Below are 56,383 nucleotides of genomic sequence, written 5' to 3'. Positions count from 1 at the left end.
AGTGGTTGTTCGCAAGCGGCGTGGTCAGCGGTGGCTATATCGCCGCCCAGGGCCGCTGCCGTGGGCGCAACGGGCGCGTGCATATCACCCGCGACGAGAGCGGCCGGATTTGGGTGGGCGGCAATACGCGCACTCAGGTCGAAGGGCGGCTGCAAGGGATTGGCACGGCGTAGAAAGCGTCGCCGCACTGCGTGCGGCTGAACGGAATATCGATTTTCATCCGATGATAAGGAGTGAACAGTATGTCTGCGATGCCACCAAACGATACCCCCGTCGAAGCTGATATTACGCAGCCGACGACGGTCACCGAAACGTTGAAAATGCTGGTACGTTACAAAGCGTGGGCGAATGCGCTGACCTTTGACACCGTGATGTCCTTGCCGGCCGGTGAAGCCTTACGGCAGCGGCCGACCCGTTTTGGCAATATGGTGCATACCTTAAATCATGTGTACGTGGTGGACGATATCTTCAGGCACCATCTGCAAGGTCGAAAACATGGCTACCTCGCGCGCAACACCGAGCAAACGCCTGCGCTTGACGACTTGCGGTGTGCGGTGGAGGAAATGGACCGCTGGTATATCGAACAGGTGGACAACTGGTCACCCGAGGCGCTGGCGCAGGTGGTACATTTCGAGTTCGTCGGCGGGGGGGAAGGCCGGATGACGCGCCAGGAAATCGTGCTGCATGTCGTCAACCACGCTACCTATCATCGCGGTTTTGTCGGCGATATGCTCTATCAAGTACCCTTCGCCTCGCCGGCGAACGATTTGCCGGTGTTTCTTCGCGATCATTACCGCCAGGCGCCGTGAGGCGAGCGAGATAAATAAAAAAAGCCAGACGCTTTCGCGCCTGGCCTGTTACGCGCCGAAACCCGGCGAGGTTGCGCCTCAGCGCATGGTGACGAACTCTTCCGCCGCGGTCGGGTGGATCGCCACGGTGTTGTCGAAGTCCTTCTTGGTGGCGCCCATCTTCACTGCCACCGCGAAGCCCTGCAGGATTTCATCCATGCCGAAGCCGATGCCGTGCAGGCCGACGATCTTCTCTTCTTTACCCGCGCACACCAGCTTCATGCGGCACGGCTGGCGGTGCTGCGTCACGGCGCTGTACATGGCGGTGAAGGAGGATTTGTACACCTTCACGTTGTCCGCGCCGAATTTCTCGATGGCTTCCGGCTCGGTCAGGCCGACGGTGCCGATCGGCGGGTGGCTGAATACCACGGTGGCGATGTTGCTGTAATCCAGGTGCTCGTCCGGCTTGTTGTTGAACAGGCGCTCGGACAGGCGGCGGCCGGCGGCCACGGCGACCGGGGTCAGCTCTACCGCGCCGGTGTTGTCGCCCACCGCGTAGATGCCTTTGACGTTGGTGTTCTGGAACTTATCGACGTCAATGTAGCCTTGCTCGTTGGTTTTCACCCCGGTGACGCCGAGGTTCAGGTTGTCGGTCGCCGGTTCGCGGCCGATGGCCCAAATCAGGCAGTCGACGGTGAATGCTTGGCCGTTTTCCAACTGCAGCGTCAGGCTGCCGTCGGCGTTCTTGACGATCGCTTTCGGCACCGATTCGGTGTGCAGGCTCGGCCCTTCGGTGTTCATCACTTCCACCAGGGTTTCGACGATCATCGGATCGAAGCTGCGCAGCGGCGCGTGCTTGCGCACGAACAGGTGCGTTTCCGCGCCCAGCGCGTTCAGCACGCCGGCGATCTCCACGGCGATATAGCCGGCGCCGACTACGGCGACGCGCTTCGGCATGGCGTCCAGCTCAAAGAAGCCGTCGGAGTCGATGCCGTATTCCGCACCCGGAATAGCCGGATGGCTCGGGCGGCCGCCGGTGGCGATCAGGATGTGGTCGGCGGTGATGGTCTCGCCGTTCACTTCCACGGTGTGCGCATCCACGAAGCGCGCGAAGCCTTTGATCACGTCGACCTTGTTCTTGCCCAGCACGTTATCGTAGGAGTTGTGGATGCGATCGATATAGGCGGTGCGGTTGGCGACCAGCTTCTTCCAGTCGAAGGCGTTGACGGTGGTGTCGAAGCCGTAGTCCGGGCCGTACTGATGGATGGCCTCGGCGATCTGCGCCGCGTGCCACATGACTTTTTTCGGTACACAACCCACGTTTACACAGGTGCCGCCCAGCTCTTTGGCTTCAATCAGCGCACACTTTTGGCCATACATGGCTGCCCGGTTGATCGATGCGATACCGCCGCTGCCGCCGCCAATTGCTAGATAATCGTAATGTTTCGTCATCTGGGATTTCCATGAATTGTGAATTTGAAGAGGGTAAGAGTTTAACGCCTGACCGGGGTTTGTCGCAAAGATTGCGTCGATGGCTGCGATAGGTGGACGCAGGGCGCGGCAAACCGCGCCCTGATGGGGATTATTCTGGTACCACCCAGTTCACCAGATGGTGACCGATGCCCGACGGCACCAGCACCTTGTGCAGCCACGGCAGCACGTTTTTCATCTGCTGTTCCAGCTTCCACGGCGGGTTGATGACGATCATGCCGGAGGCGGTCATGCCGCGCTGATCGCTGTCGGGTTTCACCGCCAACTCGATCTGCAGAATGCGGCGAATGCCGGTGGCTTCCAGATCGCGCAACATGCGTTTGATCTGCTGGCGCATCACCACTGGGTACCACAGCGCGTAGGTGCCGGTGGCGAAACGCTTGTAGCCTTCCTGAATGCCTTTGACCACGTCCTGGTAATCGGTCTTCATTTCATACGGCGGATCCATCAGGATCAGGCCGCGGCGCGACAGGGGCGGCAGCTGGGATTTCAGCTGCTGATAGCCGTCGGCGCGCTGCACTTTGGCGCGCTCGTCTTTCTGGAACTCGCTGCGCAGCAGCGGGTAGTCGCTCGGGTGCAGCTCGGTCAGGTGAATTTTGTCCTGTGGGCGCAGCAGCTGGCGGGCGATCAGCGGCGAGCCGGGATAGTAGCGTAGCGTGCCGGAACGGTTGAAGTTGTGCACCACGCTCATGTAGGCCGCCAGCTCTTCCGGCAGATCGTCGCGCTGCCACAGCAAGCCGATGCCTTCCAGGTATTCGCCGGTGCGCTCGGCGTGTTCGCCGCTGAGCTGATAACGGCCCGCGCCCGAGTGGGTATCCAGATACAGGAACGGCTTCTCTTTTTCCTTCAGCGACTCGATGATCAGGCTCTGAACGGTGTGTTTGAGCACGTCGGCGTGGTTGCCGGCGTGGAAACTGTGGCGATAACTTAACATGACGGGTGGCGGTTCCTTGTGCTCCGCAGACGGAGCATTCAATGCAATAAGGCTTATAATCTGCACAGTATAAACTGTCTGGCCGGGAAAAACCGGACTCCGTTGCCGCAGATGTTAACAGAAAGGGACAGGACGATGAGCAAACAGGCGATTTTGGCGAATTACCCCGACGCGGCGCGCTGGGCGTTCGGCGACGGCCCCGCGTTAGCCGACGAACTGCTGGAATTGGTGCTGAGCGGGGATAAAACCGCCACCTGCAGTTCCTATGCGAGCTATCGTCGGGAACAAACCCCGAGCATCGGCGATTACAGCATCGTTCTCGATGGCCGCGGCGAACCGGCCTGCGTGATCAGAACGCTGGCGCTGCGCCTGGTGCGCTACGACCAGGTGACCGCCGAGATGGCGGCCAAAGAGGGCGAAGGCGACAAAAGCCTGGCGTTTTGGCGCGAGGGGCATCAGGCATTCTTTACCCGCGAGGGGAGCTTTGCGCCGGACATGTGGCTGGTGTTCGAAGAATTCGAACGGGTTGAAACGCTGTGAATCACAAGGAGAAAGGATGAGTTGCATTTTTTGCGACATCGTGGCGGGCAAGGCGCCGTGCCATAAAATCTGGGAAGACGACGACCATCTGGCGTTCCTGTCCATCTTTCCCAACACCGACGGCTTCAGCGTGGTGATCCCCAAGGCGCACCACCCGAGCTACGCCTTTGACCTGCCGGACGAGGTGCTGAGCGCGTTGATGCTGGCGACCCAGCGGGTGGCAAAGCAGCTGGATCGCGCGTTCGACGACGTCGGCCGCTGCGGCATGGTGTTTGAGGGCTACGGCGTTGACCATGTGCACGCCAAACTGATCCCGCTGCATGGCACCGCGTCGCTGGAACAGTGGCGGCCGATCGAATCGACCTCGCCGAAGTTTTTCACGCGTTACGAAGGTTATATCTCCTCCCACGATGCGGCGCGCGCCGACGACGAACAGCTGGCGGCGCTGGCCGCCCGCATTCGCCAATGCGCCGTTTAAGGCACGAACGATCAACGCCGGGCATTGATTTTCCTGTTGCCTGGCTCCATGTTAGAGATTCATACGCATTTTAAGGCTCGCCCCCGTGGCGGGCCCCAACGCTAATCAGGACTGCCCTATGACAAATCCGTTGCTGACCCCGTTTTCCCTGCCGCCGTTTTCGGCGATCCGCCCTGAAGATATCGTGCCTGCGGTGCAATCCGCGCTGGCGGACTGCCGCGCCGCGGTAGAACGCGTGGTCGCGCAGCCGGGGCCGTTCACCTGGGACAATTTGTGTCAGCCGTTGGCGGAGTCGGACGATCGCCTGTCGCGCATCTGGTCGCCGATCGGGCACCTGAACTCGGTGAAAAACAGCCCGGAGCTGCGCGCCGCCTATGAGCAGGCGCTGCCGCTGCTGTCCGAGTACGGCACCTGGGTCGGCCAGCACGAAGGGCTGTACCAGGCCTACCGCAGCCTGAAAGAGGGCGCGGCGTTCGAGACGCTGAGCGTGCCGCAGCGCAAGGCGGTGGACAACGCGCTGCGCGACTTCGAGCTGTCGGGCATCGGCCTGTCGGCGGACAAACAGCAGCGCTACGGCGAGATCGTCGCGCGCCTGTCCGAGCTGGGTTCCACCTACAGCAACAACGTGCTCGACGCCACCATGGGCTGGAGCAAACTGATTACCGACGAAGCCGAGCTGAGCGGCCTGCCGGAAAGCGCGCTGGCGCAGGCCCAGGCGATGGCGCAGGCCAAAGAGCAAGACGGCTGGCTGCTGACGCTGGACATGCCGAGCTACCTACCGGTGCTGACCTACGCCGACAACCGCGCGCTGCGCGAAGAGATGTACCGCGCCTTCGCCACCCGCGCCTCCGATCAGGGGCCGAATGCCGGCAAATGGGATAACAGCGAAGTGATGGCGGAAACGCTGGCGTTGCGCCATGAGCTGGCTCAGCTGCTGGGCTTTGACACCTATGCTGACAAGTCGCTGGCGACCAAGATGGCGGAAAGCCCGGATCAGGTGATCGGCTTCCTGAGCGATCTGGCCAAACGCGCCCGCCCGCAGGCCGAGCAGGAGCTGGCACAGCTGCGCGCCTTCGCCAAACAGCACTATGGCGTGGACGAGCTCGACGCCTGGGACATCACCTATTACGGCGAAAAACAGAAGCAGCACCTGTTCTCCATCAGCGACGAGCAGCTGCGCCCGTACTTCCCGGAACAGCGTGTGGTGGAAGGGCTGTTCGAAGTGGTGAAACGCATCTACGGCATCACCGCCAAAGAGCGTAAAGACGTGGAGACCTGGCATCCGGACGTGCGCTTCTTCGATCTGTTCGACGCCGACGGCGAGCTGCGCGGCAGTTTCTACCTCGATCTGTACGCCCGCGAAAACAAACGCGGCGGCGCCTGGATGGACGACTGCGTCGGCAGTCTGCGCAAGGCCGACGGCACGCTGCAAAAACCGGTCGCTTACCTGACCTGCAACTTCAACCGTCCGCTGGGCGACCAGCCGGCGCTGTTCACCCATAACGAAGTGACCACGCTGTTCCACGAGTTCGGCCACGGTCTGCACCATATGCTGACGCAGATCGATACCGCCGGCGTCTCAGGCATCAACGGGGTGCCGTGGGATGCGGTCGAACTGCCGAGCCAGTTTATGGAAAACTGGTGCTGGGAGCCGGAAGCGCTGGCGTTTATCTCGGGCCATTACCAGAGCGGCGAGCCGCTGCCGAAGGCCATGCTCGACAAGCTGCTGGCGGCCAAGAATTACCAGGCGGCGCTGTTCATCCTGCGCCAGCTCGAGTTCGGCCTGTTCGATTTCCGCATGCACTTCGAATACAGCCCGGAAAAAGGCGCGCAGATCCTGCCGACGCTGGCGGAAGTGAAGAAAATGGTGGCGGTGGTGCCTTCGCCGAGCTGGGGCCGCTTCCCGCACGCCTTCAGCCACATCTTCGCCGGCGGCTACGCGGCGGGTTACTACAGCTATCTGTGGGCGGAAGTGCTGTCGGCCGACGCCTACTCGCGCTTCGAAGAAGAGGGGATTTTCAACGCCGAAACCGGCAAATCCTTCCTCGACAACATCCTGTCGCGCGGCGGGTCGGAAGAGCCGATGACGCTGTTCAAACGCTTCCGTGGCCGCGAGCCGCAGCTGGATGCTATGCTGCGCCATTACGGCATTAAAGGATAACCCGACACGTGAGCGTGTGTTTATTGTGTGAAGCAGGCGCCGATCCCGGCGCCTTGTCTGTTTTGGCGCAGCGCTGGCAGCTGACGTCCGACGACGACGCGCCGATGGCGCTGGTACTGACCCCGCAGCGGCTGGAGCTGCGTAAGCGCGACGAGCCGAAGCTCGGCGGGATCTATGTCGACTTCGTCACCGGCACCATGGCGCACCGGCGCCGTTTCGGCGGCGGCCGCGGCGAGGCGGTGGCCAAGGCGGTCGGCATCAAGGGCAGCTACCTGCCGGACGTGGTGGACGCTACTGCCGGGCTGGGGCGCGACGCCTTCGTGCTGGCGGCGCTGGGCTGCCGGGTGCGGATGCTGGAGCGCAATCCGGTGGTGGCGGCGTTGCTGGACGACGGACTGCAGCGCGGCTATCAGGATGCGGAAATCGGCCCGTGGCTGCGCGAGCGCCTGACGCTGTTGCACGCCTCCAGCCTGACGGCGCTGGCGGATCTCAGCCCGCGCCCCGAGGTGGTGTATCTCGATCCGATGTTCCCGCACAAGCAAAAAAGCGCGCTGGTGAAGAAAGAGATGCGGGTGTTTCAATCGCTGGTGGGCAGCGACGATGACGCCGACGGCCTGCTGGAGCCGGCGCGCCGCCTGGCGACCAAGCGCGTGGTGGTGAAACGCCCGGACTACGCGCCGCCGCTGGCCGACGTGCCGGCGCACGCCGCCACGCTGACCAAAAGCCACCGTTTCGATATCTACATGCCGCTGTAATGTCAGCCGGGCCCGCCGTGTCGGGCCCTCAGTTTTCCTCCCGCAAACTTTTCCCCACGCCGCCGCCCGGATGCACCGCCAGCAAGGTCTCCTTGTCGTAACCGCTGCGCGCCATCAGGCAGGCGCAAGCGGCGTCGAAGATCGCCAGCACCAGCACAATTGAGGTGGTGGCCAGCATGTTCAGCGGATCTATCTCCTTTTGCACCCCGGTGGCGATCGTTAGCTGCGCCGCCTGCGCGATGGCGGAGTGCAGGTTTTCCGTCACCGCGATCAGCGTCACCCCCTTGGCCTGCAGCGTCGGCAGTAGGCGGGTTAGCTCGTCGGAATTGCCGCCGCGCGAGATCAGGATCAGCAGATCGTCGGCGCGCAGAAAGCCCAGATCGCCGTGCGCCGCGCCGGTGGCGTCGAGGTAGATCGCCGGCCGTTCCACGCAGGCTAGCATGTGGGCTATCTTGCGCGCCGCAATCCCCGAGGTGCCGACGCCGGTGACGGCGATTTTACCGCGGCAGTCGGCCAGTAGCCCCAGCAGCCGTTGCCAGGTGCGCGCGTCGAGGCGCTCGCCCAGCTGCGCCAGCTCCTGGCTGTAGGTTTGCCAACCCTGCACGGCCTGCCGCCACTCCTGCTGCATCACGCCTCCTCCTGCATCAGCCGGCGGTATTTCATGTGGTCGTTGTACAGCTCATGGAACACCCGGTATTTGCGGTCGTAGTAGCTTTTTATCTGATTGGTCTGCGGCGTCACCGTCTTGCCGATGCGGCTCATGGCGCTCATCGCCTCCGGCAAGGTGTCGAACACGCCCGCCGCCACGGTGCCCATCATCGCACCGCCGAGCAGCATCGCTTCGCTTTCCTCCGGCAGCAGCATGGCGCAGCCGGTGGCGTTGGCGTGCTCCTGCACGAAGATCGGGTTCTTGGTGCCGCCGCCGCTGGCCATGATGGTGTCGATGCTGTAGCCGCTGTGGTTCATGGTTTCGATGATGTGGCGGGTGCCGAGCGCGATGGCCTGAATGGTGGCCAGGTAGTGCAGCGCCATATCCTCCGGCGTGCGCGACAGCTTCAGCCCGGTCAGGATGCCGGTCAGCGTCGGGTTGGCGCGCGGCGAGCGGTTGCCGTGGAAGTACGGCAGCATGTGAATGTCCTGCGTCAGGAAGGCGATATTCTCCGGCTCGCCGGCCATGCGGCGCAGAATGGCGTTCAGCACCTCATAGATGGTCTGCCCCTGGGTTTTCGCCTGCGCCAGCAGCTCCGGGTAGCACGGGTGCGACTGGATGACGTGGTCGATCAGCGCGCCGGTGGCAGACTGGCCGCCCTCGTTCAGCCAGTATTCCGGCAGGATCGCCGAGTAATACGGCCCCCAGACGCCGCCGATAAAGCGCGCGGTGCGCGACATCGCCATATGACCGGTGGAGGTGCCGCCGATCAGCGCGACGCGGCGGTTGAAGTCGGCCACCTCGCCGGAGACGCCGGTGGCGCCCAGCGTGCCGAGGGTGCCGGCGTGGGCGTCGATGATCGATACGCTCACCGCCGTGCCGGCGATCAGCCCCATCTCGCTGGCGGCGCGCTGAGTCAGGCCGTGGCCCAGCGGCTCGCCCATCATTTTAACGTCGCTGCCGATCTTGGCCGCGTCGTGTTCCAGCACGTCTTCCAGCCCGATCTGCTGGAAGTAGCTCTTGTCCCAACGCTGCTCGTGGCCGAGATAGGTCCACTTGCACACCGTCGAGCACAGCGAACGGGTGGCGTCCTGGGTGGCGCGCCAGGTGAGGAAGTCCGGCAGATCGAACAGGTAGCCGGCGTTGGCCCAGGTGGTGGGCATGTGCTGTTTCAGCCACAGCAGTTTCGGCGTCTGCATCTCCGGCGAGATAATGCCGCCGACGAAGTCCAGCACCCGGTGTTTGGTGGCGTTGATGCGCTCGGCCTGGGCGATCGCCCGGTGATCCATCCACACGATGATGTTCTGTTCGGTGCGGCCGGAGGGGCTGACGGTCAGCGGCTTGCCCTCTTTATCCAGCACCACCAGCGAACAGGTGGCGTCGAAGCCCAACCCCTTGACCTGGATCGGGTTGATGTCGGCCTGGTTGACCGCGTCGCGCACCGCATTGCACACCGCCTGCCAGATGTTATCCGACGACTGCTCGACGAAATCCGCCTTCGGCCGGTACAGATCGATGGCCCGGCTGGCCTGGCCGACCATGCGGCCATTAAGATCGAATACGCCTGCGCGCGCGCTTCCGGTGCCCACATCTACGCCAATAAAATAGCTCGCCATTATTTTCTCCTCAGGCTTTTCGATTCTGTAACGCGATAAACAGGATCAGCACGCCGCCCCACAGGGCCATGGTCAGGTAGCTGCTGACCCCCAGCAGATTGAGGCCGCTTTCCAACATTTGCAGCACGATCAGCGCCAGCACCAGCCCCAGAATACGGCCGAAACCGCCGTCCGGGTTAATGCCGCCCAGCACCGAGGCCAGAATGGTCACCAGCAGATAAGATTCGCCGTAGCCGGCCTTGGCCGAGTTGAACTTGGCCATCATCAGCAGGGCGGCGCCCCAGCCGAGCAGCGCCGACAGGATATACACCGCGATCTGCACCCGCGCGGTGTTCACGCCGCTGAAGCGGGTGGCCTGCTCGTTGGAGCCGATCAAGTACAGGCTGCGGCCCAGCGTGGTGTGCTCCAGCAGCAGCCACAGCCCGACCGCTACCAGCAGGAACAGGATCAGCGCCACCGGCACGCCGAGCACGGCACCATTGCCAAGAAATTGAATCGCCGCCGGGAAGCCGGAGATCACCGCGCCGTTGGACAGCAGGATATTCAGGCCGGTGATCAGGGTCATGGTGCCGAGCGAGGCGAGGATCGGCGAGACGCCGATCCAGGCCACCAGCACCCCGTTCAGTGCGCCGATTGCCACCGCCACCAGCAGGCCGGCCAACAGCGCCAGTGCCAGGAACAGCGGCTGGTCGGGATGGCTGACGATGATCGCCGCCATCACCAGCGAACAGGCGTTGGCGCCGGCGATGATCGACAGATTGATGCCGCCGGTCAGCATGGTGATGCCCATGCCGAGCGCCAGCAGGCCGAGGATCGGCAGCTGCGAGGCGATCGACTGGAAGTTGCCAAGGCTGAAGAAGCGCGATCCGAGCAGACCGGCGAACAGCAGCGCCACCGCGATGATGATCGCGCCCTGCAGACGAATGATCCGATCGCTTGGGATCAACCGAGTTAACTGCGTCATGTCAGATCTCCTTGAGCAGCTTGCGTTTTTCGTTCCAGGCGGTGGTGCTGATGCTGATCAAAATGATCGCGCCGCTGAACACCTGGTGCCAATAGGCCGAGACGCTGAGCAGCGTCAGCCCGTTTTGCAGGAAGGCCAGCAGCACCACGCCGAGCAGGGTGCCGGTCAACGATCCGCGGCCGCCGCTCATGCTGGTGCCGCCCAGCACCACCGCCGCCAATACCGTCAGCTCGAAGCCGAGCAGCGAGTTGGGCGCCACCGACTGGGTGATCTGCGCCTGCACTACCGCCGCGACGCCGGCCAGAATGCCCATATAGCCGTAGACGCAGAAGTGCAGCCGCAGCAGGTTCAACCCCAGGCGCGACGCCGCGTCGCGGTTGCCGCCCATGGCGTAGATCTGGCGCCCCAGCCGGGTGCGGTTCATCAGCACGCCGGTGACGACGATGGTCGCCAGCAGGCACAGCAGCGGCAGCGTCAGGCCGTAGTCGTAACCGTCGGCGCCCTGGAACGAGAACCAGTTGATGCCGTTCATGAACCAGTCCGGGAAGCCGTACAGCCAGGTGCCGTTGGTGGCGTATACCAGCAGGCCGTAGAACAGGTTAAGGGTAGCGATGGTGATGATGATCGCCGGCACCTTCAGCCAGTACACCAGGAAACCGTTCACCAGCCCGAGCAGCAGGCCGACGCCGATCGCCAGGGCGAACGCCAGCGGGAAGCTGCCGCCGTGCTGGATCACCCAGCTGGCCATCACATACTGGGCGATGGCGGTGACCGCCGGGAACGAAATGTCGATGCCGCCGGCGATCAGCACCACGAACAGCCCGCAGGCCAGAATGCCGAGAATGGCGTAGCTGGTGGCGACGTCGGTCAGGTTGCCGAGCGTCAGAAACTCATCGGTGCCGGCGCTTAGGCCGATCGCCAGCAGCAGCACCAACAGGCCGAGATAAAACTCGTGCCGCCCGGCCAGGCGGGCCAATAATGACTTATCCATTCACCACCTCGGCGATCTGTTGTTCGGTACTCTGGTGCGGCGCGAATTCGGCGATCAGTTCGCCCTTGCGCATCACCATCACCCGATGGCTGTTGTAATAGGCTTCCGGGATCTCGTCGCAGATCATCAGCACCGCCATGCCCAGCTGCGCCAGATCGCGGGCGATCTGGTAGATCCCCTCTTTGTTGGCGATGTCCACGCCGACGGTAGGCGAGTCGAGGATCAGGATCTTCGGCTGGGTCGCCACCCATTTGGCGATGGCGATACGTTGGGCGTTGCCGCCGGACAGGGTTTTCACCGGCAATGCGCTGTCGGACACCTTGATGTTCAAATCGCGGATCAGCCGGTTGACCAGCTCGGTCGCCTTGGCGTGATCCAACAGCCCGAGCGAGGTATGCAGCCGATCGAAGACGGTGACGATGGTGTTGTCGTAGATCGATTGCTCCATGATCAACCCCTGCGTCAGGCGATCTTCCGACACATAGCCGATGCCGTGGCGCACCGCTTCGCGGTTGTTGTGCAGCTGCACCGTGCGGCCCTCGATGCGGATCTCGCCGCTGTCCGGCCGCGTCATGCCGAACAGGCTGAGGCACAGTTCGGTGCGGCCGGCGCCGAGCAGGCCGACGATCGAGACGATCTCGCCGCCGCGCAGCGCCAGATTGACGTTGCGGTATTTTTCGCCGCGGCTGAGGTTGCGCACCTCGAGCAGCGGCGCTTGTTCAGCCGGCGGCAGCGGGGGCAGCGGGCTGTAATGGAAGCGTTGGCCGGTCATCAGGAACGCCAGTTCATGGCTGTCCAGTTCGCTGGCCGGCCAGGTGCCCACCAGCTTGCCGTCGCGCATTACGCTGATGCGATCGGCGACTTCCATCACTTCATCCAATCTGTGGCTGACGAACACCACGCAGATGCCGGCCGCCTTCAGTTCGTTAACCACCCGCAGCAGGCCGTCGACTTCCTGGCGGGTCAGCGAGGCGGTCGGTTCGTCCATGATAACCAACCGCGCTTCGGCGGCGATGGCGCGGCAAATCGCCACCAGCTGCCGATCGGCGATCGACAATTTTTCCACCTTTTTATCGGGATCGATGTGTACGCCGACCCGTGCCATGGCGTCCAGCGCCGTCTGGCGCATCACCCGCTTGCGCACCCAGAAGTGGCCGCCGGGCAGGTAACGGTGGATAGCGATGTTTTCCGCCACCGTCAGGTTAGGGAACAGCGACAGGTCCTGGTAGATCACCTGTATGCCGTAATAACCGGACAGCTGCGGCGTCAGGGCGTGGAAGAGTTTGCCTTCCAGCGAAATGTTGGCGCCTTTTTCCGGCTGATAGACGCCGGAGATGATTTTAATAATGGTGCTTTTGCCGCAGCCGTTTTGCCCGGCCAGGCAGTGCACTTCGCCTTTATTCAGCGTCAGGTTGATCTGGTCTAATGCCAGCACGCCTGGGAATCGCTTGCTGATATTCTCCAGGGTGATAAATGCGGGGGAGGCTGTCATAACGTTAACCTGTGCTTGCGTAGCGGCCGAAGCCCTGGGCGCAGCAACGCTGCGCCCCTACGAGGGTTTAACTTCTTTCCCGGTGTGGCGAAATTACGCGAAAAATCAGAATCCGAGCGATTTGGCGTTGTCTTTGGTCACTTCCAAAATCTTATTAAACCGAATCACTTTGTGTTCCATATCGACGTCGGCCTTACCGAGGCCCTCAATCGACAGGTCCTTATTCACTTCCTTGCCCTGCAACAGCTGGTCGGCCACCGTCACCAGCGCATAACCGGCGTCTTTCGGATCCCACAGCAGCGCTTTCTTGATGTCGCCGCGCATCAGGTAAGGGGCGGCCTGCGCCGGCATGGCGATGCCCACCACTGCGATTTTGTCCTTGGCGCGTTTCTTGGCCACCGCCTGGCCGGCGCCGATCGGGCCGAGCGAACCGAAGCCGATGATGCCCTTCATCTGCGGATAGGTTTTCATCAGATCCAGCGTGGTGGCGTAGGATTTGTCGATGCTTTCCGCCACCGGCAAGCGCGAGGTGACTTCAAACATGTCCGGGTATTTTTCTTTCTGGTATTTGATGGCGAAGTCGGCCCAGGCGTTGTGCAGCGGCACGGTCAGCGAACCGACGTAGATCGCATAGCCGCCTTTGCCGCCCATGTCTTTCGCCAGCTCATCGACGTTGGCCTGCGCGTATTTCTCGCTGTCGATGGTCTCGATGTCCCACTGGCCGATCTGCTGGTCCGGGGATTCATGGGTCAGCACCACGATGCCTTTGTCGCGCGCTTTTTTCAGCACCGGTTCCAGCACCTTGGCGTCGTTCGGCACCACGATGATGGCGTTGACGTTCTTGGCGATCAGATCCTCAATCACCTTGACCTGCGCGGCCGGATCCGGCGTAGACGGGCCGGTCTGGTAGGCGTTGACGTCGAGTTTTTTCGCCGCTTCGTTGACGCCCACTTCCATGCGGTTGAACCACGGGATGCCGGTCACTTTGGCGACTACGGCAATCTCATACTTATCAGCGGCGAACACAGGTGTTGTCGATAACATGCACGCAGAAACCACACATGCATTTAATAATGCGAGGTTAAATTTCATTAGCTGTACCTTTTTTTATCTGTAGGGGTGGCGGTTTTTCCACCGCTGCAGATTACAAAGGAATGGAAGAGGGGGCGTAGCTGAAGTTAATGAAATGTGATCTGCGCACATTTAAGTAAAATATTGGCGTATTTAGTGTTAAATAAATGTTTAATTATTTGATGGTGGTAAATTTACTACCAATTAAATGGTAGTAAATAACTATTTATTAACTTTTATTTAACTAGTTTGCATCATTCTGATGGCGTGAAGGCATAAAATAATGCCGGCGCAGAGGCCGGCATTGAAGCATTTAATCGATGTGTGAACAAGATCACCTTTACGACGGATTACAGCACGCCTTGGGCCAGCATCGCCTCCGCGACCTTGACGAAACCGGCGATATTCGCGCCGTGTACATAGTGGGTTTGCTTGCCCTCGCCACCGTATTCCACGCAGGCATGGTGAATATCCGCCATGATATGTTGTAAACGTACATCCACTTTTTCCGCCCGCCAGCCGATGCGCGCGGCGTTTTGCGCCATCTCCAGCCCCGAGGTGGCCACGCCGCCGGCGTTGGCCGCCTTGCCGGGCGCGAACAGCACCCCGGCGTCGAGGAAGGCGTCGGTGGCCTGGATGGTGGTCGGCATGTTGGCGCCTTCCGCTACCGCCTTCACTCCGTTGCGGATCAGCGTCTGCGCCGCCTCGAGATCCAGTTCGTTCTGGGTGGCGCACGGCAGGGCGATATCCACCGGCACGTTCCACGGCTGCTGGCCCGCCAGATAGGTCAGGCCGCGTTCGCGGGCGTAGTCCGCCACCCGGCCGTAACGCTGGTTTTTGATCTCCGCCAGGTGTGCCAGCTTCTCGGTAGTGAAGCCGTCTTCGTCCACCAGGGTGCCACCGGAATCCGACACGGTGATCACGCGCGCGTCCAGCTCCAGCGCTTTCTCGATGGTGTACTGCGCCACGTTGCCGGAACCGGACACCGCCACCCGCATCCCCTCAAAGCCCAGGCCGTGGCGCTGCAGCATGGCGTCGGTAAAGTACACCAGGCCGTAGCCGGTCGCCTCGGGGCGGATCAGGCTGCCGCCGAAGGAGAGCCCTTTGCCGGTAAACACGCAGGCGGTGTTGTTGGACAGTTTCTTCATCATGCCGGCCATAAAGCCGACTTCACGGCCGCCGACGCCGATGTCGCCGGCCGGCACGTCGGTGTCCGGCCCCAGATGGCGGTACAGCTCGGTCATCAGCGCCTGGCAGAAACGCATGATCTCGCCCTGGCTTTTGCCCTTCGGATCGAAATCGGAGCCGCCTTTGCCGCCGCCCATCGGCAGGGTAGTCAGCGCATTCTTGAAGGTCTGCTCAAAGCCGAGGAACTTCAGGATCGACAGGTTTACCGACGGGTGGAAGCGCATGCCGCCCTTGTAGGGGCCGATGGCCGAGTTGAACTGCACGCGGAAGGCGCGGTTGACCTGCACCTGGCCGCGATCGTCCACCCAGCTGACGCGGAACTGAATGATGCGCTCGGGCTCTACCAGGCGTTCCAGCAGCGCCTGTTCGCGATAGCGCGGGTTGCGCTCGATAAACGGCCACAGCGAGGTGAACACTTCGCGCACCGCCTGCAGATATTCCGGCTGGTGGGGGTTATGGCGTTGTAACGAGGACAGGAAAGACTCTACCGATACGGCATATTCCATGGATAACTCCTTTTCGCATTAAATTTCCCCCGCTATTTCTTATAGATTTGGGTGTCGATGATGCCCGGGGGAGGATGTTGTGTCTTTAGCGACTATATCATCGGAGGGCGGTTGATTATCAAGCGATTAATCGGCGTGGCGGCATGAAAAACGCCCGCAGGGCGCGGGCGTTGGGTAGTTAAGTTAGCAAGCGCTTACTTTATTCGTCTTCTTCGTCGCGCAGCGGCACGATCAGCATATCGATGTGCACGGTATTGATCAGCTGGCGAGCGGAAGACATCAGCTTGCTCCAGAAGTCCTGATGGTGGCCGCACAGTACCAGGTCCATGTCGTATTTCTTGATGGCATCGACCAATACCTGCGCCAGATCGCCGCTGCCGCTCAGGGTCTCGGTGATCGGGTAGCCGGCGTTCTGCGACAGCTCGGTCAGCGCCTGATGGGTTTCCTCGGAGATGCGTTTTTGCATGTCGCCGAGATTGACGTCGATCAGGCCAGTATAGAGGTCGGAATAGTTGACATCGACGTGGATCAGAGAAACTTTAGCGTTGTACGGCCGCGCCATCGAGACGGCTTTTTCTACCAGGATCTTGCTTTCCGGGGATAGGTCCACCGCGATCAGTATGTGTTTGTAAGCCATAAGAATACTCCTTCCATAAACATGCCGATTAAAAAGGGTTAGCAGGCGTTCCGTTTACCCGCCTGGCGCTTTTGGTTCCATAGTATCATTCGGATAACGCAATGATATGTTGGGGCGATCACACTGCGCCGCATCGAAAATCTCTCCGCCCGATACCTTTCGTTGTACACCCGCGCGGCGCAAAAGCCTATGGATTATGCGGATGCTGACGGTCTGACCGCTTGAATTATAAGCGTTATTAAACAAAGTATAGCGCTAAATGTGCAATCAGCGCTCCAGATGCGGCTGCAGCAGGCTTTCAAACCACTCATGAAACACCGCCAGGCGGCGCGATCGCTGGCGGCGATGGGGATAGATCAGGGCGATCGGCATGGAGGCGGCGCGGTGGCCGGGCAGGACTTCCACCAGTTCACCGGCGTCGAGCAGGTGTTGCACGTCATAGCGCGGGATTTGCATCAGCCCCAGCCCGGCGCGGCAGCAGGCGATATAGCTTTCGGCGTTGTTGACCACCACCCGGCTGGGCAGTTCGAGGCGTTGCGTATGGCCGTCGTCGGTCAGGTATTCCCAGGGGGATTCACGGCCGGTTTTGGGCGAGGCGTAACCGATGCTCCAGTGTCCCTCGATGAGATCGCCGGGCTGGCGCGGATGGCCGAATTCGCTCAGATAGGCAGGGCTGGCGCAGTTGATCAGCGCGATATGGCCGAGCGGGCGCATTACCAGGCTGCTGTCGTGCAGATCGCCGACGCGCACCGCGCAGTCGACCCCTTCCTGCACCAGATCGATGGCGCGATCGGCGGAGCCGAGCACCAGTTGCAGATGAGGGTGGCGCCGCAACAGGCTAGGCAGCGCCGGGGCGATCAACCGACGAGCGATGCGGCTCGGCACGTCGACGCTGAGCCGCCCGGAGGCCTGCCGCTGGCTGGCCTGAAACGACTGATCGATGTCTTCCACCTCGGCCAGCAGCGGGCGCAGCCGCTCGAGCAGCTGTTCGCCGTCGGCGGTTAGGCGCACTTGCCGCGTGGTGCGGTGCAGCAGGCGCACGCCCAGCTGCGTTTCCAGTTGTTGCACGGCGGCGGACACCGAGGCGCGCGGCACCTCCAGCGCGTGGGCAGCCCGGATAAAGCTGCCCATTTCCGCCACCTGCACGAATACGCGGTATTGATTAAATCTGTCCATCTCGTGACCTGCTGTTCCGTGGCGCCGTTTCTGACAGAGAGTGTAGCCGTATGACGCGGTTGCGCGCGAGCAGGTGCGGGGGCATCTCCGCCCCCCGTCGAACTTATTTGGTGGTGTAGCCGCCGTTGATCAGGATGGTTTGGCCGGTTACCCACCAGCCGTCGCTGACCAGATGGCGGATGAACGGCACCACGTCTTCGATATCGGTCAGGCCGGTTTTGCTGAACGGCGACAGCGCCGCCGCCGTCTTGTGGTAGGCCACGGCGTCCGCACCCTCAGCCGGGTAGAAGAACGGGGTGTCCATCGGGCCGGGGCCGACCGCCGTCACGGAGATGCCACGCTCGCCGAACTCCTTGGCGGCGGCGCGGGTGAAGTGCTCCACCGGCGCTTTGGTGCCGGCGTAAGCGGCGTAAAACGGCGTGAAGGCGCCGAGCAGCGAGGTGACCAGCGTGCAGATTTTACCGTTGTCGTTAAGGTGCTTGCCCGCCTCTTTCAGGAAGAAGAACGCGGTTTTGGCGTTGACCGCGGTCATCTCGTCGTACTCGGCTTCGCTGATGTCGACCATCGGCTTTTTCAGCACCTTGCCGACGGTATTGATGGCGATATCCGGCTTGCCGACGGCGGCGACCGCATCGGCGAACAGCTTCTCGACCGCGCCCGCGGTGGTCAGATCGGCCTGCAGCGCGACGCCTTGCGCACCGGCGGCCTGAATGGCGGCGACGGTTTTCTCCGCTTCGGCTTTGGAGGCGGCGCTGTTGTAGTGGATCACCACCGCTTTGGCGCCTTGCTCAGCCAAATCGCGCGCGATCAGCCCGCCGAGGTTCTTGGCGCCGCCGGCGATGAGGACGGTTTTTCCCTTGATTGAATGGTTTGCCATAACAGTTTCCTTGGATGAACGTAACGGAAACCTGAGTCTAGCCAGCGTGGGGGGAAAGATCAGCGGCGTAGCGCGGGATAGACTATCCATAAAAACCGCCTAATCGAAAACGGGCGGTTATCGCTTATAACGTCCCGGCAGGTGACTTTTCGGCACAGGGCGGTAAATTTTATCCACTGCTCAGGCCAGTTTGCGTTTCATTAACCTACAATGATGGATATGGGCCTCATCATTTCCCCTCTGAGTGGAACCACGCCGTGCAAATCTCTCTGTGCGGTGCGGTAACGTCTCCGGAGGCGGTGGGTTATGGGCATGGCCCGTGCAGGCAAAAAAGGGGATGAGAGCGGTAAGCTCCAGCAGAGTATCGGGTAATGAGGTAGGGCGGTTGGACCCGGCGGAAGGCCGCGGATAACAACGCCTTGAGGGGGTAATCATGATCAGTACCGTCGCGCTGTTTTGGGCCTTATGTGTGGTGTGTGTGGTAAACATGGTGCGGTATTACTCTTCTCTGCGCGCGCTGCTGGTGGTATTGCGCGGCTGTGACCCGTTGCTGTACCAGTACGTCGACGGCGGCGGTTTTTTCACCGCCCACGGGCAACCCAGCAAGCAGCTGAGGCTGGTGCGCTATATCTTCGCGCAGCGCTATGTCGAGCATCACGATCCGGAGTTTATCCGCCGCTGCGAGCGGGTGCGCGGGCAGTTTATGCTGACCTCGGCCCTGTGCGGCCTGGTGGTCATCAGCCTGATAGCGCTGATGATCTGGTATTAATGCCTTCCTGTTTCCCTTGATGCAGGCAAAAAAAAGGCGGCCCTGGGGCCGCCTTCCTCATGATGCTTATCGCTTAGATCAGCTTCAACGCAACCCAATACAGCGCACCGGAAAGCAGGATCGAGATTGGTAGGGTCAGTACCCAGGCCAACAGGATGTTCTTCACGGTTTTGCTCTGCACGCCGCCGCCGTCCACGATCATCGTCCCGGCAACCGCCGAAGAGAGGACGTGGGTGGTGGAGACCGGCATGCCGGTATAACTCGCCACGCCGATAGACAGCGCCGCGGTCATCTGGGCCGATACGCCCTGGGCGTAGGTCATGCCTTTCTTGCCGATCTTCTCGCCGATGGTGGTGGCCACGCGTTTCCAACCCACCATGGTACCGAGCGACAGCGCCAGCGCGACGGCGACGATGATCCACATCGGCGCGTACTCGACGGTCTGCAGCAGATCCTGACGCAGGTTCTTCAGGAAACGCTGGTCGGCGGATGAGGTTTCCGGCAGCTTGGCGACTTTATCCGCCGTGTCGGTCACGCACATCAGCAGGCGGCGCAGGTGGCTGCGCTGGTCAACCGTCAGCTGATCGTAGCTTTGCAGGTTGGTCAGCATGCCCTGAGCCAGCTCGATCGCCGGCATGGCGCGCGAACTGTCGCAGTGGAACTCGGCAGGCTTGCCAGGCGCGGCTTCGTCATCCGGGCTTGGCACCAGCGGCGTCAACGACACCGCATGCGACAGTGCGTCACCGTGCTGCTGGTAATATTGCTGCAGGTGAGTCACGGCATCACGCGTACGGGTGATGTCATAACCGGTTGCATTCATATTGACCACGAAGCCGGCCGGCGCAACGCCGATCAGCACCAGCATGATAAGGCCGATACCTTTCTGGCCGTCGTTGGCGCCGTGCGAGAAGCTGACGCCAATCGCCGACAGGATCAGCGCGATACGGGTCCAGAACGGCGGCTTGCGTTTGCCGTCGACCTTTTCACGTTCCGCAGGGGTCATGTGGATACGCTGGCGTTTCTTGGTGCCACTCCAATAGCGGCGCAAGGCAAACACCATCACTCCCGCCACCATCATGCCGACCAGCGGCGAGAACAGCAGAGAAAGGAAAATGCCAATCATTTTCGGGACGTTAAGCGCATCCACGACCGAGGTGTGGGTCATCAGGGCGTTGGTTAAACCGACACCGATGATTGCGCCTATCAGCGTATGGGAACTGGAGGCCGGCAGACCGAAATACCAGGTGCCGAGGTTCCAGATGATTGCCGCCAGCAGCATGGAGAAGACCATGGCTAATCCGTGTGCTGAACTGACGTTCAACAACAGATCGGTAGGCAGCAAGTGGACGATGGCGTAAGCAACACTCAAACCGCCGAGCATTACGCCAAGAAAGTTGAACAAACCTGCCATCACGACCGCAAGTTGCGAGCGCATGGCGCGGGTATAAATAACTGTAGCGACCGCATTGGCCGTATCATGAAAACCGTTGATGGCTTCATAAAACAACACGAACAACAATGCGAGAATTAACATCAGGCCGGTATGGAAATCCAGGCCAGCGAACAAATGCAGCATAAGCGTTACGCCAGTTTGTGGACATGAACGCCGCGCATTATCAGTGACAACCGGTGCCGGGGAAAAGGAAAATATGACGTTTTTTTGATTTGGACATGACGAAACGATGACGCGCCTATAACAAAAATATGGAATATCAACGCGTTAATCTCCTCTGACCTCTGTAATATTTTCTTACTATGGCGTTGGCGGCGCCGGGGCTTTACAATCTGCCGCCGTGAATTTGGCGGTGACCGGCGGCGAAACGGCGTAATATGGCGCTCTTTTGTAGCGATTGTGGTTTTGATAAGTGAGGCTCAGGTGGAACAGTTTGATGTCGTAGTGATTGGGGCGGGCGCCGCCGGCATGTTTTGCGCCGCGCAGGCGGGGCAACTCGGTTGCCGCGTATTGCTGCTCGACAACGGCAAAAAACCGGGCCGCAAGATCCTGATGTCCGGCGGTGGGCGCTGCAACTTCACCAACATGTACGCCGAACCGGCGGCCTATCTGTCGAACAACCCGCACTTCTGCAAGTCGGCGCTGGCGCGCTACACCCAGTGGGACTTCATCGATCTGATCAACCGTTACGGCATCGCCTACCATGAAAAAACGCTGGGGCAGCTGTTCTGCGACGATTCGGCGCAGCAGGTGGTGGATCTGCTGGTCAAAGAGTGCGAGCTGGGCCAGGTGACGATGCGCCTGCGCAGCGAAGTGCTGGACGTAGAGAAAACCGAGAATGGCTACGCGCTGGCGCTGAATGGTGAAAAAGTGAGCGCTCGCTCACTTGTGGTGGCCAGCGGCGGATTATCCATGCCGGGGTTGGGCGCGTCGCCGTTCGGTTACAAACTGGCGGAGCAGTTCGGCCTCAAGGTGCTGCCGACGCGCGCCGGACTGGTGCCGTTTACCCTGCATAAGCCGCTGCTGGAGCATGTGCAGACGCTGTCTGGCGTCTCGGTGCCGGCGGTGATCACCGCCGAGAACGGCGTCAGCTTCCGTGAAAGCATTCTATTTACCCATCGCGGCCTGTCCGGCCCGGCGGTGCTGCAGCTGTCCAGCTACTGGCAACCGGGTGAGTATGTGAGCGTTAACTTACTTCCTGAGCTGGATTTGGCGGCCTTCCTGGATGATCAACGCCGGGAGCACCCGAACCAAAGCCTGAAAAACACCCTGGCGCTGCAATTGCCGAAGCGGCTGGTGGAGTGTTTGCAGACCCTGGGACAGTTGCCGGAGGCGACGCTGAAGCAGCTGAATGCGCCGCAGCAGGCGGCGCTGGTGGATCTGTTGCAGAACTGGCGCGTGCAGCCGAACGGTACCGAAGGCTACCGCACGGCGGAAGTGACGCTTGGCGGCGTCGACACCAATGAACTTTCCTCCAAGACGATGGAGGCCCACAAGGCGCCGGGGCTCTACTTTATCGGCGAAGTGGTGGACGTGACCGGGTGGTTGGGCGGCTACAACTTCCAGTGGGCCTGGAGCTCGGCCTGGGCCTGCGCCCAGGCGCTGGCGGCGCAGGGGCGTTAACGTTCAGCAGTGACGGGTTAGGCCGATTTTTTTGGCATAAAACGCAGACACAACCCCGCGACAGCTGCATAAAGCATTAGCAGGCAGGTTGTCGAAAGCGCTTGCGGATCGCCGAGACCCCATTCATTAGACTTGTGAACCATTTCCAACGCCATGTCCGGTGTCAGCAGCAGCCGAGAGGGAATGATGTTCGGCAAGACAGCGAATACCAGGACAAAAATCACCGAGGCGATCGGTTTTCTCATATGGGGCAGCGCCTCTCATAGCCAATGACATTGATAGAACCATAAGCTAGCAGCTTATTGTTGGTGCGTGGAACACCTACCCGTGGCGTTCAAACAGATGGGGCCGATAAGGCTCCATTATCTATGGCACGTTAATCTCATCCCGCCGGCCCTTTCAATTCCACGCGATTACCGTCCGGATCGCTGAAATAAATGGACGGCCCGTCGCCTTCCGCCCCATAGCGCGATTCGGCGGGATCAACGCCGATCCCCTGCGATCGCAGATAGGTCAACAACGCCTCTTCGTTGAACGGATCGATGCGCAGGCAGACGTGATCGACATTTTGCCTATGAGGATCGGGCGCTTCGCCGCCTTTTTTCCCCAGCACGCCATTGATGTCCACCAGGTCGATCATGGAGGCACCGGCGCGCAGGTGCACCAGCCCCAAATCCGGTCGCTGTTTGGCGATATCACAGCCGATGACCTGGGTATAAAAACGCAGGCTGTTCTGCATATCGCGCACGCGCAGAACCACATGATCCAGCCGTTGCAAGTTGAAGGGGCGCACGGTCATCTCCTCAAATGAACATCTCCTTTACAGCATAAGCGGCGATGACGGATTTATCCTGCTGCGCGGCGTGCCCGTTCGTGCGCCCAAACCCCAAAAAAAAACGGCCGATGGGTGCAGCCATCGACCGTGGGGCTTAAGCGTTCAAGCGTTAACGAGGGAAGTTGCCGCTCAGCGCATCCAGGCCGCCCTGGTAGATGCCGCTGAACAGGGCGATGGCCTCGTCGTCGCTGATGTTGACCGGCGTGAAGCTGCCCGACCATTCCACGCGCGCCACGTTGGCGTCGTCGGTGGCGTGCACTGACAGGGTGGACAGGTAATTCACCACCGGGAACGGCGCTTGCATGATGGAGTAGCTGTAGCTGCGTTGACGGTTGTCGAACGCTTCCAGCCGCTCGATGACGATACCGCCGTCGGCGGTGGTTAAGGTACGCACGCGGCCGCCTTCAGAAACGACGCTTTTTGGGATGAACGGCAGCCAGTCAGGCAAGGCGTCGAAGCCGCCGATCAGTTGCCATACGGTGTCGGCAGATGCCGGGATGTCCATAGAGACGGATGTAGTAGCCATTTTCTTTCTCTCTTAATATCGGTTTCGGATACAGGGTTACATTGCCAGCGTATCTACGACGCCGCCGTCAACGCGCAGCGCCGCGCCGGTGGTGGCCGAAGACAGCGGAGAGGCGAGGTAAACGGCCAGGTTGGCCACTTCATCGACGTCCGCCGCGCGCTGAATAATGGAGCTTGGGCGTTCGGTTTTAACGAACTCGTCGGCCTGATCGCGTGCGCTGCGCCCGGATTTGGCCGCCGCATCCGCCAGCATTTCTTGCAGGCCTTCGGTAAAGGTTGGCCCCGGCAGAATGGCGTTGACCGTCACACCGGTGCCGGCGAGGCGTTTCGCCAGGCCGTGAGACACCGCCAGGTTGGCGCTTTTGGTGACGCCGTAGTTGATCATGTCCGCCGGGATGGCGACGCCGGATTCGGACGACACGAAAATAATGCGTCCCCAACCCTGTTCAGTCATGCACTGCGCATAGTGGCGCGCCAGACGCACGCCCGAGAGGACGTTAACGTTATAGAAGTGCATCCACTCGCTGTCGGGCACGGTAAAGAAGTCTTTATCGTTGAAAATGCCCAGGTTATTGATCAGCACATCGGCTTTCGGTTCCGCGGCGAACAGGGTAGCAGCCCCTTGTTCCGTCCCGAGATCCGCGACCACGCCGCGCACCTGCGCGCCGGGCACGTTGGCGCTGATGTCGGCGATAGCGTTATCGACCCCGGTTTTCTGACGGCCGACGATCACGACGGTGGCGCCCGTTTTGGCGAGCCCGCGCGCGATGCCGAGGCCGATGCCGGAGGTGGAGCCGCTGACGACGGCGACTTTGCCTGATAGATCCAGTTTCATCATGTATCTCATCGAGTTAATGGGGGTAATGGGGCCATGCGGCCCCATAAAACTTAACGAATCGGCAGCGGCGCGTTGTCGGCCACCAGTTTCTGACGGCGCATTTCGGCCCAGAATTCAGCCGGGATAACGGCGTCCAGCGCAGCCAGATCTTCGGCCATGCGGCCAGGGCGGCTCGAACCGGGGATCACGGCGGCGACCGCCGGGTTAGCCAGCGCGAACTGCAGCGCGGCGGCTTTGACGTCGACCTGGAAGCGAGCGGCGATCGCTTTGATTTGCGCCACTTTCGCCAACACCGCCGGGGATGCTTTCTGGTATTCGTAGTGCTCGCCACCGGCCAGCACGCCGGAGTTGTAAGGGCCGCCGACGACAATGTCGACGTTGCTCGCCAGGGCTTCCGGCATCAAACGCTGCAGCGCGCGTTCATGATCCAGCAGGCTGTAACGGCCGGCCAGCAGGAAGGCGTCCGGCTGCGTTTCGCTCAGACCCAGCGCCAATTCGCAAGGCTCGACGCGGTTGACGCCGAGGCCCCAGGCCTTGATCACCCCTTCTTCACGCAGACGGGTCAGCGCGCGGAAAGCGCCGGTGCGAGCGATGTTGAACTGCTCAATCCAGTTGTCGCCGTAAAAGTCCTGGGCCGGATCGTGGATCCAGACGATGTCCAGACGGTCGGTTTTCAGGCGCTTCAGGCTGTCTTCAATGGAACGCAGCGTGGCGTCGGCGGAGTAGTCGTTGACGATCTTGTTCTTCAAACCGTGTTCGAACAAACCGCCTTTCTCACCCAGATCGCGGGCGGAGGTGTCTTCTTCTTCGTCCAGCATGATGCGGCCCACTTTGGTGCTCAGCACATACTCGTCGCGTGGGTATTGCGACAGCACTTCACCCATGCGGATTTCCGACAGGCCGGAACCGTAGAGCGGCGCGGTGTCGAAGTAGCGGATGCCCAGATCCCAGGCGCCGCTGACGGTGGCTTGCACGTCCTCTTGCGGGATGTTGCGGAACATATTGCCAAGCGGCGCGCCGCCCAAACCGATCTTGCCGGGTAAAATATTTTTGATGCTCATAGTCGATCCTCAATACGTTATCTTTTCAGGGAAACTTATGGGGCTCATACCTGTCTGCCCCGTCACGAGGCTAAAGATAACGTGGCAAGTTGTGACTTGATAGGACATAATTCGTCTAAGTTAAGTCCTTTGAGGTCTCACATGATCGATTTACGTCAGTTGAAATACTTTGTCGCGGTGGCGGAAGAGGAGCACGTCGGCCGCGCCGCCGAACGGCTGCACATTTCCCAGTCCCCACTGAGCAGGCAGATTTCCCAGCTTGAGGAGCGCCTCGGGTTGATGCTGTTTGAGCGCAATCAGCAGCGCATCCGCCTGACGGCCGACGGCCAGACGTTTCTGGCCGAAACCCGCGCGCTATTGACGCACGCCAACCGGCTTGAGTCGCTCGGGCGCCGCCTGGGACGGGGGGAAGACGGCGGGCTGTGCATCGGCTATATCGAAAATGCGATGCACTCCGGCGTTTTGTCGAACGCATTGCGGGCGCTGCGGGTGTCCCGGCCGGATGTGCACATCGTGCTTTACAGCCAGCCTTCTTCCATGCAGCTCGAAGGGCTGCGGCAGCGTAGCCTGGACGTGGCGCTGGTCAATACGGCGCCGGATCGCGACGATCAGGATTTGGACTATACGCAGGTGTTGGACGATCGCATGCTGCTGGCCCTGCCGCAGACGCATCCGCTGGCTGAAAGGGAGACGCTGCAGCCGGTGGATCTCACCGATCAGGCCTGGATCTCGGTGATCCACAAAGAGGATGCCCATTCGCGCGACGACTTCGTGGCGGCCTGTGTGAAGGCCGGGTTTGATCCGGATATTCGGCTGGAAGCGGGCGAGCCGCTGACCGCGCTGGGGCTGGTCGCCGCCGGGTTGGGGATGACGCTGATCCAGCACAGCCTGCGGCATAACGCGCCGCAGGGCGTGGTGCTGCGCGAGCTGCCCTGGATGCAATACACCACGCAGCTGTGGGCAGTGTGGCACAAGGCCAACCTGCGCCCGCTGGTCACCCATTTTCGCGAAGTGATGTCGGCCGGGCCGGCCTGCCACTGATCGCCGGCGGCGCCCGGCCCGGATTGCGCCCGCTACGGCACAGCGCGCAGGGTGGCGACGATCGCCGCCAGGTCGGCGCGCTGCTCGTCTGCCAGCGCGGGCTGCGCCTGCGCGGCATTCTCCGCCAGCAGGGTTTGCAGGCCGATCAGCCAGTCATAGATATAAAACGCGGTGTTTTTGGTCGGCGTCGGCGCCAGCCGGGTTAACCGCTGCTGGCGGCTCCAGTCCACCGCCGGCTGCGGCGGTGGGGTAAAGATCGGCTGGCCGGGATTGACGCGGCTCTCGGGGCGCGTTGCCGCATCGCGCCGCTGGAAACCGAGCCAGGCGACAAAGTCGCCCAGTATCGCCAGCGCCTGGCTGATTTGCCGATCTTCGCTCTGTTCCGGCAGGCCCCCGGCGCACAGCGCGTTCTCCAGCTCATCATCGAGCCGCAGGCGGCAGGCGGCGCCGATCAGCGCATCAACCAGCAGTTCCAGGTGCGGCTTTTCGACGCCGAGCAGCTCCAGCAACCGGCGGCTGTCCGGCAGCGCACGCAGATGATTGACCCAGTCTGCGAAGATCCGTGCGGCAAAAGGCGATGCGGGCTGCTCGCCGGGCGCCGCAGGGTCTTGCTCGCCGAACAGATCGATATCCAGCCCGAACGGTGAAGGCGCCATCGTCGGGGGTGGTGCGCTGTGCTGCTGTTGCTGATAAAGCTGGCGCAGCGTATCGCGCTGGGGTAGCAACCGCTCCAGCAGTTCGCCGTGGCGTCCGGCCTGTGCCTGCAGTGCGCGCAGCAGCTGTTGCGCGCGTTGCTGCGTCGCGTGCGGATCGGCGGCGGTGAGCCAGTTACCGAGCAGGCTTTCCGTCAGCTCGCGCTGCAATTCCTCACGCTGTTCGAGCAGGCGCGCTTGTTTGTGGGCCGGGCGCGCCTGAGCGGCCAGGTAGTTCACCATGCGGCGACAGTCCTGTTCATCCAGCGCCAGCAGCGTGGCCCAGCTGTCGCCGGGCTCGCCGACCTGACGCTGGACGGCGTCGTCGGGCCGTGCTTTGCCTTCCTGACGCGAGTCGAACGGCGTGATCGCCCAGATTAAACCGGGCTTGCGGCGTTGGCGCAGCGCCGGGGTTTCCCCCTGGGTGTGGTTGACCCAATCGCCGAGCGCCTGGCCGACGCGCGCGGCGTCCTGCGGCGTGGCGGCGGCATCGGTCACCAGCAGCAGGCTGGCGTGCTGGCCGTCGGCGCAACGGGCCAGTAAATGGGCGCGCTTCGCCTGCTGCAGACGCTGCGCCGGCTCCGCCTGCGGACAGCTGCGGCTGCCGGGTAGGTCGATCAGCGCCACGTCGGCGGGCAAGCCTGCCTGCGCCGTTTGCGGCAGCAGGGTGGTCACTTCTGCGGTCAGCCAGGCCAGATCGCTCAGTGCGATCTCCCGTTCATCGCCGTTTTCGGTCATGACGGCGATCGTGGCGTTTTCCGGTGCGGCGCTTGCGGTCAGCAGCGCCAACGCGTGGCGCGGGGCATGAACCTGTCGGCTGCCGTCGAGCGCCTGCAACGCGTGCGCCAACTGGCGATAACGCGCCGTCAACGTCGCCTCCTCTCCCCACAGCGGTGCAAACAGGCGCGCGCGATCGTCGATGCTCAGCTGCGGCGCCAGCGCCACGGCCTGCGGCCAGAAGTGCCTGTCGAGCGTGGGTTGCTCTTTGCCGCCGTGGCGGCGTTGATTGTCCCACAGCGCCAGCACGGCGTTGCTGTCGAGGCCATCGAGGCCATCGAGGGCGACGGCTTGGCGGTGGCGCGCCAACGCTTGCAAATGGCTGGCGATGGCGCGGGCGTCCCAGTCCGGGCGAAAGCCGCGCATCGCGGCGGCGTCGATCGTAATGGCCAACCACTGCGCTTCGTTGAGCAGCGCGAGGGCGATCGGATAATCGGCGGGCCCCGTTTCGGCCGCCGTGCAGTAGCGCACCGCGAGCGACAGGTCCGCGTTGAAGCGTTTGGCGCCAGGCGCCAGCGCCGCCAGCAGATGGGCCTTGGCGGCGGCGTTGTGGCCATACAAACCGATGGCGACCTGCGCAGGCCGGGTGTTTTCCAACTGGACGGCGCGGTTATGGCAACCGCGCAGACGCAGCGTCAGGCGATCGGCTTCCCGCTCCAGGCGGGCGGATTGTCGGCGTGTGGCGTCCACCCAGTCGATCGCCTGCACAATGCCGGCGCTGAGCGCGTTATTCGGAGCCGCTGGGGCAAAGGTGTGCGTTTTCATCGTGGGTAAATGCTCCCGCTGTCTATCCAGTAGTGGGTCGCACCGGAGGCGCTGGCAGCCAGGGTATTGAGTTTCAGTTGCAGGTGGTGAGCCGGGACGGGGCTGCCGTCGGCCAGCACCGCCTGCGCGATCTTGACGCTTTCGGCGCCCTGTTCGGCGCTGGCGGTGATGGCCAGACGCAGGCCGATCACCGCGTCGCCGGCCAGCTTGCGCGCCAGCTGGGCGTCATTGATGGTCAGCGTATAGAGCGGGGAGGCCGGCCAACGTTCGTTGTCCAACTGGCGGAAGCCCAGACGCAGTGGGCCGCGCAGCTGGAAGCTGACGGCGGGATCGAGCGCGAAATCGGCGCGATCCAGATCGATATCGCGGTAATAGACGTTATCGTCCGCCAGCATGTTGTTGCCGTCCAGCATGCCCAGATAGCGAATGGTGGAGTAGGGCTGGAAATCGCCGACGTTGAAGTAAAAGCTCTCCAGCCGCAGATCGATCGCCAGCAGGCACAGCATGGCGCCCACGGCAGCGGTGGATTTCGGGTTGTCGATGCGGCCGCGTTTGTTGAACGGGTACCAGTTGCGGGTGTGATACCCCTCGAGCGGCAGAATGCGGCTGGCGGGCAGCGGCTGCAGGTGGCGCAGCAGCGCCTGCACGCCGGGGAAGCGCGCCGGGCGGCCGGTCAGCAGCAGCACGTCGCAGGTATACAGCGCCACCACTTCGGCCAGCAGGCGCAGGCAGCGGCCGATGCCGATGCGATCGGACAAGAAGGCGGCGTGCAGATCGGCCAGGCGGGTCACCAGCGGGGTGTGCAGAATATTGAAGGCGTCGCTATCGGCTTCGCGCTGCACTTCGCCGTTGATAAACGCCAGCACCTGCGGCGTCGGCGGCTGCGGCAGCAGATCGCCGAGGTTGGCGGCGATTTCCGCCCGGCTGTCCAGCGGATCGTACTGCTCATAGGCACCGAGCAGCGCGCGCCCGGCGGGCATGAAGATCTGCAGCGCGGCCTGCTGACGCAGGGTGGAAAGCCCGTCCATGCGCCCTTCGTTGCCGAACAGTTTGTCCATCAGTGCCGCGGCGGCGCTCACGCCGGCGGCCTCGAACGCCTGTTGCACGGCGGGCAGGACAAACTGCTGGATGATGTCCAGCAAGATATCGTCGCCGGCGACCTTAAAGCCCTCGCGGAACAGCAGGCGCGGGTTGATTTTGATGTTGTTGCCTACGCCGTCATCGAGCGAGTAGTGCGTGATCGCCAGATCGGTGGTGCCGCCGCCGATGTCGATGGAGGCGATGCGCAACGTCTTGCCGGGCTGTTCACCCGGCGCCAGCGGCCGATCGGGCCGCGCCATGGCGGCGAAGAAGGCGTCGGTGCGGCCGGCGAAGTTCACCTGGGTTTCGTTGTACAGATAGACCATCTGGCCGCAGGTGGCTTCGTCCCACTCGATCTGCACTTGCGGCGCCGGGAAGCGGGTGTGCTCGCCGTTGAACGGCGCATCCTGCGGGTGCCAGCCGAGGGCTTTCCATACCAGCCCAATCGCTTCCTGCATGCGGCGGCGGAAGATCTCGCGCTCCGGCTTCGGCATCGCCGAAGGCAGCGTCAGGATGATGGCGCGTAAACGGCGCGGGGCGGCGGCGTTCGGCATGCGGCTGCGTTGGGCGATGCTGTTGATCTGCATCAGCGCCTGCGCCAACAGCTCGCTCAACATCAGGCTCATCACCGCACTGCGGCTGTAATGGGCGGCGAACACCGGCAGCCGTTCGGCCGTCGGCAGGGCGGACAGCGGCACGCCCTCATCGTTGATCAGGGTGGTCAACGGCGCGGCGGCGGCCATCGGCTCGTGCCGCTCGTTGAAGCGCCAGCCGGGCGCATAGCGCTCTTCGTCCCACAGATAACGCCGTGGGCTGGAGATGCCGGTGGTGCCTTCATGCCCTTCGCGTCGCTGCGCCAATTGCGCGGCTTCACGGCCGACGCGGGTGATGGACGGCCATTGGAAGGCATCGTCGCGTCCGCTCTGGAAGGACAGATGCGGCTTGCCGAACGCGGCCCGAGAAAACTCCACCCGGCTCTCGAACAGTTCGTTGTAGACCTGATGCGGTTCGGACAGCGAGCGCAGCTGCAGCTCATAGGTTTGCTTCAGGCCGTTGCTCTCTTCCGGATGGTCCTCGACCAGCACGCCGCAGGTGTGAGAATTGCCGACGTCCAGCACCAGATCGACGTCGATCGCCGGTTGTTGCAGCGTCGCCGCCACCATTTTTATCTGCGGCACCGTCAGCTGATGGCCGAGCATGTGCAACAGGTTGAGGTAGTGCGCCTGATACTCGAAGGTTTTCAGCCCGGCGTTGATCTCCGCTTCGGCGCGCTGTTCCCGCTCGGCGGCGCGCTGGCTGAACGCCTCGCGCAGCCAGCCGTCCACCCAGGTCAGATCGAGGAACTCGCCCAGCTCGTGGTTGCGGTGCGCCAGCGTGAAGTTCAGCCCGGTGCCGAGATCGCTTTCGCCCGGCGCCAATGCTTCCTGACCGGGCGCGGCGGCGCGGGTGTCGAAGGCCAGCACCACGCGCAGCAGGTTACCGTCCTGATCCGGCTCATCCAACTGCACCACCTGCAGACGTGCCCAGTTATCCGGGCCCGATAAAAACATTCCCGAGGTGGTGTAGCGCAGGAACGGCAACGGCAGCCAGAGCTTATCCAGCAGGTGCAGCGACTGCTGCAGCGGATAGCTGAACTCCGGCCGCACCACTTCGGCGGCCTGGTCGCCCACGGCCGGCAACTGGTATTTGCCGCTCTCGGCCTCCCATTGCAGGCGCAGCAGCGGGCCGCTGGCGGTCTTGCGCACGAATTTGCCGGGAAACTCGGCGTCCAGCCGCGGCGTCAGGGCAAAGTCCAGAAACTGAATGCCGCTGTCCTGAATCAGCGTAACGCCGTGTTTGTAGTCAGTAAGGGGGGCCAGCATCATTTACTCTCGCGCTTGAACGTCATGGGATAGGTGGTGTCCGCATCGTAGCGGCCGGTGCACTCCGCCGCGCCGGTCTCGCCCTGGCGGCAGACGATTTCCGGGATCTGATAGCGGCTGCCGTCGCTGCAGCGCGCCTTGGTGCGGCTGTTGATCACCAGATTGCCGGACTGCATCAGGCCGGCTTCGACCGCGACTCGACAGGTGACGCCGTCGCCGTAGGCGATGATGGCGTTGCCTTTGCCCGCGTTCAGGCGGTATTGCAGGCTGGGGCGCTTGCCGGTGATCGGATCTTTCAGCGCCACCGTGGCGCGCCATTTGCCGTTAAGGAAACGGGTGGAGCCAGCCTTCACTGCCTCGGGTGGCAGCACCAGCGCATTTTTGTCCAGCGGTTGCGGGATGGTCGGCGCCGGGGGCGGCGGCATCAGCGTGGCGTGCGCCAGCGGCAAGCGCAGCTTAGGCAATGGCGCGGCGGTTTTTTCCGGTGGTGCCGGAGGGTGCACCTCAGCCGGCATCGCCGGTTGCGGCGGCGGTGAGCGGTGCAGCCAGGCGGCCAGCGCCGCACTGCCTAACAGCAGTACCGGTAACAGCCACAGCGCGTGGCGCCGACGCGGGCGCACGACGGCAGGGGATTCGACGGGGGCCGCCGGAGCGAGCACCGGTTCAGGCTCGGCGGCCGGTGTTGGTTTTGCCGGTTCAACAACGGCTGGCTTGCGTGGTGCGGCGGCGATCGGCGCCGGTTTTTCCACTTCCGATTCGAGCGGGCGCAGGCAGGCTAACGGATCGTCCGGGCTCTGCGCCTGCGGTTTGATAAAGCCCCAAAAGGTCAGCACCGGTCGGTCGTCTACCAGGTAGACGTGGTTGGGATCGGGAATATGCATCGCTTTGGCCAGCAGCGCGCCGAACAGGCGGTGGCTGGGATGATCGGTCGCCCGGGTCTGTTCCGTCAGGCTGCGGAAGGTCGCCAGACAGTGTTCCAGGTGGCGCACCGCCTGCGCGCGCTGGGCGTCGCTTGCCGCCAGCCAGGAGGTCACTTTTCCCGGGAAGGGCGCATACCAGTCGATGCGGGTGCCGCTTTCGTTCGGCTGGGGGATCGCCAGACAGTCGGCGGCCTGTGGCTGCCGGCGAAGACGCAGGGTTTCCCGCAGCTGCTGCGCGCAGGCGTAGATCGGTTGCCCGTTCTCGCCTAAAGCGAGCACATCATCCAAACTGCCACTGCGTAAGAAGGGTTTCACCACGGCACCGCACCTTGTCCTGTTCTGCAAAAACGCATAAAAGTCCATGATACCCCGCAGGCGGCGGCGCCAAACGGCCAAGGACAGCCCGAAAAACGCCCTTCTTCGGCGTTAGCGATGCGCTTTGGCAACCGGCACAGTGAAAATCTCGCTATCTGGACCTGTCCGTGAGCCGCTTTATCTGAAAAATAGAACGCAACCCCGGCAAGCGACGCCGGGGAATGCTGTTCTCTTTCACTATGACCTCGCCTCGCGGGTTGCCGATTTCGGTATGCCTCAGGCGTGCGGAGCGTTCGCATCATGGACAGTCAGTCTGAAAAAACTCTCGTTGTTACCCCCGCTCATCCCGTTGTCGGACATTCCGCTCAGGGCTGGATGAACGGCTTCCTCGGCATGATTATCTTCAGCGGCTCGCTGCCCGCCACGCGGGTGGCGGTGCTGGAGCTCGATCCGCTGTTTCTGACGGCAGTCAGGGCGGCGATCGCCGCCTTGCTGGCCCTGTGCGCGTTGCTGATCACCCGCCAGGCGCGGCCGACGCGGGCCGATTTGCCGCCGCTGCTGTTTGTGGCGCTCGGCGTGGTCATCGGCTTCCCGCTGCTGACGGCGCTGGCGCTGCAGCACACCACCTCGGCGCATTCGCTGGTGTATATCGGCCTGCTGCCGCTGGCGACCGCCGGTTTTGGCGTCTTGCGCGGCGGAGAGCGGCCCAAGCCCGCTTTTTGGGCCTTTTCCGGTATCGGGGCCGCGCTGGTGGGGGCGTTCGCGCTGAGCCAGGAAAGCGGCGGTGCCTGGCAGGGGGATGCGCTGATGATCGGCGCGGTGCTGCTGTGCGGTCTGGGTTATGCCGAAGGGGCGGTGCTGTCGCGCCGGATCGGTGGCTGGCAGGTGATCTCCTGGGCGCTGGTGGTCGCCTTGCCGTTGACGCTGGTGGCGGCGTGGTGGGCGGCGCCGGCCACTTGGCCTGCCGTCAGCGGTGCCGCCTGGCTGTCGCTGGTGTACGTCTCGGTGTTCAGCATGTGGATTGGGTTTATCTTCTGGTATCGCGGCCTGGCGCAGGGCGGCATCGCCGCCGTCGGGCAGCTGCAGCTGCTGCAGCCGTTCTTCGGCCTGATGCTGGCGGCCTGGCTGCTGCAGGAAACCGTTCAGCCGATGATGATCGCCGTGATGGCCGGCGTGGTGGTTTGCGTGTTCGGCGCCAAGCGTTTTTCCCGCTAGGCGCCGCTGCCGGCGCAGGCCAGGATCACTTCGCCGAGCCGTTTCACCGCCTGCTGTACCTGGCGATCATGGTAACCGCCCAATCCCAGCACCAGACCCGGCTCACCGTGGCCGGGCGCATACATCGGCGACACCGCCCGCAGCGCCAACCCGGCTTCGTTGGCGCACTGGGCGACCCGCACGTCATCGAGATCTTTCCTCAGCCACAGCACCATGTGCATGCCCTGATCGCAGGGCTGCACTACCGCCAAATCGGCGGGGATATGCGTGTTGATCGCCTCGATCAGCACCCGGCGTTTCTCAGCGTAGACGCCGCGCATTTTGCGGATATGCCGGTCGAGATACCCTTCGGCGATAAAGGCGGCCAGTACGTGTTGATCCGCGCTGGGCGGGTGACGATCCATCAGGATCCGGGCGCCGCAAAAGGCGTCGACCAGCGGCGGCGGCACGATGGCGTAACCCAGCCGCAGCGAAGGGAACAGCACCTTGCTGAAGGTGCCGAGATAAAGCGTCCGCTCGGGCGCCAACCCTTGTAGCGAGGGGAACGGGTGGCCGGCGTAGCGCATCTCGCTGTCGTAATCGTCTTCCACGATCCAGGCCTGCCGCTCTTTGGCCCAGGCCAGCAGGGCGCTTCTTTTCGCCATGCTCATCGGCATGCCCAGCGGGTATTGATGCGACGGCGTGACAAAGGCGGCTCGGGCGTCGGCGGCCAGGCGCACGCCGGCGGCGACGTCGATGCCGTCGTTAGCGACGGGTACCCTGATCATGTGCCGATCGCGAAACAGGCTGTTAAAAAGGGCGGTGATGCCGGCGTAGGCGGGGTCCTCGACCCAGGCGCTGTTGCCGGCGTCCAGCAGGATCTGCGCGGCCAAATAGAGCCCTTGTTGCGTGCCGGCGGTGATGAGGATTTGTTGCGGCGTGCAATTTACCGAGCGGGAACGGCGCACATAGTCGCAGATGGCTTCGCGCAGCGGCAACGCGCCCAGAGGATCGCCGTAGCCCGACGGGGCGCCGGGGCCGCGCGCCCGGATGCGGTTGCCGAGCCGCCGCCAGATATCGTCGGGCGCGGTATCGCCGATCGGCACCGAGACGGTGAACGGCACCGGCGGCAGCGCCCGCACCTGGGCGGCGAAGCGCGCCAGATGCTGCGCCTGTGAAGAAAGCGGAACCGCTACCGCCGAACTCGCCTGCGCGTTGGCGTGCGGCGTGCGGCGCGGCGCCTGATAGTGGGCAACCCGGGTGCCGGAACCGGGCTGCGGTTCGAGAAAACCTTCCGCCGTCAGCTGAGCAAAGGCCTCCATTACCGTGCCGCGCGCCAGATTCAGCGCCGCCGACAGCCGGCGTGTCGAAGGCAGCAGATCGCCCGCTTTCAGATCGCCTTTGTGGATAGCCCGGCGCAGGGCCTGCGCCAGCTGGTGGCTAAGCTGCCCCGCCTGGCGGTCAATCTCGCCGAGGGCGGGGACGTCAACGACTTGGGCTGTTCTGGGCATGTATTCCGGCTCGCTTTGCAGTATAAAAATGAGTATTCAGAGTAAACCACTCTGATATCACTCGCGAGCCTGTTGTCGCTCAGCCAAGCCCCCGCTGATTCAGCAGCACCTTATTCAACTCGCTGTTTTTACGCACGTTAAGCTTGCGCATCGCCGAACGCTTATGGGCGCTGATGGTTTTCTGGCTGCGCTGCAGCAGGCCGGCGATGCTGCAGGCGGACATGCCGCTGCTCATCAAACCCAGCACCTTTTTTTCGCAGTGGCTGAGCGCGGCGATGCGGCAGGCCTGGCATTTCCACAGGCCGGCGGCGTGCAGCGCCACCCACGGATGCTGGATGAACTTTTCCAGCGCCATCTGCAGCTTGAGACGGATGGCATAGGCCGAATCGCGCCGATGGATGCTGAACAGCGGCGGCAGGTTTTTCACCTGTTGCTGGGTCGTGTCGTCGAGGATCAGCAGGGTCAGCTGCCGCTGGCGCGGGATGCCGTAGGCGCTCTGGTAGCAGCAGGCGCAACCCCAGCGCTCTTCCGGCGTGCGAAACACGATTTCGATGTTATCCAACGCCTGCAGCGCCAGCGGCGAGAACTGCGGGTACAGACGCTGGCATTCGTTCAGGGAGTGCAGATAGTCCTGCAGCAGCAGACGCAGCCCCTGCTGGTAGAAGTTATCGCTGTCGAACAGCGTGAAGCGAATATCTGGCATGGGTGGCTCCTTAAAAGGGCCGTGGCACCGCGCCGGAGCGAACGGTGACGGCCCATTGCCGGCGTTCGCGCGCCGGTCGTTTTCCTGATTTCCCTGGGGTGGTGCGGGCTTATTGGTACGCCAGCACAAAATTGGCGACGGACGTGAATTCGCCTTCGGTAATGCTTTGGTTCTGGATCGCGCTCGGCTGCCCCTGCACATAGGCGGTGAAGTTCAGGCTGTTGGGGCCGTTTTGCAGCGCGACGGCACTGGTGGCCTTATTCAGGTCGATGTCCGCTCCCTGATGATCGAACAGGGCGATGGCGGCGCCGTTCGCGCCGTTGTTGATCGCCAGCTTGCCCGGCAGCTCTCCGTCTTCGGTGCCGCTGAAGGTCACGCTGACGGATTTGAACACCGTGGTCTTGCAGTCGGTCAGCTTGATGCTGAACGGCACCGGCGTGGTGTGGCCGTAGCGGTACAGGGTTTTGACGATCACCGTGCCCATCTCCACCAGTTGATCGGCGGACTGCGGTTCGATATTGCACGGGCGGCTCACCACTGTGCCGTGGAACTGCACCGGCGCGCCGATAAGCTCGGTGTTCGCCGCCGCCGGTATGGCAACCCACCAGGGCGCGCAGCTCAGCAGCGCTAAAGCGCGTAGACGCATTTTCCGTTCCTCCCTCGGTTACTGGAATGCCGCCACGATGGTGGCCGATGCGTTGAATTCCCCTTCGCCGATCTCTGCGCCGCCGTTGGCGAACGGCGCCGCCACCAGGTTCCAGGAGCCGCCGTTGCCGATGTTCGGCACCGGGTAAAACTCATTCGGGATAACCAACTGGCCGTTGTGCGTCAGCCGGATGCCGAGATCGTTCTTGTCGGTTTTGAACACCTCGTTGCTGAAGGAAGCCGCCGTGCCCGACACCGCCAGCTTGATGTTCAGCGTGCCGTCCTCGAAGCTGCCGCCCTCGCACTGGAAGCGCACCGGAATGCTCTGCGGATAATTCGAACCGTTGAGATCGCTGCCGCCGATCTCGCCGAACTCGACGTTGATCAGCTGGCCTTCGTTCACCACGCATTTATCCGGTACATAGAGGATCGCGGACTGGATAAACACCTGCGCCATCGGATTGGGGCCGAAACCGCCGTCGGTCGAGCCGAGGCGGCCGTACATCTCGATGATCTGCCGATCGTTAATCTCGACGCCGTTAATGATTTTTTTGCGCACCCGGAAGGTGATCTTGCCTTTGGAACCGCTGCCGTAGTTGTTGACCTGTAAGTACGGCGGCTGGCAACGGTGTTGGCTCAGCAAATTCGATTCGTTGTAAAAAGGCACGGTGACGTAGGCGTTCTTGTTGCCGGCGATCCACACCTCGGCTTTTAAATCCAAAAAGTCATTCAGTTTTAAATAGCCGTTGCCGTAGTCGGAGGGGGGCAACGCCGAATCCGACTTGTAAAAGTGTGGGCTGGTGGGAATAGGGGTATCGCAATACACCTTGCCGGTATAGGTGCCGCCCAGATCATAGGGAAACAGTTTGGTGAACCCCACCTGGTTGGTGATGTTGCTTTCATTCAGATCGATATAGAACTGTTTGGGGCCGCCGTCCGGCGTGACGTAGCCGTTGGCCCAGGCGGCGGGGGCCGCCAGCGCGATCGCCAGCGGCAGGCAGAATTTGGTCAGTTGAGTTTTCATCGCGTTCTCGAACCTCACAGGTAAATCACCTGAATGTGCGCCACGGCGGCGAACCCGGCGGCCATCACTGCCCGCTGGGTGGATTCCACGCTGGCGCTGAACCACAGGGTGTTGCTGCCGGGCTGCAGAATGTAAGGGCGGCTGCGCTGATTCAGCTCCAGCACCTGGCCCTGCTGGTCTTGCAGCCGCAGGCCGATGCCCTGTACGCCGCCGTTCAGCTTCAGCAACGACGGGTTGTCGACGTCGCTTTCGCCAAGAAATACCAGCGTGGCGGCCTGCTCACCCTGCAGGTAGAGGCGGCCGGCGTCGCCGTTGCGTGGGCCGGCCGGGTTATCCGCCAGCGCGCGCGCGCCCAGCAGGCAGTTGCGGAACGAGAGGCGAAAACGTACCGGCGCGCTGCGATCGCCGGCGTTGCGGAAGTCGCGTGCGCTGACGTCGCCCAGATCGACGGACTGATCCCGGCTGTCCGGCGTCAGGCTACAGGGGGAGCTGAGCAGGCCGCCGTGAAAGCTGACGGTGCCGGTGGTGCCTTCGATCACGCCCAGCGGCGTTGCCGCCATCGCGCCGCCGCCGCACAGCAGTGCGCCGAGCAGCAGCGGGCGCAGTCGATCGGTGAATTCAGCCATGCTGGACCTCCTTATTTTTTCTCGGGCACGGCGGTGCAAACGCCGCCATTGCAGACGAAGCGCAGCTCCGGATGGCCGCCGTAGTCGTTGATGTAGGTGATGACGAAGCTGTTCATGCCGGTATCGTGCAGCTTGAGGCTTTCGCTGGATTTCGGCTTCAGCATCAGCGGCTGAAAACCGCCGATCGCGCCGCCGCCCTGTTTTTGCGTCTGCCGCGTCATGCCGGTCAGGGTGATGTAAAACGGCGTCGGGTTATCGACGGAGATAGCGCCGCCGCTTTTACGGAACACCAGCTTTTCCTGCCACACCTGGCCCTTGGGCGCGACGATGGCCTTCGGCCGGTAGAACAGCTTGATCTGCGTTTGCAGCGCCAGCTGCATCACGTTGGTTTTGGTGCTTTTCGGCGGAATTTCGCGCAGGTTGAAGTAGAACACCGACTCGCGATCCTGCGGCAGGCGATCCGCCTCCGGCGTCTTGGTGATGCGTACCACGCTGCGCTCGCTTGGCTCCACGCGCTGCAACGGCGGCAGCACCACCAGCGGCGAGGTGATTTTCTGGTGCTGCTCGTTCTCCAGCCAGGACTGCGCCAGGAAGGGCAGCTCTTTGTTTTCATTGACGATATTCAGGCTGATCGATTTGGCGTCGCTCACATAGACGGCGCGCGTGCGATCCAGCGATATCGCCGCGTCGGCGGTAGGCAGTACGGCGCTCAGGGCCAGGCCGGCGGCGGTCAGTAGCGTTATCGGGTGTGTGTTCATGTCATTATTTCTCAGCGTTACGGATTACAGGGTGGCGCACGGCAGCAACAGCTGGTCCAGCGGCTTGGCGGCGCCCGGGATCACGATGCGGCAGCGGCGTTGGCCTTCCCAGGCGACGTCCAGTTTTTCCTCCGGCTGCACGCCGGTCAGGTAGACCGAGCCGCCGTCGTTGACCACCGCGACCTCGCGGCCTTTCTCGCTCAGCACCGCGGCGCCGAACGGCGGTTCGCTGCCGTCCGCGAGGCGAATGGTGGCCAGCAGCTTGCTGCCTTTCACCACCTCGAAGTGGCGGTAGCCGATGGCGCCTTCGGTCAGCGTGCCTTGCACCACTGCGCGGGTGGCCTCGACGTCGTCCGCCAGCTTGTTGACGTCGATGCGGGTGTCGGTGTTGTAGTAGCTGGTGATGTCGGAAATCACCGCCAGCCCGAAACGGTTGCTGTAGGCGCGGCCGTTGTTGATCGGCACGCCGGCGATGCCGTCGGTGTCGAGCATCATGCGGCTGCCGCCGTTGCTCGAGTTCTGGTGCGCCGCGATGCCGTGCCGGGTGGCGGTGAGGCCGCCGCGGAACGAGCCGCCGATCGACGAGTAGCTGTCCTGCTGGTAAGAGGCGCTGGCGTTCAGCGAGCCGAACGAGGCGTTGTGGGTGTAGTACCCGCGCGCCAGCGATTTGCCAGACTGATTAAAGCCGCCGCTGACCTGCCAGGTATTGTCCGGATCGCTGTAGTCGTTGTACGACGCGGTCTGCGTGACGTCGCCGTTGTTGGTTTGCAGCGCATAGCCGACGCGCCGACGATCGCCGATCGGCACGGTGAAGTTGAGCATCACGCTGTCGTCGGTGCGGCCCTGGTAGTAAGTGCGGTAAGCCGACAGCGAGGCGGTGATGTTGCTGATATCCCCAATGCTGAACAGCTTGCTGGTCGACAGGCCGTAACGATCCTGGGTTCGCGCGTCCCAATAGGTTTGGTGCGAGTAGGTCAGATAGGTGGTGATCGCCTTGGCGCTGTCTTCCGCCATAAAGGTTTTGCTGGCGGTGATGGTATACAGCTCTTTCTGACGGCCGTTGTAATTCTTGTCGTAATCGCCGTAGCGCTCCTGCAGATACTGCGACATGTTCATGAACTTGCGCTGCGAGAAGCGGTAGCCGGCGAAGGTAATCTGGCTGTTCAGCTCATCGAAGCGTTTGGCGTAGTTGAGCTTGAACGACATGCCGCTGGCGGTCGGCTCGCCGGGCAGACGGGCGATCGACTGGGTGACGTCCAGCGACATGGCGCCGAACACGTTCAGATCGCGGCCGAGGCCGAGCGCCCAGGCGTTATAGTCGCCGCCGAGCAGCGCCCCGCCATACAGCGACCAGGCGTTGCTCAGCCCCCAGGAGAAGTCGCTGGCGGAAAACAGCGGGCCCTGGGTGCGGTGGTCGTAGGCCGAGGTTTTGCCGAGCGCCACGTTGTAGCGCACGTAGCCCGGGCGGGTCAGGTACGGAATGGTGGCGGTATCCACCTGGAAGGTCGAGACGGTGCCGTCCTGCTCTTCCACCTTGACGTCCAGCTTGCCGCGCACCGAGCTGTTGAGATCCTGAATGGCGAACGGCCCGGCGGGCACGGTGGTTTCGTACAGCGTGCGGCCTTCCTGCGAGACGGTGATCTTGGCGTTGCTCTTGGCGATGCCGCGCACTTCCGGCGCGTAGCCCTGCAGGTTCGGCGGCAGCATGCGTTCGTCGCTCGCCAGATTGAGGCCGGTGAAGCGATAGGCGTCGAACACCCCGGAGTCGAGATAGATCTCACCCAGCGTCAGTTTGGCGGCCTGCATCGGTAGCGCGCGATAGGCGTAGATTTGGTTCCAGTCGAAGCCGGTGCTGCGATCGCCGGCCTGCTGATTGTAATTGGCTTGGTAGTCCGCGCGCAGGCGCCAGGCGCCCATATTGGCGCCCAGCGTGCCGTAGCTGCTCAGGTTCTGGGCGGTGTTGTTGTTGTGATTCTGCTTGCCTAACTGGCCGCTCAGGTTGTAGTCCAGTAGCAGACCGGGAATGCCGTCGTCCCACTGTTCGGGCGGCGTCCAGTCGGGATCGGAGTATTTCATCCACGCCTGCGGGATGGTGATCGCCAGCACGCCGCCGCCGATGCGATCGGAGAGGGTCGCGCCTTTGATGCCGCGAATGTCGGCGCACTGGTTGTCGTGCCACAGGGTGACTTTTTTGGCCGCTTCTTCTTTCAGCGCCATTTTTTCCACCAGGTCAGGCGGCAGGCACACCTGGCTACCGCTCTTGTTATCCGGTGACGGGAAATACTGAATGCTGCGCTGAGGCAGCGTTTTCTGGTTGATCTTGATGTCCAGCAAGTAAGCGCCGGGCATGACGTAGTCGGCGTCGGAGAAGCGCGAAAGGTCCACTTTGCTGCGCTCACCGATGTCCAGGACGTCGGTATTGAATTCCGTGGCGGAAAATGCCGGACGTACCCAGAGGAAAGATAGAATGACGAGGAGAGGTAGGTGTTTCCGTGTCAGTAATGACGTCATAGCATAATCACTCATGGCAAGTCCGCGCCCAATAGCAGGTCATCCGTACGACCTGAATACGTAATGCTGTGCAGCGCCCGCCGGCGCTAGAGATAAGACAGGGTGAATTTGGCCAGAGAGCTGAAGCCGCCTGCCCGCGCCTTGTCAGGATGCAGGCGCAACTGCGCGCCAAAGCGCAGCGTGTTGTCGCCGGCGACGATCTGGTAATCCGCCGTCGTGCTGCCGAGCGGGATTGGGGTGCCGGCATCGGTCAACAGCTCGATAGCCACGCCCTGCGCCTCGCCGTAAACGCCGAGCAGGGAAGGATCCCCGCTGTCGGCGGTGCCGTCGAACGTGACGTTGGCCGCGCGATAGATGAAGTCAGGTTTCACCTGACTGGCCAGCTCGCAGTTCACCAGTTTGATCGTGAAATGGCGGCGGCTGCCGATCAGCACCGATTGCCCGTCCTGCGAGGCGTCGGTCATGGAAATCAGACCGAAATCGACGGTTTGATCCAGGCTGTCGCTGGCGATGCCGCACGGCGTTTCAACGATGGTGCCGCCCAGGCTGACTTTGCCGTGGCCCTGATTTTTCGCTGCCGCCGCCGCGCTGCCGACGCTGAGCGCGATGAGCAACAGGCCGCAAAGGCGGATAGTCATGCTGGCGTCTCCCTGTCTTTCCCTGTTCCCTTGCCGGTATCCGCGGCATGCAATAAAGCGGGGGATGCCCTGAGACATCCCCTGTGGGGTATTACAGGTAAGCCAGGGTGAAGTTCGCCACGCTGGTGAAGTCGCCTGGTACCACGGCGCTTGAGGCGCTGCTGCCCTGCAGGTAAGCGGCGAATTTCAGCGAGTTGTCGCCGTCGTTCAGACCCTGACCGTCGGTTGCGGTGCCCAGTTCCACTTCTTTGGAGTGCAGGTTGTCGTAGATCACGATGCCGGCGCCGGTTGCCGTGCCGCTCAGGGCCAGCAGTTTGTTGTTGACCGGATCAGGCGTGCCGGTAAAGGTCACTTTGACGTTTTTCATGGTGGAGATGGAGCAATCTTTCAGTTCGATGTTGAAAGGCTGCATGCTGGATTTACCCTGGTTGGCCAGGATGCGGCTGCTGATCTGGCCCATCGGCACGGTTTGGTCAACGGATTCCGGCGCGACGCTGCATGGCGCATCGATAATTTCGCCGGTAAAGGTGACTTTACCGCTGCCCTGATTAGATGCGGCATGAGCAACAGAGGCGGAAGCGAAAGCAATCACGGTTGCCAGCATTAATTTATTCAGTTTCATTTCTCAGGTTCCTGTAGAGAGTTTTTAAATAAAAGAACAGCACATCTAAATCCCCCGCGGCGGCGGCAACGCCATGTCGCCGTCCGTGCGGTTGGAGCCAGATCCTTTTGCTCTGGGCAATACGCCGACATCCGTTATTTATGAGAAATAACGAGATTTGGAAAATCGACAATGGATTTTCTGGTAAATAAAATACGAGTTTTACGTGTGGCGTGTTGCTGGGAATATTCTTGCAAATAATAGTATTGCTTGGAAATAGATTTTATTAAATTAAGTCAAATTCAGAATATAAAACCAAAAGGAAAAAGAAACATATTTGCTTTAAAATCAATAGATCGTATACAAATATTATCCAGTATAAATCACTATATAAATAACGATATGCGAGATATTAGATCGGGGGAAATAGGGTGATACCTACAATTCACAATATTGTTTTGCTAATATCGCCCTTAGGCAGCAGATGATGCATTTCCCTTTAGAAACAAAATATAAAACATAATTCATTGTTTTTATTGTTGTTTCATGGTTTTTTGTTCACGAGAGATTGGGTTTCTTATTCGCGTTTAGTTCGCGTTTAAGCCTAATTGATTAACAATTAAATAACAATTACACCGGTAGTGAATTATCCTATCGCATTGCGGTATAGGGATTTTTCACCGCCTAACCCATTTTGATTAATCAAATTAAGGCATGTGCTGCTGCCGTTCGCCACATAATGATGACCTAAGTGACAATTAAAGGATTATAAACGGAATGATAACGATGATTAATGCTTGCAGCGGGCGCCACTGGATGGGTTTGGCTATATTTCTGCTGTCTTTTATGGCGCTTTCTGGCTGTGCGGGTGGGAGCAAGACAAAACTGAATTCCGTGAAAAAAATCTCACAGAATAATCCTAATGATAAATCCGATGAGCAACGCATCGCACTTTGTCAGCAACGGGTTAATTCATTAAAGAATATTAATCCGCAAAGTTACCAAAAACGCATCGCCTATTTTAACGGCCTTCTTTCCAACGCCTCCGGATATGCCGGGGTACGCGGCAACGTGGATGAGAGTACCCGTAAAGCGATAGATGCTCTTTATCAATATAAAACCGAGAAGTTCTGCGCCGACGTCGAGCATGAGCTGATGTCCGATCTGTCCAGCCGGGTTGAGAATCTGTAGCCATGAAGCGATGCGCGCAGGGATGGGCGATGGTTCTTTTGCTGTTAGCGGCGAGCGGGGCCGCTTGCGCCGCCGATGACGGCATTCCCGCGCTGTTGAAGTTTGCCGAACAACGGCAGGCACCACCGGCCGCGCCCAGGGAAGAAACCGTGCGTAAATCGGCGCCCGCACCGGTCACCAAACCGGCCACCAAACCGGCCGCCATCGTCGGGGCAGACAGCGTTCGTTTAACGTCGCTGAAGCAGTCTTTGCAACAACAGGCGGAGAAAATCCGTCAGTTGGAGCGGCAGTTGGCGGCGGCTCAGGCCGCGGCGGCGGCGAAACGGGAGCGGGTCGTCGTCGATATTCGGCCGCTGGCCGATGCCCTGAAGGGATTGCGGCAAGCCGTTGCGCCGGTGCCAGAGGTGGGCGCATTGGCCGCTTCGCTCACGCGGGCCGAACAGCGCAGCGCAAGTTTGGCGGCGCAACTGGCACAGCAGCAGCAGCGGGTAGAGACCTTGCTGGCCGAACGGCAGCAGGCGGCCAAGCCACCCGTGCTGGCCAGTGAGGCGGACAAGCTGGCATATGCCGCCGGCGTGTCGCTCGGGCGCGACATTCTGCATCTGCAGCAGGAGAACCGGCGCGCGGGGCTGGAGGCGGAGAGTCCGCTGTTGTTGGCGGGCATCGCCGATACCCTGGCCGGGCGGTTGCGGCTGGATGAGGCCGCCATCGACAGCGCGCTGCGCACGGCGCATCAGCGCTTGCAGCAGGCGCAGCAGACGCAGGCTCCGCCTCTGGACGGTAAAGACTATCTGGCCGCTTTTACCCGTCAGGAGGGCGTCAAGCAGGATGCGCTCGGTTTCTACTACCGGGTGGACTATGCCGGCAGCGGGGCGATCGGCGCCGACGATCGGGTAGATATCGTGGTGCGCGAAAGCCTGACCGACGGGCGGGTGGTCAAAGACATGGAGCTGGCGGGGACGGTGATCTCGCAGCCGTTGACGCGCTATCCGCCGCTGTTTCGCGCCGCTATCGAGAAGCTGCAGCGCCACGGCTCGATCACGCTGGTGGTGCCGCCGGCGCTGGCGTACGGCAAACAGGGCAGCCCGCCGGCGATCCCCCCGAATGCCACCATGATTTACACCCTGCGCATCGCTGACGTGCAGCCGTGAGCGGGGTGCTCAGCAGTAACCACTCAGGAGGAATGCTATGGCCAAGGCGCCGAAAACGTTTGAAAGCAGAAAATCGCTGATGCTGAATGTATTGCAAGGGTTGTGCAGGGAGCGTGTGGAAGGATCCGGGGGCCATCATCCCCCGCCGGAACAGTGGCCGAAGACGCGCGAGCTGGCGGATAAATGCGGCGAAAATATTTATACCACCCGCACCCTGCTGCTGGCGCTGGAAAAGGAGGGCAAGGTTCACTGCACCCACCGCAGCATCAACAATTCTCTCCGTTGGTACAGCGGCGACGAACAGGCAGCGATAAAAAAAGAGTGATTCGACCTTGGTGGTCGCTTTTGACTATTCCCACAGCTAATCATTAATTAAATTTATCATTTGACGGGGCGTTTCGCTCCGTCAATCCTCCCTCTTCGTTCACTGCCATCCGCACAGCCATTGCTAAGATGTTTTTTGCGGCCATATACTTATCGCTCAGACGGGAACAGGTGTAGGGAGCCGGCATCGTAATGAAGGAAAAGAAAGACATACTGAGATTGGATGATATTCATTATCAAATAGACAGCCAGGTGATCCTGGATTCCGTCTCTTTCACGCTGGGTGAAGGCGAGTTCAAACTGATCACCGGGCCTTCCGGCTGCGGGAAAAGCACCCTGCTGAAAATCATCTCTTCCTTAATGGATCCGACCAGCGGAAAGCTCTATTTCGACGGCCAGGCGATCGACGAGATGTCGCCGGAGGCGTATCGCAAGCAGGTCTCTTACTGCTTCCAGACGCCGTCACTGTTCGGCAATACGGTTTACGACAATCTGGCGCTGCCCTACCAGATCCGTCAACAGCCGCCGGCCGAGCGAAAAATGAAGGCCGATCTGGCGCGTTTCGGCCTGCCGGAGGCGATGCTGACCAAAAGCATCAATGAACTGTCCGGCGGGGAGAAGCAGCGCGTGTCCCTGATCCGCAACCTGCAGTTTATGCCGCGGGTGCTGTTGCTCGATGAGATCACCAGCGCGTTGGACGAGGAAAATAAGCGCAACGTCAACGAAATAGTGCATCAACTGGTGGCGGAACACCGGCTGGCGGTGCTGTGGGTGACGCACGATACCGAAGAGATAGCGCATGCGGACGAGGTGATCACCCTGCGCGCGCATGGCGCCGAGCAACAGGAGCAACAGCATGAATCAGCATAACATCACCAACGAATCCTTGGGCTTGTCGATGGTGCTGGTGGTGGTCGCCATCCTGATCAGCCACCGGGAAAAACTGGCGCTGGAAAAGGACATTATCTGGAGCATCTGCCGCGCGGTGGTGCAGCTGATCATCGTCGGCTACGTGCTGAAGTATATTTTCGACCTGGATAACGCCGTTCTCACCGTGTTGATGGTGCTGTTCATCTGCTTTAACGCGGCCTACAACGCCAAGAAACGCAGCAAGTACATCGAACACGCGTTCGTGACGTCGTTTATCGCCATTACCACCGGCGCGGTGCTGACGCTGGCGGTGCTGGTATTGACCGGCTCCATCGAATTTACGCCGATGCAGGTGATCCCCATCTCCGGGATGATCGCCGGTAACGCCATGGTGGCTGTGGGGCTGTGCTACACCAACCTCGGCCAGCGTTTCAAAGGCGAGCAGCAGAAGATTCAGGAGATGCTCAGCCTGGGGGCTACGCCCAAGTTCGCGTCGGCGGCGCTGATCCGCGACAGCATCCGTGCTTCGCTGATCCCGACCGTGGACTCGGCGAAAACCGTTGGGCTGGTCAGCTTGCCGGGCATGATGTCCGGGCTGATCTTTGCCGGTATCGATCCGGTGAAAGCGATCAAATACCAGATTATGGTGACCTTCATGCTGCTTTCTACTGCCAGCCTGTCAACCATCATCGCCTGCTATTTGGCCTACCGTAAGTTTTACAACGAGCGCCACCAGCTGGTGGTCGGCAACCTGAAGTAACGCCATGAAAAACGGCCTCCGCGGAGGCCGTTTTTTTACCCTTGCAGCAGGGCGATGCTCTGGCGGATTTCCCGTTCGATATCCACCTCGCTCCAGCCGTCCAGTTGTGAAGAGAAGGGCTCGAAGGCATAGACGCCGGTGTAGCCCAGGCGTTCGAGGTTCTGTACCTGGCGGCGGCTCTCTAGCCGATCGCCCTCGCTCAGCATAATGCGCTCTTCGTCGCTCAACGTGCCTTTATCCCGCCCGTCCTCCACGCCGGACAGATGCACCAGGCCGATCTGCGCCACCTGGATCTGCGCGTCGAAGTCGGCTTGCGTCACGCCGCTCAGATAGTGGTGGAACGTATCGAGCACGATACGGTACGGCGCGCCCGAGTCGCGGATGAGCGCCTGGGTCTGCAGCGACGATCGCAACGAGCTGATGCCGAAGCCCAACGGTTCGACGTATCCCTGTACGCCATAGCGCGCAAACAGCGGTGCCAGCAGCCGCAACGCGGCGAGGGTGTCGTCGCGTTTTTGCTGCTCGCTGCGCGTGTCGTCGGCGCTGCAGTGCGGGCACAGCACCAGCGCCCGGCTGTGGATGGCCTGCGCCTGCGCCAGCAACGCTTCGGCGCGCTGCTGCAGCGCCGCCGGGTCATCCATCAGATTGAACATGCCGAGGGCGTTGATCGTGACGATTTCAATGCCGTATTGCGCGGCGAGCGCGTTGAGCTGCGCGTCGCTCAGATCGTCGGTCACCTTGCCGCTGGGCATGTCGTTGCGCAGCTCAACTTTGCTGAGCCCGCAGCGTTTCACCAGGCGGAAAAAATGGTCCAGATTGAGATTCGGCGCGATCTTGCGGTTAATGCAGAAGCGGTCCAGCGCAATGTTCATGGGCATGACTCCAGCGGTCAGGGTTGAGAGATCAGGATTTGCCGTTTTCCAGCGGCAGCGGCTTGCCGTCGGGCAGGGATTGGCGGTGGCGTTTGGCCATCACCACCTGCTCCATTTTTTCCAGTGAGACGCCTTTGGTTTCCGGAATATAGCGGCCGATAAACCAGTAGCTGAACAGACAGCAGGCGGCGAAGATCCACATCGGGAAGGCGCCGTGGAAATGCGAGAACAGGTAAGGGTGGTCGTTGATCATCGGGAACGACTGCGACACCGCGAAGTTGGCGACCCACATGCAGCCGACGGCGATGCTCATCCCCTGCGCGCGCATGCGGTTCGGGAAGATTTCCGACACCAGCACCCAGGCGCCGACGCCCCAGGACAGCGCATAGAACACCATGAAGAACAGCATGCCGAACAGCGCGAAATAGCCGGTGGCCTGGGTGTAGAGCGCGTACGAGGTGAGCAGCAGGCCGGCGATGGCGCCCAGCGTGCCGTAACGCATCAGCGGAATGCGGCCCATGCGATCCATCAGCATGGCGCCGATGACCGAACCGACCAGCTGCAGCACGCCGATCCAGATGGTCTGGAACAGCGCTTCCTGCGCGTTTTCGGTGACGGTTTTCAGCACTACGGGCGCGTAGTACATCATCACGTTGACGCCGGTGACCTGCTGTAACATGGCGATCATGCAGCCGACGAACAGGATAAACCGCACCCGCACATCGCCGTAGTTCAGCTTCCGGTGCTGCTGCTGTTGATCCTGCTGCAGCGAGTCTTTGATTTCTTTCAGCAGATTCTGCGCGTGGGCGGCGTTGGAGACCTTGGTCAACATCGCCAGCGCCTGATCGTCGCGGCCCATCATCACGTTCCAGCGCGGCGATTCAGGAATGACGAACACCAGGATGCAGAACAGAATGCAGGGGATCACGCCCGAGGCGAACATCCAGCGCCAGCCCATTTCCACCAGCCAGGCTTCGCTGGCGAGGCTGGCGATTTTGAAGTTGACGTAGAAAATCACGATCTGGCCAAAGACGATGGCGAATTGCTGCATGCTGAGCGCCCGCCCGCGCATGTCTTTCGGCGACACCTCCGACATGTACATCGGCGACACGGTGGCGGCAATGCCGACCGCCAGCCCGCCGATGATGCGGTAGATGACGAACCAGGTGAAGGTCGGGGCCAATGCGGCGCCGACGGCGGACACGGTGAACAGCAGCGCCGCCAGCATCAGCGCCTTTTTGCGGCCCCAGCGCGCCGCCAGCGGCCCGGCGGCGAAGGCGCCGACCACGCAGCCGATCACCACGTTGGAGACGGCCCAACCGGTTTCGGCCGGGCTGAGATCGAAATAGGTTTTCAACGCTTCGATCGCGCCGGAGATCACGGCGGTATCGTAGCCGAACAGAATGCCGCCCAGGGCGGCGATGCCGCAAATTCGCAATATGTAGCCGGTATTGTGCTTACGCTGATATGACATGTGTTGCTCCGATTTTTATCCTGGCTTCCGTCCGCACGGTCGGGGTGTCGGGAAGAGGGCGAGCGGAAGGGTGTGAACCGTGCCTGTCATCAAGGCGATGTCGTCGATAAATGCTGGAACAAACAAGAACATTTATTTCATAATTAGTGAATAATGGAATATTGATTTTTAGATCCAGTTCAAAAAAAACCGTCACCTCTGCGCCAGGCGCCTTGGGCGTTCGGGGGCGGACGGTAACGACGGCAGAGCAGGCTCAGTGCGGGTTTTCTGTAGCAAAGTCAGTGTGTATTAGCTCTGTTTTCTCCGCCGCTGTTGTGCTTTCCCTGGCACGGCAATGAAAGCGCCAATCCGATCGACACCGCAAAATTGCGACCTCACGCACTAAAAACAAATTTTTCAAAACAATTTATTTGAAACTTTTTTTTCAATGAAATAGAGTTTGCTGCATCCGGTCAGGATTTAGCCGGCTTGCCGACGGAGTTTGGCGAGCGGGACGATTAACGCCGCGCCGCCTGTGAGTGGCCTGGCGACAGCGGACTTGAAAAGAGGGCGTGACATGAAAACCGTGGGTAATTTTATTGACGGGCAGGTGTGCCTGAGCAGCAGCAATCAAACCATCGACGTGCACAACCCAGCCAGCGGGCAGGTTGAGCGGCGCGTCACGCAGAGCACCGCCGCCGAAGTCAAACAGGCCATCGACGTGGCGCATCGGGCGTTCGCCGACTGGTCGCGCACCACGCCGCTGCGCCGTGCGCGCATCATGTTCAATTTCAAGGCGCTGTTGGAACAACACCGCGACGAGCTGGCCGAGCTTATCGTCAGCGAGCACGGCAAAGTGTATTCGGATGCGCTGGGCGAACTGACGCGCGGCATGGAAGTGGTCGAATTCGCCTGCGGTATCCCGCATCTGATCAAGGGAGAGTATTCGCCGGACGTCGGCAGCGGCGTCGACAGCTTCTCGCTGATGCAGCCGCTGGGTGTGGTGGCGGGCATTACCCCGTTCAACTTCCCGGCGATGGTGCCGATGTGGATGTTCCCCATCGCACTGGCCTGCGGCAACACCTTTATCCTCAAGCCGCCGGCGCTGGTGCCTTCGGCCTCGGTGCGCCTGGCGGAGCTGCTGAAAGAAGCCGGCCTGCCGGACGGCGTGTTCAACGTGGTGCACTGCGCCAATGAAGATGCGGCGCAGCTGTGCACCGATCCGCGCATTCAGGCGGTGAGCTTCGTCGGTTCCTCCACCGTGGCGGAACATATCTATACCACTGCCAGCGCGCACGGCAAGCGGGTACAGGCCTTCGGCGCGGCGAAAAACCAGGCGATCGTCATGCCGGACGCCGATCTGGACGCCACGGTCAACGCGTTGATGGGCGGCGCGTTCGGCTCCGCCGGTGAGCGTTGCATGGCGCTGCCGATCGCCGTGGTGGTCGGTGACGATACCGCCGACAAACTGATCGCCAAACTGAAGCCGCTGATCGCGCAGCTGCGCGTCGGGCCGGGCTTGCAGCAGGGTGGCGAAGAGAATGAAATGGGGCCGCTGGTGTCGTCTGCCCACCAGAAAAAGGTGCTGGGCTACATCGATCTGGGCGTGGAAGAAGGCGCCACCCTGGTGGCCGACGGCCGCAATTATCAGGTGCCGGGCTACCCTGAAGGCTACTACGTCGGCGGCACGCTGTTCGACCATGTGAAGCCGAATATGCGCATCTACCGCGAAGAGATCTTCGGGCCAGTGCTGGGCATCGTGCGGGTGCCGGACTATCGCACCGCCATCGACACGGTCAACGGCCATGAGTTTGGCAACGGCAGCGCCATCTTTACCGGCAGCGGCCACTACGCGCGTCAGTTCGTGCAGGAAGTGCAGGCCGGGATGGTCGGCGTCAACGTGCCGGTGCCGGTGCCGATGGCGTTCCACAGCTTCGGCGGCTGGAAGCGCTCGGTGTTCGGCGCGTTGAACGTGCACGGCACCGACGGCGTGCGCTTCTACACGCGCATGAAGACCGCCACCGCACGCTGGCCGGCCGGGCAGCAGACGGTGTCCGAATTCAGCATGCCGACGCTGGGTTAAGCGCTGTCATATTCAGGCCAGGCCGTTGCTCCTTCGGGGCAGCGGCCTTTGCACGGGTCATTAACAGGAGAATTGAGATGTCTTCACTGCTTGCCAAATGTCAGACGCCGAATGCCGAGGGGCGTATTCAGCACGTGACGCCGGAAAATGCCGGTTGGCGCTATGTCGGCTTTGACGTTTACCGCTTGGCCGCCGGGCAGTCGCTGCAGCTGGAATGCGGCGACCAGGAACTGTGCCTGGTGCTGGTTGCCGGTATCGCCTCCGTCGCCACGCTGCGCGCCGAATACCCGCATATCGGTAAACGCATGAGCCCGTTCGAACGTACGCCGCCTTACGCAGTGTATGTGCCGCACCACGATCGCATCGACGTGCGGGCAGAAACCGATCTGGAGCTGGCGGTGTGCAGCGCGCCCGGCAGCGGCCACCTGCCTTCACGGCTGATTACGCCGGCGGATATCGGCGTGGAGCGGCGCGGCAAGGGGCGTAACCAGCGGTTGGTGCATAACATTCTGCCGGACAGTGAGCCGGCCGACAGTCTACTGGTGGTGGAAGTTTACACCGACGAGGGCAATACCAGCTCCTACCCGAGCCACAAGCACGATCAAGAAGACTCACCGCACGAAACCTATCTCGAAGAGACGTACTATCACCGCATACAGCCGGAGCAGGGGTTCTGCATGCAGCGCGTCTATACCGACGATCGCACGCTCGATGAGTGCATGCCGGTCTACAATCGTGACGTGGTGAAAGTGCCGCGCGGTTATCACCCGGTGGCGACCCTGGCGGGTTACGACAACTATTACCTCAACGTGATGGCCGGGCCGGTGCGGCAGTGGAAATTCACCTGGGAAAAAGACCACGCCTGGATTAACGGCGACGGCTATCCCGCCGCGCAATAAGCGCCTGAGGCCCGGCTTGCCGGGCTTTTTTGTCAGCCTTACTCGTCCCGGGCGTTATTCAGCGCCAGCGAGACCGCCAGCGTCTGCGCCAGGCACATCGAAGCCACCTGCGAGCGGAACCCGTCCACCTGCGCTTCGCGCACCACGAAACAGACGTCGCTGAAGGCGGCCAGCGGGCTGACCTGGCTGTCGGTGATGGCGATCTGCTGCGCGCCGCGCTTGGCGCCCAATTCCACCAGTTCCACCGCCTCGCGGGCGTATGGCGAATAGCTGATGGCGATCACCACGTCCTTCGGTTTCACCATGCTCAGCTGTTCGGTGAACATCCCGCCCAGGCCGTCGATCAGAAACGCGCGGCGCTCCAGATGGCGCAGCGCATAGGTGAGGTAGGAAGCGACGCTGAACGAGCGGCGCAGGCCGATCACGTAGATGTTTTCAGCGTTGTTGAGCAGCTCGACGGCGCGATCCAGCTGCTCGGGAGCGATCTGCATCGCCAGCTGCTGCAGCGCCTGCGCGTTGACCATGGTGAATACGTTGAGAATCTCCGCCGGCTTCTCTGGCGCGACGTTGTCGTCGGTGGAGGTTTGGCGGAACAGGCGCGCGCGCTCGGTATAGTTCACCGTCTCTTCCATCAGATGCTGACGGAACACCTGCTTCATTTCGTTGAAGCCGCTGAAACCGAAGGCGTTGGCGAAACGGATCAGGGTGGAAGGCGGCACGCTGGCCTGTGCGGCGATGGAGGCAACGGTATCGAAAGCGATGCTGTTACTGTTATCCAAAATATAGCGCGCCACCTGTTTCAAACGCTTGCTCAGCGTTTCATAACGGTGGCGGATCTCGTCCTGTAACAGCGAAAGTTGAGTTGGGTTGTTCATCCATTCGGCTCGCAGTGGGGTGAAGGCGCATTGGCCTGACGCCTGAAATATTGACAGGGTATTTTAACAGACGGAGCGGAAATTTCATTTCCTCAAAAAGCGATTTATTCGATCGCACATTGCGCGACTTCACAGAAAATGGGCAAAAAAATCCCCTTAAAGCGGCGAAATGGCCTTAAGGGGACGTGAACCTGCTCTCGCTGTCAGTGCGTGCCGCCCGCCTGTGGACGGTACTGGCGCCAGAAACCGATCAGCGTCAGGTATTTTTGTTTCACCTGCTCGATCAGGGCCGCGTCGTCGATTTCCCCCTGCAGCCAGCGGCGCGAAGGTTGGCCGAAAATAGTGCGGCCGACGGCGAAACCTTTCACCCAGCGCGCATCTGCGGCGGCGGCAAAGCCCGCCTTCAGCACCGCCTCTGGGGAATCGAGCCCCAGGATCAGCACGCCGCGGCAGTCGGGATCGTAGGCGTCGATCAGCGCGCCGACCTGCTGCCAGTTTTCCGCGCTCAGCGGCGGCAGTTTCCACCAGTCCGGCTGAATGCCCAACCGGTAGAAGTGTTCAATCATCTCCAGGTAATAGCGCTCGTCCTTGTCGGCGTTGCCGTCCGGCAGGATCACTTCCAGCAGCAGCTCATGGCCGGATTTGCAGCAGCCGCGGTAGACGTCGGCGATCAGCTCATCCTGTTCGCGGCGCAGTTCTGCCGCGTCGTGCGGATGATAAAACACCAGGCACTTCACCACGTGCTCCTGCGGCCAGTCGATCAATTGCGAACCGATGTTGCCGTGCTCCAGGCGCAGCGGGCGCGAGCTGGGCAGCTCCACCGGCCGGCCAATCCACCATCCCTGACCGGTGATTTCGTTCAGCGCCGCCTGCCCGTAGGTGGTGTCGGCCAGAATGCCGCTGTTGCCGTTGAGGCCGGCCTGCGCGGCAGCCTGTTGCGCCGCCGTTAACAGCAGGGTTTTCAGGCGCGGAATGCGTTCCTCGCTGACGCCGGCTTCGCGCGCCATGTCCGCCAGCTGCTTGCGGTGATCGAAGGCGAATACGCACAATTCCGGCCACTGTTGCTTGCGGGTGGTGACCCGGTGCAGGTGATTCAGGCGTGCGTCGCGGTCCGGGCGCGTGACCTGTTGTTCACGCTGCAGATAGTCATCCAGCTCCCGTTTGGTCGGCATGGCCGGGGCGCAGCCGTGACGCGAGACCACCAATGCGCCGCAGGCGTTGGCGTAGCGGCAGGCCTGATCCCAGCCCTCATCGTTCAGGTAGCCGCGCAGCAGGCCGGACATAAAGGCGTCGCCGGCTCCCAGCACGTTCAGCACCTCCACTCGCACACCAGCGTGCAGCTTCACCTGTTCCCAGTCGTCGGCGATGTCATCTTCGAACACCGAACAGCCCTGCGCGCCGCGCTTGCACACCAGCGTGGCCGCCGTGGCCCGGCGCACGTTTTTCAGCGCCGTCAGCGTGTCGGTGCTGCCGCCGGCGATATGAAATTCCTCTTCGGTGCCGACGATCAGATCGAAATGGTGCAGCACCTCTTGCAGCTCGCGCGTGACCTGATCCGATTCCACAAAGCGGGTTTCGCCGTCGCCCAGCGACGTCAGCCCCCACAGCACCGGGCGGTAATCGATGTCCAGCGCGGTGCGCAGGCCGTGGCGGCGCGCGTATTCCAGCGCCTTCAGTACCGCGGCGCGGGTGTTCGGGTGCGACAGGTGCGTGCCGGTGATGGCCAGCGCGCGCGCGGAAGCGATGTAGGCCTCGTCGATGTCGTCCGGCGTCAGCGCCATGTCCGCGCAGTTTTCGCGGTAGAAGATCAGCGGGAAGGTTTCCTGATCCTTGATGCCGAGGATCACCAGGCCGGTTAACCGACGTTTGTCGGTGATCAGACAGCGGGTATCGGCCCCGACGCGCTGCAGCTCTTCGCGCAGAAAGCGGCCCATGTGCTCGTCGCCGACGCGCGCCAACATGCCGGATTTTAACCCCTGAATGGCGGTGCCGTAGGCCACGTTGCCGGAAGAGCCGCCGAGGTACTTGGCGAATGTGCCGGCGTCTTCCAGCCGCGCGCCGATCTGCTGAGCATAGAAATCGACGGCGATGCGCCCGAGACAAATGACATCAAGCTGTTTTTCTTGTGTAGCCATACCCGTTTCCTTCTGTTTAAGCAAAACCCCGGCGGTGGCCCGAGCGTGGCGCCCTGCAGGAAGCATGTGGTCAGTATGGGGAATGAAAATTTCAATTTCAATATAGAATGAAATTTACACCCCGAAAATGTGATGCATTTAAAACATCGGCAGGGGAACGGGAAAAGCCGATGAAGCGGCCATAAGACGGCGACCGGGCGCGCGCAGAAAAAGGGATTAGATCAGGATAAAAGGCTGTCAGCCCGTGTGGTAACGGCTTCAATCGGCCAGTGCGCGGCGCGCAGCCCGTGAAGGCTGAATCACGAGATGAAACGGGCTTTTCATGCAATATGCGATCTTTATCGCAAAATGAAATGTTTCTTCTGTAATGTGATTTTATGAAAAATATATTTGTTTATAATCGCTTCACGTTTCAGGTTGTCGACTTCGTGAGCAGCGGGCATCGCCTGCTCAAGATAATAGCTGCCGCCGCGTAATACAAACACGGGATTGTCGGCTCGGCGCGAGTCCTTTCCGGGGCGGCCCTCAATCTAAAGGGTGAGTAAATGGGCAAGATCAGGCTAACCATGGCGCAGGCGCTCGTCAGATTTCTCGATAACCAGTATCTGCTGGCCGACGGGGTGGAAACCAAATTCGTCGCGGGCATTTTCGCGATTTTCGGCCACGGCAACGTGCTGGGGCTGGGGCAA

At 61.6% G+C, this 56,383-nt stretch carries 52 protein-coding genes (2 of these 52 cut by a window edge); 18 read left to right on the top strand and 34 right to left on the bottom strand.

Translation table 11 applies throughout. The features are described 5' to 3' along the window. Together ACJ8IL_RS11200 and ACJ8IL_RS11195 are read left to right on the top strand one after the other, a co-directional pair. On the top strand, positions 1–173 hold the 3' end of the coding sequence (locus tag ACJ8IL_RS11200; RefSeq protein WP_442516542.1) for a PhzF family phenazine biosynthesis protein. 679 nt of this gene lie to the left of the window's left edge; 173 of the gene's 852 nt are visible here — the last part of the coding sequence; the start codon falls outside the window, past its left edge; its stop codon occupies positions 171–173. Between the two features lie 69 nt (positions 174–242). Then, complete coding sequence (locus tag ACJ8IL_RS11195) at positions 243–809, top strand: DinB family protein (RefSeq protein ID WP_342096073.1); 567 nt, start codon at positions 243–245, stop codon at positions 807–809. Between the two features lie 78 nt (positions 810–887). Here the strand turns inward: ACJ8IL_RS11195 and gorA are convergent, their stop codons facing one another. After that, complete coding sequence (gorA, locus tag ACJ8IL_RS11190) at positions 888–2,240, bottom strand: glutathione-disulfide reductase (RefSeq protein WP_342096072.1); 1,353 nt, start codon at positions 2,238–2,240, stop codon at positions 888–890. A gap of 130 nt (positions 2,241–2,370) precedes the next feature. Further along, positions 2,371–3,213 carry a 23S rRNA (adenine(2030)-N(6))-methyltransferase RlmJ gene (locus ACJ8IL_RS11185; RefSeq protein WP_004931012.1) on the bottom strand — a complete coding sequence of 281 codons (843 nt, stop codon included), beginning with the start codon at positions 3,211–3,213 and terminating at the stop codon, positions 2,371–2,373. Between the two features lie 135 nt (positions 3,214–3,348). Here ACJ8IL_RS11185 and ACJ8IL_RS11180 point away from each other — a divergent pair, with 135 nt between their 5' ends. The 4 genes from ACJ8IL_RS11180 (at position 3,349) to rsmJ (ending at position 7,147) form a co-directional block, all read left to right on the top strand. Further along, a complete protein-coding gene (locus ACJ8IL_RS11180; RefSeq protein WP_060435204.1) occupies positions 3,349–3,753 on the top strand; it encodes an ASCH domain-containing protein in 405 nt (134 codons plus the stop codon). A gap of 16 nt (positions 3,754–3,769) precedes the next feature. Further along, entirely contained in the window at positions 3,770–4,231 is a 462-nt protein-coding gene (locus ACJ8IL_RS11175; RefSeq protein ID WP_173889070.1) for an HIT family protein, read from the top strand. A 118-nt stretch (positions 4,232–4,349) separates the two neighbouring features. Further along, on the top strand, positions 4,350–6,392 hold the full coding sequence (prlC, locus tag ACJ8IL_RS11170) for an oligopeptidase A (RefSeq protein WP_197824449.1): 2,043 nt from the start codon (positions 4,350–4,352) through the stop codon (positions 6,390–6,392). Between the two features lie 8 nt (positions 6,393–6,400). Continuing rightward, positions 6,401–7,147, top strand: a complete 747-nt coding sequence (rsmJ, locus tag ACJ8IL_RS11165; protein WP_049273186.1) for a 16S rRNA (guanine(1516)-N(2))-methyltransferase RsmJ — start codon at positions 6,401–6,403, stop codon at positions 7,145–7,147. Between the two features lie 28 nt (positions 7,148–7,175). On the opposite strand, the gene ACJ8IL_RS11160 is transcribed toward rsmJ, so the two are convergent. From ACJ8IL_RS11160 to ACJ8IL_RS11115, 10 genes are all read right to left on the bottom strand, one after another. Beyond that, positions 7,176–7,775: a KpsF/GutQ family sugar-phosphate isomerase gene (locus tag ACJ8IL_RS11160; RefSeq protein WP_173889074.1), complete on the bottom strand. Its 600-nt coding sequence runs from the start codon at positions 7,773–7,775 to the stop codon at positions 7,176–7,178. After that, a complete protein-coding gene (locus ACJ8IL_RS11155; RefSeq protein WP_038873847.1) occupies positions 7,775–9,412 on the bottom strand; it encodes an FGGY-family carbohydrate kinase in 1,638 nt (545 codons plus the stop codon). Before ACJ8IL_RS11155 ends, ACJ8IL_RS11160 begins: the two co-directional genes overlap by 1 nt. 10 nt (positions 9,413–9,422) lie before the next feature. Then, on the bottom strand, positions 9,423–10,376 hold the full coding sequence (locus ACJ8IL_RS11150; protein WP_049294968.1) for an ABC transporter permease: 954 nt from the start codon (positions 10,374–10,376) through the stop codon (positions 9,423–9,425). Between the two features lies 1 nt (position 10,377). Continuing rightward, on the bottom strand, positions 10,378–11,367 hold the full coding sequence (locus ACJ8IL_RS11145) for an ABC transporter permease (RefSeq protein ID WP_015379367.1): 990 nt from the start codon (positions 11,365–11,367) through the stop codon (positions 10,378–10,380). Continuing rightward, entirely contained in the window at positions 11,360–12,859 is a 1,500-nt protein-coding gene (locus tag ACJ8IL_RS11140) for a sugar ABC transporter ATP-binding protein (RefSeq protein WP_025304609.1), read from the bottom strand. The genes ACJ8IL_RS11145 and ACJ8IL_RS11140 overlap by 8 nt, the downstream gene beginning before the upstream one ends. Positions 12,860–12,964: 105 nt before the next feature. After that, positions 12,965–13,951 (bottom strand): autoinducer 2 ABC transporter substrate-binding protein, encoded by a 987-nt coding sequence (locus ACJ8IL_RS11135; protein WP_025304608.1) that lies wholly within the window; start codon positions 13,949–13,951, stop codon positions 12,965–12,967. A gap of 329 nt (positions 13,952–14,280) precedes the next feature. Further along, on the bottom strand, positions 14,281–15,624 hold the full coding sequence (gene gdhA, locus ACJ8IL_RS11130) for an NADP-specific glutamate dehydrogenase (RefSeq protein ID WP_021505207.1): 1,344 nt from the start codon (positions 15,622–15,624) through the stop codon (positions 14,281–14,283). Positions 15,625–15,823: 199 nt separating this feature from the next. Then, entirely contained in the window at positions 15,824–16,261 is a 438-nt protein-coding gene (gene uspA, locus ACJ8IL_RS11125) for a universal stress protein UspA (protein ID WP_004930988.1), read from the bottom strand. Positions 16,262–16,528: 267 nt separating this feature from the next. Further along, positions 16,529–17,437 (bottom strand): LysR family transcriptional regulator, encoded by a 909-nt coding sequence (locus ACJ8IL_RS11120; RefSeq protein WP_342096070.1) that lies wholly within the window; start codon positions 17,435–17,437, stop codon positions 16,529–16,531. A 103-nt stretch (positions 17,438–17,540) separates the two neighbouring features. After that, complete coding sequence (locus tag ACJ8IL_RS11115) at positions 17,541–18,314, bottom strand: SDR family oxidoreductase (protein WP_025304606.1); 774 nt, start codon at positions 18,312–18,314, stop codon at positions 17,541–17,543. A 433-nt stretch (positions 18,315–18,747) separates the two neighbouring features. Between ACJ8IL_RS11115 and uspB the strand changes: the two genes are divergently transcribed. Beyond that, entirely contained in the window at positions 18,748–19,083 is a 336-nt protein-coding gene (uspB, locus tag ACJ8IL_RS11110) for a universal stress protein UspB (RefSeq protein WP_016930435.1), read from the top strand. Positions 19,084–19,156: 73 nt separating this feature from the next. Here uspB and pitA read toward each other — a convergent pair whose 3' ends face one another. Continuing rightward, on the bottom strand, positions 19,157–20,659 hold the full coding sequence (gene pitA / locus ACJ8IL_RS11105; RefSeq protein WP_025304605.1) for an inorganic phosphate transporter PitA: 1,503 nt from the start codon (positions 20,657–20,659) through the stop codon (positions 19,157–19,159). Positions 20,660–20,959: 300 nt separating this feature from the next. On the opposite strand from pitA, the gene ACJ8IL_RS11100 reads away from it, so the two are divergent. After that, complete coding sequence (locus ACJ8IL_RS11100) at positions 20,960–22,159, top strand: NAD(P)/FAD-dependent oxidoreductase (protein WP_414105018.1); 1,200 nt, start codon at positions 20,960–20,962, stop codon at positions 22,157–22,159. Positions 22,160–22,176: 17 nt separating this feature from the next. Here the strand turns inward: ACJ8IL_RS11100 and ACJ8IL_RS11095 are convergent, their stop codons facing one another. The 5 genes from ACJ8IL_RS11095 to ACJ8IL_RS11075 form a co-directional block, all read right to left on the bottom strand. Further along, on the bottom strand, positions 22,177–22,404 hold the full coding sequence (locus ACJ8IL_RS11095; protein WP_025304603.1) for a hypothetical protein: 228 nt from the start codon (positions 22,402–22,404) through the stop codon (positions 22,177–22,179). A gap of 137 nt (positions 22,405–22,541) precedes the next feature. Continuing rightward, complete coding sequence (locus tag ACJ8IL_RS11090) at positions 22,542–22,958, bottom strand: VOC family protein (protein ID WP_197836039.1); 417 nt, start codon at positions 22,956–22,958, stop codon at positions 22,542–22,544. 145 nt (positions 22,959–23,103) lie between these two features. Further along, a complete protein-coding gene (locus ACJ8IL_RS11085; protein WP_197769831.1) occupies positions 23,104–23,520 on the bottom strand; it encodes an SRPBCC family protein in 417 nt (138 codons plus the stop codon). 36 nt (positions 23,521–23,556) lie between these two features. Further along, positions 23,557–24,354 carry an SDR family NAD(P)-dependent oxidoreductase gene (locus ACJ8IL_RS11080; protein ID WP_049209141.1) on the bottom strand — a complete coding sequence of 266 codons (798 nt, stop codon included), beginning with the start codon at positions 24,352–24,354 and terminating at the stop codon, positions 23,557–23,559. A gap of 53 nt (positions 24,355–24,407) precedes the next feature. Continuing rightward, entirely contained in the window at positions 24,408–25,418 is a 1,011-nt protein-coding gene (locus tag ACJ8IL_RS11075) for an aldo/keto reductase (RefSeq protein ID WP_060435182.1), read from the bottom strand. Between the two features lie 141 nt (positions 25,419–25,559). Here ACJ8IL_RS11075 and ACJ8IL_RS11070 point away from each other — a divergent pair, with 141 nt between their 5' ends. Continuing rightward, positions 25,560–26,459 carry a LysR substrate-binding domain-containing protein gene (locus ACJ8IL_RS11070; RefSeq protein ID WP_043139044.1) on the top strand — a complete coding sequence of 300 codons (900 nt, stop codon included), beginning with the start codon at positions 25,560–25,562 and terminating at the stop codon, positions 26,457–26,459. A 32-nt stretch (positions 26,460–26,491) separates the two neighbouring features. Here the strand turns inward: ACJ8IL_RS11070 and ACJ8IL_RS11065 are convergent, their stop codons facing one another. Genes ACJ8IL_RS11065 through ACJ8IL_RS11055 form a run of 3 tightly spaced genes read right to left on the bottom strand, consistent with a single transcriptional unit; the run spans position 26,492 to position 32,873 of the window. Continuing rightward, entirely contained in the window at positions 26,492–28,693 is a 2,202-nt protein-coding gene (locus tag ACJ8IL_RS11065) for a virulence factor SrfC family protein (protein ID WP_442516541.1), read from the bottom strand. Then, complete coding sequence (locus ACJ8IL_RS11060; protein WP_442516548.1) at positions 28,690–31,635, bottom strand: virulence factor SrfB; 2,946 nt, start codon at positions 31,633–31,635, stop codon at positions 28,690–28,692. Before ACJ8IL_RS11060 ends, ACJ8IL_RS11065 begins: the two co-directional genes overlap by 4 nt. After that, a complete protein-coding gene (locus tag ACJ8IL_RS11055) occupies positions 31,635–32,873 on the bottom strand; it encodes an SrfA family protein (RefSeq protein ID WP_049205609.1) in 1,239 nt (412 codons plus the stop codon). Before ACJ8IL_RS11055 ends, ACJ8IL_RS11060 begins: the two co-directional genes overlap by 1 nt. Before the next feature lie 297 nt (positions 32,874–33,170). On the opposite strand from ACJ8IL_RS11055, the gene ACJ8IL_RS11050 reads away from it, so the two are divergent. Beyond that, complete coding sequence (locus tag ACJ8IL_RS11050; protein ID WP_049205608.1) at positions 33,171–34,085, top strand: DMT family transporter; 915 nt, start codon at positions 33,171–33,173, stop codon at positions 34,083–34,085. Here the strand turns inward: ACJ8IL_RS11050 and pdxR are convergent. The 9 genes from pdxR to ACJ8IL_RS11005 all read right to left on the bottom strand — a co-directional run bounded on the left by pdxR (position 34,082) and on the right by ACJ8IL_RS11005 (position 43,102). Continuing rightward, positions 34,082–35,575 (bottom strand): MocR-like pyridoxine biosynthesis transcription factor PdxR, encoded by a 1,494-nt coding sequence (pdxR, locus tag ACJ8IL_RS11045; protein WP_442516540.1) that lies wholly within the window; start codon positions 35,573–35,575, stop codon positions 34,082–34,084. The genes ACJ8IL_RS11050 and pdxR overlap by 4 nt on opposite strands. 79 nt (positions 35,576–35,654) lie before the next feature. After that, positions 35,655–36,278, bottom strand: a complete 624-nt coding sequence (locus ACJ8IL_RS11040; RefSeq protein WP_025304592.1) for a helix-turn-helix transcriptional regulator — start codon at positions 36,276–36,278, stop codon at positions 35,655–35,657. 109 nt (positions 36,279–36,387) lie between these two features. Continuing rightward, positions 36,388–36,924 carry a fimbrial protein gene (locus tag ACJ8IL_RS11035; RefSeq protein WP_025304591.1) on the bottom strand — a complete coding sequence of 179 codons (537 nt, stop codon included), beginning with the start codon at positions 36,922–36,924 and terminating at the stop codon, positions 36,388–36,390. A gap of 18 nt (positions 36,925–36,942) precedes the next feature. Beyond that, the gene (locus ACJ8IL_RS11030; protein WP_049205605.1) at positions 36,943–37,947 is read right to left on the bottom strand and encodes a fimbrial protein; all 1,005 of its coding nucleotides are present in this window, start codon (positions 37,945–37,947) and stop codon (positions 36,943–36,945) included. A 14-nt stretch (positions 37,948–37,961) separates the two neighbouring features. Continuing rightward, positions 37,962–38,573, bottom strand: coding sequence for a fimbrial protein (locus ACJ8IL_RS11025; protein WP_049294962.1), 612 nt, complete (start codon positions 38,571–38,573; stop codon positions 37,962–37,964). Positions 38,574–38,584: 11 nt separating this feature from the next. After that, the gene (locus tag ACJ8IL_RS11020) at positions 38,585–39,331 is read right to left on the bottom strand and encodes a fimbrial biogenesis chaperone (RefSeq protein WP_127146871.1); all 747 of its coding nucleotides are present in this window, start codon (positions 39,329–39,331) and stop codon (positions 38,585–38,587) included. A gap of 24 nt (positions 39,332–39,355) precedes the next feature. Beyond that, positions 39,356–41,842, bottom strand: a complete 2,487-nt coding sequence (locus ACJ8IL_RS11015) for a fimbria/pilus outer membrane usher protein (protein WP_050505149.1) — start codon at positions 41,840–41,842, stop codon at positions 39,356–39,358. Between the two features lie 86 nt (positions 41,843–41,928). Continuing rightward, positions 41,929–42,480 carry a fimbrial protein gene (locus ACJ8IL_RS11010; protein WP_025304586.1) on the bottom strand — a complete coding sequence of 184 codons (552 nt, stop codon included), beginning with the start codon at positions 42,478–42,480 and terminating at the stop codon, positions 41,929–41,931. 91 nt (positions 42,481–42,571) lie between these two features. After that, positions 42,572–43,102, bottom strand: a complete 531-nt coding sequence (locus tag ACJ8IL_RS11005; protein WP_015379342.1) for a fimbrial protein — start codon at positions 43,100–43,102, stop codon at positions 42,572–42,574. Positions 43,103–43,897: 795 nt separating this feature from the next. Here ACJ8IL_RS11005 and ACJ8IL_RS11000 point away from each other — a divergent pair. The 5 genes from ACJ8IL_RS11000 (at position 43,898) to fetB (ending at position 47,377) form a co-directional block, all read left to right on the top strand. Continuing rightward, positions 43,898–44,272, top strand: coding sequence for a hypothetical protein (locus ACJ8IL_RS11000; RefSeq protein ID WP_373275267.1), 375 nt, complete (start codon positions 43,898–43,900; stop codon positions 44,270–44,272). 29 nt (positions 44,273–44,301) lie between these two features. After that, the gene (locus tag ACJ8IL_RS10995) at positions 44,302–45,423 is read left to right on the top strand and encodes an FKBP-type peptidyl-prolyl cis-trans isomerase N-terminal domain-containing protein (RefSeq protein ID WP_235211372.1); all 1,122 of its coding nucleotides are present in this window, start codon (positions 44,302–44,304) and stop codon (positions 45,421–45,423) included. A 37-nt stretch (positions 45,424–45,460) separates the two neighbouring features. Beyond that, positions 45,461–45,748: a FaeA/PapI family transcriptional regulator gene (locus ACJ8IL_RS10990; protein WP_070913853.1), complete on the top strand. Its 288-nt coding sequence runs from the start codon at positions 45,461–45,463 to the stop codon at positions 45,746–45,748. A gap of 191 nt (positions 45,749–45,939) precedes the next feature. Then, the gene (fetA, locus tag ACJ8IL_RS10985) at positions 45,940–46,617 is read left to right on the top strand and encodes an iron efflux ABC transporter ATP-binding subunit FetA (RefSeq protein ID WP_049205592.1); all 678 of its coding nucleotides are present in this window, start codon (positions 45,940–45,942) and stop codon (positions 46,615–46,617) included. Further along, positions 46,604–47,377 carry an iron efflux ABC transporter permease subunit FetB gene (gene fetB / locus ACJ8IL_RS10980; RefSeq protein WP_025304582.1) on the top strand — a complete coding sequence of 258 codons (774 nt, stop codon included), beginning with the start codon at positions 46,604–46,606 and terminating at the stop codon, positions 47,375–47,377. Before fetA ends, fetB begins: the two co-directional genes overlap by 14 nt. 35 nt (positions 47,378–47,412) lie before the next feature. Here the strand turns inward: fetB and ACJ8IL_RS10975 are convergent, their stop codons facing one another. Both ACJ8IL_RS10975 and ACJ8IL_RS10970 read right to left on the bottom strand, forming a co-directional pair. Continuing rightward, positions 47,413–48,249 carry a TIM barrel protein gene (locus ACJ8IL_RS10975; RefSeq protein WP_442516539.1) on the bottom strand — a complete coding sequence of 279 codons (837 nt, stop codon included), beginning with the start codon at positions 48,247–48,249 and terminating at the stop codon, positions 47,413–47,415. Between the two features lie 31 nt (positions 48,250–48,280). Then, a complete protein-coding gene (locus tag ACJ8IL_RS10970) occupies positions 48,281–49,723 on the bottom strand; it encodes a sugar porter family MFS transporter (protein ID WP_197769818.1) in 1,443 nt (480 codons plus the stop codon). Between the two features lie 556 nt (positions 49,724–50,279). Between ACJ8IL_RS10970 and ACJ8IL_RS10965 the strand changes: the two genes are divergently transcribed. Then, entirely contained in the window at positions 50,280–51,785 is a 1,506-nt protein-coding gene (locus tag ACJ8IL_RS10965) for a CoA-acylating methylmalonate-semialdehyde dehydrogenase (RefSeq protein WP_025304579.1), read from the top strand. 77 nt (positions 51,786–51,862) lie between these two features. Continuing rightward, on the top strand, positions 51,863–52,684 hold the full coding sequence (iolB, locus tag ACJ8IL_RS10960) for a 5-deoxy-glucuronate isomerase (RefSeq protein WP_025304578.1): 822 nt from the start codon (positions 51,863–51,865) through the stop codon (positions 52,682–52,684). A gap of 38 nt (positions 52,685–52,722) precedes the next feature. Here the strand turns inward: iolB and ACJ8IL_RS10955 are convergent, their stop codons facing one another. Continuing rightward, positions 52,723–53,559, bottom strand: coding sequence for a MurR/RpiR family transcriptional regulator (locus tag ACJ8IL_RS10955; RefSeq protein WP_004930856.1), 837 nt, complete (start codon positions 53,557–53,559; stop codon positions 52,723–52,725). A 203-nt stretch (positions 53,560–53,762) separates the two neighbouring features. Then, the gene (locus tag ACJ8IL_RS10950; RefSeq protein ID WP_025304577.1) at positions 53,763–55,694 is read right to left on the bottom strand and encodes a bifunctional 5-dehydro-2-deoxygluconokinase/5-dehydro-2-deoxyphosphogluconate aldolase; all 1,932 of its coding nucleotides are present in this window, start codon (positions 55,692–55,694) and stop codon (positions 53,763–53,765) included. A gap of 545 nt (positions 55,695–56,239) precedes the next feature. Between ACJ8IL_RS10950 and iolD the strand changes: the two genes are divergently transcribed. Further along, positions 56,240–56,383, top strand: the beginning of a protein-coding gene (gene iolD / locus ACJ8IL_RS10945; protein ID WP_442516538.1) for a 3D-(3,5/4)-trihydroxycyclohexane-1,2-dione acylhydrolase (decyclizing). It continues 1,797 nt past the right edge of the window; only the first 144 of its 1,941 coding nucleotides appear in the window; its start codon is at positions 56,240–56,242; the stop codon falls past the right edge of the window.

Origin of the sequence: Serratia sp. CY47444, assembly GCF_052168635.1 — a bacterium.
Classification (GTDB): domain Bacteria; phylum Pseudomonadota; class Gammaproteobacteria; order Enterobacterales; family Enterobacteriaceae; genus Serratia; species Serratia bockelmannii.
The sequence above is the reverse complement of the archived record's forward strand: the minus strand, read 5'-3'. Positions and strand labels throughout refer to the sequence as shown.

Excerpts from the sequence above, each read along its gene's own strand:
- ACJ8IL_RS11195 (WP_342096073.1), top strand. The coding sequence starts at position 243 with ATGTCTGCGATGCCACCAAACGATACCCCCGTCGAAGCTGATATTACG.
- gorA (WP_342096072.1), bottom strand. The coding sequence starts at position 2,240 with ATGACGAAACATTACGATTATCTAGCAATTGGCGGCGGCAGCGGCGGT.
- ACJ8IL_RS11185 (WP_004931012.1), bottom strand. The coding sequence starts at position 3,213 with ATGTTAAGTTATCGCCACAGTTTCCACGCCGGCAACCACGCCGACGTG.
- ACJ8IL_RS11180 (WP_060435204.1), top strand. The coding sequence starts at position 3,349 with ATGAGCAAACAGGCGATTTTGGCGAATTACCCCGACGCGGCGCGCTGG.
- ACJ8IL_RS11175 (WP_173889070.1), top strand. The coding sequence starts at position 3,770 with ATGAGTTGCATTTTTTGCGACATCGTGGCGGGCAAGGCGCCGTGCCAT.
- prlC (WP_197824449.1), top strand. The coding sequence starts at position 4,350 with ATGACAAATCCGTTGCTGACCCCGTTTTCCCTGCCGCCGTTTTCGGCG.
- ACJ8IL_RS11160 (WP_173889074.1), bottom strand. The coding sequence starts at position 7,775 with ATGCAGCAGGAGTGGCGGCAGGCCGTGCAGGGTTGGCAAACCTACAGC.
- ACJ8IL_RS11155 (WP_038873847.1), bottom strand. The coding sequence starts at position 9,412 with ATGGCGAGCTATTTTATTGGCGTAGATGTGGGCACCGGAAGCGCGCGC.
- ACJ8IL_RS11150 (WP_049294968.1), bottom strand. The coding sequence starts at position 10,376 with ATGACGCAGTTAACTCGGTTGATCCCAAGCGATCGGATCATTCGTCTG.
- ACJ8IL_RS11145 (WP_015379367.1), bottom strand. The coding sequence starts at position 11,367 with ATGGATAAGTCATTATTGGCCCGCCTGGCCGGGCGGCACGAGTTTTAT.
- ACJ8IL_RS11140 (WP_025304609.1), bottom strand. The coding sequence starts at position 12,859 with ATGACAGCCTCCCCCGCATTTATCACCCTGGAGAATATCAGCAAGCGA.
- ACJ8IL_RS11135 (WP_025304608.1), bottom strand. The coding sequence starts at position 13,951 with ATGAAATTTAACCTCGCATTATTAAATGCATGTGTGGTTTCTGCGTGC.
- gdhA (WP_021505207.1), bottom strand. The coding sequence starts at position 15,624 with ATGGAATATGCCGTATCGGTAGAGTCTTTCCTGTCCTCGTTACAACGC.
- uspA (WP_004930988.1), bottom strand. The coding sequence starts at position 16,261 with ATGGCTTACAAACACATACTGATCGCGGTGGACCTATCCCCGGAAAGC.
- ACJ8IL_RS11120 (WP_342096070.1), bottom strand. The coding sequence starts at position 17,437 with ATGGACAGATTTAATCAATACCGCGTATTCGTGCAGGTGGCGGAAATG.
- ACJ8IL_RS11115 (WP_025304606.1), bottom strand. The coding sequence starts at position 18,314 with ATGGCAAACCATTCAATCAAGGGAAAAACCGTCCTCATCGCCGGCGGC.
- uspB (WP_016930435.1), top strand. The coding sequence starts at position 18,748 with ATGATCAGTACCGTCGCGCTGTTTTGGGCCTTATGTGTGGTGTGTGTG.
- pitA (WP_025304605.1), bottom strand. The coding sequence starts at position 20,659 with ATGCTGCATTTGTTCGCTGGCCTGGATTTCCATACCGGCCTGATGTTA.
- ACJ8IL_RS11095 (WP_025304603.1), bottom strand. The coding sequence starts at position 22,404 with ATGAGAAAACCGATCGCCTCGGTGATTTTTGTCCTGGTATTCGCTGTC.
- ACJ8IL_RS11090 (WP_197836039.1), bottom strand. The coding sequence starts at position 22,958 with ATGACCGTGCGCCCCTTCAACTTGCAACGGCTGGATCATGTGGTTCTG.
- ACJ8IL_RS11085 (WP_197769831.1), bottom strand. The coding sequence starts at position 23,520 with ATGGCTACTACATCCGTCTCTATGGACATCCCGGCATCTGCCGACACC.
- ACJ8IL_RS11080 (WP_049209141.1), bottom strand. The coding sequence starts at position 24,354 with ATGAAACTGGATCTATCAGGCAAAGTCGCCGTCGTCAGCGGCTCCACC.
- ACJ8IL_RS11075 (WP_060435182.1), bottom strand. The coding sequence starts at position 25,418 with ATGAGCATCAAAAATATTTTACCCGGCAAGATCGGTTTGGGCGGCGCG.
- ACJ8IL_RS11070 (WP_043139044.1), top strand. The coding sequence starts at position 25,560 with ATGATCGATTTACGTCAGTTGAAATACTTTGTCGCGGTGGCGGAAGAG.
- ACJ8IL_RS11065 (WP_442516541.1), bottom strand. The coding sequence starts at position 28,693 with ATGAAAACGCACACCTTTGCCCCAGCGGCTCCGAATAACGCGCTCAGC.
- ACJ8IL_RS11060 (WP_442516548.1), bottom strand. The coding sequence starts at position 31,635 with ATGCTGGCCCCCCTTACTGACTACAAACACGGCGTTACGCTGATTCAG.
- ACJ8IL_RS11050 (WP_049205608.1), top strand. The coding sequence starts at position 33,171 with ATGGACAGTCAGTCTGAAAAAACTCTCGTTGTTACCCCCGCTCATCCC.
- pdxR (WP_442516540.1), bottom strand. The coding sequence starts at position 35,575 with ATGCCCAGAACAGCCCAAGTCGTTGACGTCCCCGCCCTCGGCGAGATT.
- ACJ8IL_RS11040 (WP_025304592.1), bottom strand. The coding sequence starts at position 36,278 with ATGCCAGATATTCGCTTCACGCTGTTCGACAGCGATAACTTCTACCAG.
- ACJ8IL_RS11035 (WP_025304591.1), bottom strand. The coding sequence starts at position 36,924 with ATGCGTCTACGCGCTTTAGCGCTGCTGAGCTGCGCGCCCTGGTGGGTT.
- ACJ8IL_RS11030 (WP_049205605.1), bottom strand. The coding sequence starts at position 37,947 with ATGAAAACTCAACTGACCAAATTCTGCCTGCCGCTGGCGATCGCGCTG.
- ACJ8IL_RS11025 (WP_049294962.1), bottom strand. The coding sequence starts at position 38,573 with ATGGCTGAATTCACCGATCGACTGCGCCCGCTGCTGCTCGGCGCACTG.
- ACJ8IL_RS11020 (WP_127146871.1), bottom strand. The coding sequence starts at position 39,331 with ATGAACACACACCCGATAACGCTACTGACCGCCGCCGGCCTGGCCCTG.
- ACJ8IL_RS11015 (WP_050505149.1), bottom strand. The coding sequence starts at position 41,842 with ATGACGTCATTACTGACACGGAAACACCTACCTCTCCTCGTCATTCTA.
- ACJ8IL_RS11010 (WP_025304586.1), bottom strand. The coding sequence starts at position 42,480 with ATGACTATCCGCCTTTGCGGCCTGTTGCTCATCGCGCTCAGCGTCGGC.
- ACJ8IL_RS11005 (WP_015379342.1), bottom strand. The coding sequence starts at position 43,102 with ATGAAACTGAATAAATTAATGCTGGCAACCGTGATTGCTTTCGCTTCC.
- ACJ8IL_RS11000 (WP_373275267.1), top strand. The coding sequence starts at position 43,898 with ATGGGTTTGGCTATATTTCTGCTGTCTTTTATGGCGCTTTCTGGCTGT.
- ACJ8IL_RS10995 (WP_235211372.1), top strand. The coding sequence starts at position 44,302 with ATGGTTCTTTTGCTGTTAGCGGCGAGCGGGGCCGCTTGCGCCGCCGAT.
- ACJ8IL_RS10990 (WP_070913853.1), top strand. The coding sequence starts at position 45,461 with ATGGCCAAGGCGCCGAAAACGTTTGAAAGCAGAAAATCGCTGATGCTG.
- fetA (WP_049205592.1), top strand. The coding sequence starts at position 45,940 with ATGAAGGAAAAGAAAGACATACTGAGATTGGATGATATTCATTATCAA.
- fetB (WP_025304582.1), top strand. The coding sequence starts at position 46,604 with ATGAATCAGCATAACATCACCAACGAATCCTTGGGCTTGTCGATGGTG.
- ACJ8IL_RS10975 (WP_442516539.1), bottom strand. The coding sequence starts at position 48,249 with ATGAACATTGCGCTGGACCGCTTCTGCATTAACCGCAAGATCGCGCCG.
- ACJ8IL_RS10970 (WP_197769818.1), bottom strand. The coding sequence starts at position 49,723 with ATGTCATATCAGCGTAAGCACAATACCGGCTACATATTGCGAATTTGC.
- ACJ8IL_RS10965 (WP_025304579.1), top strand. The coding sequence starts at position 50,280 with ATGAAAACCGTGGGTAATTTTATTGACGGGCAGGTGTGCCTGAGCAGC.
- iolB (WP_025304578.1), top strand. The coding sequence starts at position 51,863 with ATGTCTTCACTGCTTGCCAAATGTCAGACGCCGAATGCCGAGGGGCGT.
- ACJ8IL_RS10955 (WP_004930856.1), bottom strand. The coding sequence starts at position 53,559 with ATGAACAACCCAACTCAACTTTCGCTGTTACAGGACGAGATCCGCCAC.
- ACJ8IL_RS10950 (WP_025304577.1), bottom strand. The coding sequence starts at position 55,694 with ATGGCTACACAAGAAAAACAGCTTGATGTCATTTGTCTCGGGCGCATC.